Source organism: Paenibacillus sp. FSL L8-0333, from assembly GCF_037965665.1.
Lineage (GTDB): Bacteria > Bacillota > Bacilli > Paenibacillales > Paenibacillaceae > Paenibacillus_AQ > Paenibacillus_AQ odorifer.
The window spans coordinates 2,076,173-2,133,843 of sequence record NZ_CP150186.1; the positions used below are offsets into that span (position 1 = coordinate 2,076,173).

At 47.2% G+C, this 57,671-nt stretch carries 51 protein-coding genes (2 of these 51 running past the window's edge); 27 read left to right on the forward strand and 24 right to left on the reverse strand.

Translation table 11 applies throughout. The annotated features are described in order from the left end of the window. The 5 genes from NYE72_RS08950 to NYE72_RS08970 form a co-directional block, all read right to left on the reverse strand. Positions 1 to 88 carry the 5' end (the start) of a glutathione peroxidase gene (locus tag NYE72_RS08950; protein WP_339211718.1) on the reverse strand. 464 nt of this gene lie to the left of the window's left edge, so the window shows 88 of its 552 coding nt (coding positions 1–88); the start codon lies at positions 86 to 88; its stop codon lies off the left edge, out of view. Between the two features lie 450 nt (positions 89 to 538). Beyond that, positions 539 to 2,071, reverse strand: coding sequence for a DUF3502 domain-containing protein (locus NYE72_RS08955; RefSeq protein ID WP_094902490.1), 1,533 nt, complete (start codon positions 2,069 to 2,071; stop codon positions 539 to 541). Positions 2,072 to 2,212: 141 nt separating this feature from the next. Further along, positions 2,213 to 3,097, reverse strand: a complete 885-nt coding sequence (locus NYE72_RS08960) for a carbohydrate ABC transporter permease (RefSeq protein WP_036684008.1) — start codon at positions 3,095 to 3,097, stop codon at positions 2,213 to 2,215. A gap of 12 nt (positions 3,098 to 3,109) precedes the next feature. Next, a complete protein-coding gene (locus NYE72_RS08965) occupies positions 3,110 to 4,090 on the reverse strand; it encodes an ABC transporter permease subunit (protein WP_051491306.1) in 981 nt (326 codons plus the stop codon). 321 nt (positions 4,091 to 4,411) lie between these two features. After that, entirely contained in the window at positions 4,412 to 6,655 is a 2,244-nt protein-coding gene (locus tag NYE72_RS08970) for a helix-turn-helix domain-containing protein (protein ID WP_076140857.1), read from the reverse strand. A gap of 202 nt (positions 6,656 to 6,857) precedes the next feature. On the opposite strand from NYE72_RS08970, the gene NYE72_RS08975 reads away from it, so the two are divergent. Next, positions 6,858 to 8,423, forward strand: a complete 1,566-nt coding sequence (locus tag NYE72_RS08975; protein ID WP_076140858.1) for a glycoside hydrolase family 43 protein — start codon at positions 6,858 to 6,860, stop codon at positions 8,421 to 8,423. A 19-nt stretch (positions 8,424 to 8,442) separates the two neighbouring features. Then, positions 8,443 to 9,897 carry a glycoside hydrolase family 28 protein gene (locus NYE72_RS08980; RefSeq protein ID WP_038569644.1) on the forward strand — a complete coding sequence of 485 codons (1,455 nt, stop codon included), beginning with the start codon at positions 8,443 to 8,445 and terminating at the stop codon, positions 9,895 to 9,897. 6 nt (positions 9,898 to 9,903) lie between these two features. Here NYE72_RS08980 and NYE72_RS08985 read toward each other — a convergent pair whose 3' ends face one another. Further along, the gene (locus NYE72_RS08985) at positions 9,904 to 10,785 is read right to left on the reverse strand and encodes an AraC family transcriptional regulator (protein WP_076140860.1); all 882 of its coding nucleotides are present in this window, start codon (positions 10,783 to 10,785) and stop codon (positions 9,904 to 9,906) included. 73 nt (positions 10,786 to 10,858) lie between these two features. Here NYE72_RS08985 and NYE72_RS08990 point away from each other — a divergent pair, with 73 nt between their 5' ends. From NYE72_RS08990 to NYE72_RS09000, 3 genes are read left to right on the forward strand one after another with little or no spacing between them, the layout of a single operon-like run. Continuing rightward, complete coding sequence (locus tag NYE72_RS08990) at positions 10,859 to 11,749, forward strand: pectinesterase family protein (RefSeq protein WP_036683998.1); 891 nt, start codon at positions 10,859 to 10,861, stop codon at positions 11,747 to 11,749. 17 nt (positions 11,750 to 11,766) lie between these two features. Continuing rightward, complete coding sequence (locus NYE72_RS08995; RefSeq protein ID WP_036683996.1) at positions 11,767 to 12,789, forward strand: alpha/beta hydrolase family protein; 1,023 nt, start codon at positions 11,767 to 11,769, stop codon at positions 12,787 to 12,789. 47 nt (positions 12,790 to 12,836) lie between these two features. Next, on the forward strand, positions 12,837 to 13,964 hold the full coding sequence (locus tag NYE72_RS09000) for a glycoside hydrolase family 88 protein (protein ID WP_036683994.1): 1,128 nt from the start codon (positions 12,837 to 12,839) through the stop codon (positions 13,962 to 13,964). Positions 13,965 to 14,031: 67 nt separating this feature from the next. Here NYE72_RS09000 and NYE72_RS09005 read toward each other — a convergent pair whose 3' ends face one another. Both NYE72_RS09005 and NYE72_RS09010 read right to left on the reverse strand, forming a co-directional pair. Then, entirely contained in the window at positions 14,032 to 14,352 is a 321-nt protein-coding gene (locus tag NYE72_RS09005) for a cupin domain-containing protein (protein WP_036683993.1), read from the reverse strand. A gap of 26 nt (positions 14,353 to 14,378) precedes the next feature. After that, positions 14,379 to 16,919 (reverse strand): heparinase II/III family protein, encoded by a 2,541-nt coding sequence (locus tag NYE72_RS09010; protein WP_076140862.1) that lies wholly within the window; start codon positions 16,917 to 16,919, stop codon positions 14,379 to 14,381. Between the two features lie 236 nt (positions 16,920 to 17,155). Here NYE72_RS09010 and NYE72_RS09015 point away from each other — a divergent pair, with 236 nt between their 5' ends. The 5 genes from NYE72_RS09015 (at position 17,156) to NYE72_RS09035 (ending at position 23,879) form a co-directional block, all read left to right on the forward strand. Next, positions 17,156 to 18,052, forward strand: a complete 897-nt coding sequence (locus NYE72_RS09015; protein WP_038569654.1) for a sugar ABC transporter permease — start codon at positions 17,156 to 17,158, stop codon at positions 18,050 to 18,052. Between the two features lie 87 nt (positions 18,053 to 18,139). After that, the gene (locus NYE72_RS09020) at positions 18,140 to 18,961 is read left to right on the forward strand and encodes a carbohydrate ABC transporter permease (protein WP_232061512.1); all 822 of its coding nucleotides are present in this window, start codon (positions 18,140 to 18,142) and stop codon (positions 18,959 to 18,961) included. Between the two features lie 45 nt (positions 18,962 to 19,006). Further along, entirely contained in the window at positions 19,007 to 20,776 is a 1,770-nt protein-coding gene (locus NYE72_RS09025; protein WP_076140864.1) for a sensor histidine kinase, read from the forward strand. 7 nt (positions 20,777 to 20,783) lie between these two features. Beyond that, a complete protein-coding gene (locus NYE72_RS09030; RefSeq protein ID WP_254924594.1) occupies positions 20,784 to 22,400 on the forward strand; it encodes a response regulator in 1,617 nt (538 codons plus the stop codon). Between the two features lie 93 nt (positions 22,401 to 22,493). After that, a complete protein-coding gene (locus NYE72_RS09035) occupies positions 22,494 to 23,879 on the forward strand; it encodes a sugar ABC transporter substrate-binding protein (protein WP_038569657.1) in 1,386 nt (461 codons plus the stop codon). A gap of 76 nt (positions 23,880 to 23,955) precedes the next feature. Here NYE72_RS09035 and NYE72_RS09040 read toward each other — a convergent pair whose 3' ends face one another. The 6 genes from NYE72_RS09040 to NYE72_RS09065 are packed head-to-tail and all read right to left on the reverse strand — an operon-like array spanning position 23,956 to position 30,640. Further along, a complete protein-coding gene (locus NYE72_RS09040; RefSeq protein WP_036683982.1) occupies positions 23,956 to 25,086 on the reverse strand; it encodes a YheC/YheD family protein in 1,131 nt (376 codons plus the stop codon). Continuing rightward, complete coding sequence (locus NYE72_RS09045) at positions 25,068 to 25,586, reverse strand: GNAT family N-acetyltransferase (RefSeq protein ID WP_036683981.1); 519 nt, start codon at positions 25,584 to 25,586, stop codon at positions 25,068 to 25,070. The genes NYE72_RS09040 and NYE72_RS09045 overlap by 19 nt, the downstream gene beginning before the upstream one ends. Before the next feature lie 26 nt (positions 25,587 to 25,612). Further along, the gene (locus NYE72_RS09050) at positions 25,613 to 26,725 is read right to left on the reverse strand and encodes a YheC/YheD family protein (protein WP_036683979.1); all 1,113 of its coding nucleotides are present in this window, start codon (positions 26,723 to 26,725) and stop codon (positions 25,613 to 25,615) included. Further along, positions 26,722 to 28,095, reverse strand: a complete 1,374-nt coding sequence (locus NYE72_RS09055) for a YheC/YheD family protein (protein ID WP_036683976.1) — start codon at positions 28,093 to 28,095, stop codon at positions 26,722 to 26,724. The genes NYE72_RS09050 and NYE72_RS09055 overlap by 4 nt, the downstream gene beginning before the upstream one ends. Then, positions 28,096 to 29,262 carry a YheC/YheD family protein gene (locus tag NYE72_RS09060; protein WP_052096916.1) on the reverse strand — a complete coding sequence of 389 codons (1,167 nt, stop codon included), beginning with the start codon at positions 29,260 to 29,262 and terminating at the stop codon, positions 28,096 to 28,098. Positions 29,263 to 29,272: 10 nt separating this feature from the next. Next, positions 29,273 to 30,640 carry a YheC/YheD family protein gene (locus NYE72_RS09065; RefSeq protein ID WP_038569658.1) on the reverse strand — a complete coding sequence of 456 codons (1,368 nt, stop codon included), beginning with the start codon at positions 30,638 to 30,640 and terminating at the stop codon, positions 29,273 to 29,275. A 371-nt stretch (positions 30,641 to 31,011) separates the two neighbouring features. Here NYE72_RS09065 and NYE72_RS09070 point away from each other — a divergent pair, with 371 nt between their 5' ends. Next, a complete protein-coding gene (locus NYE72_RS09070) occupies positions 31,012 to 31,350 on the forward strand; it encodes a YlbF family regulator (RefSeq protein WP_036683973.1) in 339 nt (112 codons plus the stop codon). Between the two features lie 130 nt (positions 31,351 to 31,480). On the opposite strand, the gene NYE72_RS09075 is transcribed toward NYE72_RS09070, so the two are convergent. Next, the gene (locus tag NYE72_RS09075; RefSeq protein WP_036683971.1) at positions 31,481 to 32,056 is read right to left on the reverse strand and encodes a hypothetical protein; all 576 of its coding nucleotides are present in this window, start codon (positions 32,054 to 32,056) and stop codon (positions 31,481 to 31,483) included. Between the two features lie 195 nt (positions 32,057 to 32,251). On the opposite strand from NYE72_RS09075, the gene NYE72_RS09080 reads away from it, so the two are divergent. Further along, positions 32,252 to 32,533 (forward strand): hypothetical protein, encoded by a 282-nt coding sequence (locus NYE72_RS09080; protein WP_038569660.1) that lies wholly within the window; start codon positions 32,252 to 32,254, stop codon positions 32,531 to 32,533. A 188-nt stretch (positions 32,534 to 32,721) separates the two neighbouring features. Here the strand turns inward: NYE72_RS09080 and NYE72_RS09085 are convergent, their stop codons facing one another. The 3 genes from NYE72_RS09085 to NYE72_RS09095 all read right to left on the reverse strand — a co-directional run bounded on the left by NYE72_RS09085 (position 32,722) and on the right by NYE72_RS09095 (position 34,606). After that, the gene (locus tag NYE72_RS09085; RefSeq protein ID WP_141118444.1) at positions 32,722 to 33,366 is read right to left on the reverse strand and encodes a hypothetical protein; all 645 of its coding nucleotides are present in this window, start codon (positions 33,364 to 33,366) and stop codon (positions 32,722 to 32,724) included. Between the two features lie 112 nt (positions 33,367 to 33,478). After that, positions 33,479 to 33,700, reverse strand: a complete 222-nt coding sequence (locus NYE72_RS09090; protein WP_076140868.1) for a hypothetical protein — start codon at positions 33,698 to 33,700, stop codon at positions 33,479 to 33,481. 72 nt (positions 33,701 to 33,772) lie between these two features. Further along, on the reverse strand, positions 33,773 to 34,606 hold the full coding sequence (locus NYE72_RS09095; RefSeq protein WP_076140870.1) for a hypothetical protein: 834 nt from the start codon (positions 34,604 to 34,606) through the stop codon (positions 33,773 to 33,775). Positions 34,607 to 34,906: 300 nt separating this feature from the next. Here NYE72_RS09095 and NYE72_RS09100 point away from each other — a divergent pair, with 300 nt between their 5' ends. Then, positions 34,907 to 36,241, forward strand: coding sequence for a DRTGG domain-containing protein (locus NYE72_RS09100; RefSeq protein WP_036678878.1), 1,335 nt, complete (start codon positions 34,907 to 34,909; stop codon positions 36,239 to 36,241). A gap of 93 nt (positions 36,242 to 36,334) precedes the next feature. Here NYE72_RS09100 and NYE72_RS09105 read toward each other — a convergent pair whose 3' ends face one another. The 3 genes from NYE72_RS09105 to NYE72_RS09115 form a co-directional block, all read right to left on the reverse strand. Then, positions 36,335 to 36,685, reverse strand: a complete 351-nt coding sequence (locus NYE72_RS09105) for a YtpI family protein (RefSeq protein WP_076140872.1) — start codon at positions 36,683 to 36,685, stop codon at positions 36,335 to 36,337. A gap of 83 nt (positions 36,686 to 36,768) precedes the next feature. After that, positions 36,769 to 37,269 carry a DUF4044 domain-containing protein gene (locus tag NYE72_RS09110; RefSeq protein ID WP_038569663.1) on the reverse strand — a complete coding sequence of 167 codons (501 nt, stop codon included), beginning with the start codon at positions 37,267 to 37,269 and terminating at the stop codon, positions 36,769 to 36,771. Between the two features lie 5 nt (positions 37,270 to 37,274). Continuing rightward, positions 37,275 to 37,598: a YtrH family sporulation protein gene (locus tag NYE72_RS09115; protein ID WP_036678886.1), complete on the reverse strand. Its 324-nt coding sequence runs from the start codon at positions 37,596 to 37,598 to the stop codon at positions 37,275 to 37,277. A 141-nt stretch (positions 37,599 to 37,739) separates the two neighbouring features. Between NYE72_RS09115 and NYE72_RS09120 the strand changes: the two genes are divergently transcribed. The 6 genes from NYE72_RS09120 to pyk all read left to right on the forward strand — a co-directional run bounded on the left by NYE72_RS09120 (position 37,740) and on the right by pyk (position 46,009). Continuing rightward, positions 37,740 to 41,381: a DNA polymerase III subunit alpha gene (locus tag NYE72_RS09120; protein ID WP_076100094.1), complete on the forward strand. Its 3,642-nt coding sequence runs from the start codon at positions 37,740 to 37,742 to the stop codon at positions 41,379 to 41,381. Between the two features lie 74 nt (positions 41,382 to 41,455). Then, positions 41,456 to 41,956 carry a phosphatidylglycerophosphatase A gene (locus NYE72_RS09125; protein WP_036678892.1) on the forward strand — a complete coding sequence of 167 codons (501 nt, stop codon included), beginning with the start codon at positions 41,456 to 41,458 and terminating at the stop codon, positions 41,954 to 41,956. Positions 41,957 to 42,102: 146 nt separating this feature from the next. After that, positions 42,103 to 42,291, forward strand: a complete 189-nt coding sequence (locus NYE72_RS09130) for a hypothetical protein (RefSeq protein WP_036678895.1) — start codon at positions 42,103 to 42,105, stop codon at positions 42,289 to 42,291. A 72-nt stretch (positions 42,292 to 42,363) separates the two neighbouring features. After that, positions 42,364 to 43,257 carry an acetyl-CoA carboxylase, carboxyltransferase subunit beta gene (gene accD / locus NYE72_RS09135; protein ID WP_036678897.1) on the forward strand — a complete coding sequence of 298 codons (894 nt, stop codon included), beginning with the start codon at positions 42,364 to 42,366 and terminating at the stop codon, positions 43,255 to 43,257. Between the two features lies 1 nt (position 43,258). Further along, the gene (locus NYE72_RS09140; RefSeq protein WP_036678900.1) at positions 43,259 to 44,260 is read left to right on the forward strand and encodes an acetyl-CoA carboxylase carboxyltransferase subunit alpha; all 1,002 of its coding nucleotides are present in this window, start codon (positions 43,259 to 43,261) and stop codon (positions 44,258 to 44,260) included. Between the two features lie 330 nt (positions 44,261 to 44,590). Beyond that, a complete protein-coding gene (gene pyk / locus NYE72_RS09145) occupies positions 44,591 to 46,009 on the forward strand; it encodes a pyruvate kinase (RefSeq protein ID WP_038569666.1) in 1,419 nt (472 codons plus the stop codon). A 185-nt stretch (positions 46,010 to 46,194) separates the two neighbouring features. Here pyk and NYE72_RS09150 read toward each other — a convergent pair whose 3' ends face one another. Then, the gene (locus NYE72_RS09150) at positions 46,195 to 46,896 is read right to left on the reverse strand and encodes a G1 family glutamic endopeptidase (protein ID WP_244886450.1); all 702 of its coding nucleotides are present in this window, start codon (positions 46,894 to 46,896) and stop codon (positions 46,195 to 46,197) included. Between the two features lie 127 nt (positions 46,897 to 47,023). On the opposite strand from NYE72_RS09150, the gene NYE72_RS09155 reads away from it, so the two are divergent. Genes NYE72_RS09155 through NYE72_RS09165 form a run of 3 tightly spaced genes read left to right on the forward strand, consistent with a single transcriptional unit; the run spans position 47,024 to position 49,170 of the window. After that, complete coding sequence (locus tag NYE72_RS09155) at positions 47,024 to 48,208, forward strand: MFS transporter (protein ID WP_036678905.1); 1,185 nt, start codon at positions 47,024 to 47,026, stop codon at positions 48,206 to 48,208. Positions 48,209 to 48,247: 39 nt separating this feature from the next. After that, positions 48,248 to 48,775, forward strand: coding sequence for a thioesterase family protein (locus tag NYE72_RS09160; RefSeq protein ID WP_339211719.1), 528 nt, complete (start codon positions 48,248 to 48,250; stop codon positions 48,773 to 48,775). Continuing rightward, a complete protein-coding gene (locus NYE72_RS09165; RefSeq protein WP_036678910.1) occupies positions 48,772 to 49,170 on the forward strand; it encodes an FxsA family protein in 399 nt (132 codons plus the stop codon). The genes NYE72_RS09160 and NYE72_RS09165 overlap by 4 nt, the downstream gene beginning before the upstream one ends. An 89-nt stretch (positions 49,171 to 49,259) precedes the next feature. Here the strand turns inward: NYE72_RS09165 and ytvI are convergent, their stop codons facing one another. Next, the gene (gene ytvI / locus NYE72_RS09170) at positions 49,260 to 50,375 is read right to left on the reverse strand and encodes a sporulation integral membrane protein YtvI (RefSeq protein WP_076140876.1); all 1,116 of its coding nucleotides are present in this window, start codon (positions 50,373 to 50,375) and stop codon (positions 49,260 to 49,262) included. A gap of 397 nt (positions 50,376 to 50,772) precedes the next feature. On the opposite strand from ytvI, the gene citZ reads away from it, so the two are divergent. From citZ to NYE72_RS09190, 4 genes are all read left to right on the forward strand, one after another. Then, complete coding sequence (gene citZ, locus NYE72_RS09175) at positions 50,773 to 51,885, forward strand: citrate synthase (RefSeq protein WP_036678915.1); 1,113 nt, start codon at positions 50,773 to 50,775, stop codon at positions 51,883 to 51,885. Between the two features lie 147 nt (positions 51,886 to 52,032). Beyond that, a complete protein-coding gene (gene icd, locus NYE72_RS09180; protein ID WP_339211720.1) occupies positions 52,033 to 53,328 on the forward strand; it encodes an NADP-dependent isocitrate dehydrogenase in 1,296 nt (431 codons plus the stop codon). A gap of 78 nt (positions 53,329 to 53,406) precedes the next feature. Beyond that, the gene (gene mdh / locus NYE72_RS09185) at positions 53,407 to 54,348 is read left to right on the forward strand and encodes a malate dehydrogenase (protein WP_038569673.1); all 942 of its coding nucleotides are present in this window, start codon (positions 53,407 to 53,409) and stop codon (positions 54,346 to 54,348) included. Between the two features lie 127 nt (positions 54,349 to 54,475). Then, the gene (locus NYE72_RS09190) at positions 54,476 to 54,904 is read left to right on the forward strand and encodes a hypothetical protein (protein WP_036678923.1); all 429 of its coding nucleotides are present in this window, start codon (positions 54,476 to 54,478) and stop codon (positions 54,902 to 54,904) included. Positions 54,905 to 54,980: 76 nt separating this feature from the next. Here the strand turns inward: NYE72_RS09190 and NYE72_RS09195 are convergent, their stop codons facing one another. Then, a complete protein-coding gene (locus tag NYE72_RS09195; RefSeq protein WP_080742451.1) occupies positions 54,981 to 55,919 on the reverse strand; it encodes an AraC family transcriptional regulator in 939 nt (312 codons plus the stop codon). 195 nt (positions 55,920 to 56,114) lie between these two features. Between NYE72_RS09195 and NYE72_RS09200 the strand changes: the two genes are divergently transcribed. After that, positions 56,115 to 57,671: the 5' portion of a GDSL-type esterase/lipase family protein gene (locus tag NYE72_RS09200; protein WP_339211721.1), read on the forward strand. It continues 507 nt past the right edge of the window; only the first 1,557 of its 2,064 coding nucleotides appear in the window; it begins with the start codon at positions 56,115 to 56,117; its stop codon lies beyond the right edge, outside the window.

Genomic DNA, 57,671 nt, shown 5'->3' on the forward strand with positions numbered 1-57,671 from the left:
TCAGAATAAGCAGAACTTTTCCACGATAAATGGACAATTCAACAGGCTCACCATGAATTGACTTTGCTTGAAAATCATAAATAGACATCAGACTATCCCTCCACGTTATTATTATAAATAACATAATAGCGCTATAGGCGTTTATTGGTCTAATATATAATAGGAATAACATTTATAGTATTAACCTATAACGAGTATATCTCCACTATAAAATGCCGCTTAAATTTTTATTTTTGCGCTTTTTAACCAATGAGCAGTTTCCCTCTTATCCTTCAGGTTACTTTGAAAATAATTCTAAGAGTATCAGCAACGAAAATTCCCCAAACGTAATCATTTTGCACATAACTCACCCTTATCCTTTTATGACCTAAAACCTGATTTAAGTATTCGGTGACCAATTGAATTATCCTGCTCGCCGTCGTATTGATTCAAGGTTGGCCATTATACCGCTTTCACTACGGCGTTCGAAGGCCAAAAGAAGCGTGCTCCTTAATGGAGACACGCTTCTTGAGCTGTATGATAATTGCCGCGGCGGTGCTTACTGCTGCTTAGCGTACCATTCGGAAAATTGTTTCTGGTATTCAGCGATATATTTGTCTATTCCCGCTGCTTTTAGTCTGTCCAGCGCTTTGGGGAAGGCGGTGTCATAATCGCTGAAGCCGCTGCCGATCGGAGCGAGGTATTCAGTGAATACGCCGTTCAGCTTCGTTTCTTCATTCTTGACGGGTGTATTGTCAAAGTTGAAGCCGGCACCTTTGGAAATGATAGCTCCATCGTCCCAAGCTTTATATTCTGCAATGAATTCGTCCGGTACCGTGTTATCGAAACGCATGAAGTTTTTGTTCATCAGCAGCCAGTCGGGGATCAGCGAATCAGTGGTTATTTTAGTCAAACGCCCGTTTTCATCCAGCGTATAGTCTGTTCCTTCTATCCCGTAGGCGAACAAGTCGTACAGCTCCTGGTTTTTTTGCAGCAGATTGAAGAACATGACGTAACGTTCAGGGTCTTTAGCTGCGGTGGAGACGAAAAAGGCGGTGCTGTAAGTGCCGCGGCTGATTTTTGGACGGCCGCTGCCGAGGAAATAGTTGACCAGTTTGGCATCAGGCACTGCTTGTGAGATGGTTGCCGCACCTTCGAATGGGCGTGCCGCTGTGCCGGCCCAGAACATCGCTTTACCGGAGTTCCAGTCAGACTGCAGCTGCGGAACATTGGTGGCGGCATATTTCGGAATGATTCCTTTTTCATACCAGCCGTGCATTAGGCTCGCATAACTCTTAAACTCTTCGGTTTCAAACCAGCTAATAATTTTATCATCCTTCACAGACTCATCCAGGGCAATAAAATCATTTTGCCAATAGAGGTTTTTGTCCGTGTAATCATATTGTAGGAGTCTGCGTGCATCGGTGTTGGCGTACCCGATCAGTTCGGGATGAATGGCATGGACCTTATCATAGAACTGCTCTAGTTCCCCCAGTGAAGTGACCTGTGTCATGCCGGCTTCTTCAAGCAAATCCTGTCTAACTAGCGCACTGTAGAATTCCGCAGAATTCGGTTTGTTGCCGACGGGGATCGCATACTGCTTGCCTTCCAGCTGAAAGGCTTTGAAGGAGGCCTCGTCCACATTTTTACTCAAATCAGCTGCTGCATCGGCATACGGAGTGAGGTCGGCATAAAGCCCCTTTGCCACAGATTTTACCATGTAATTGGCATCTGTATAGGTTGCGAAGTCTTCTCCCGTAGACAGCATTAAGTCAGTTTTGCCGCCGCCATATTCGGTCCAAGGAAGAAACTGAAATTCAACCTCAGCATTGATTTCTTTCTTAATAGTGTCGTAGAACGATGTCTTCGCTAGTTCCTTCATCCGGTTGGACTCATCCCCGTACAGCACAATTTTCAATTTGGCAGGAGTCAAGGCGCTGCCGTCATTACTACCGCTATCCGTAGAGGAAGAGGTACCTTCATTTCCAGTCCCAGAACTAGGGGGAGCGCTTTCATTGTTGCCCTGAGCACAGCCACTTACCAAGAACACCGCAGCTAGGAGCAAACTTAACCAACCTTTTTTCTTTTTCATGATGAACCCTCCTGAAATAGAATCATAATGTTTGAGGCATCTATTGCAAAGGTCGAGCTCCCTTAAGTCCCATTGTACATCAAGAAGTAGGGGAGCATAAACCCGGTGCAACCGAACATAATTTGGTATCTTTGCTGGAAATTAGCCTTTGACTGAACCTACGATAATGCCTTTGACAAAAAAGCGCTGGAGAAAAGGATATAATATGGCGATTGGCAAAACGGTCAGACAGGTCATTGCCATTTTGGCTGTCTCCAGTGGCGGTGCGATGATAGCTCCACCAATTTGAGCAGCGTTGCCGGAAGCCAGGAACTGAATGTTCGCCATCATGTTGTACATCAAATATTGAATCGTATAGAGATCCTGATCGGATACCAGCATTAGTGGCAAATAGAAGTCATTCCAGAATTGCAGTGCGTAAAAGAGCGAGATGGTGACCAGTCCGACGCGGCCCAGCGGAATCATAATGCTGAAGAAGATACGCAGATGTCCGGCACCATCGATTTGCGCAGATTCCACAATTTCATGCGGGATGCTGCGGAAATAGTTAGCCATGAGAAACATCAGAAAGACGCTTAGCACATAAGGGATGAACAGGCCGATGAGCGTATCGCCCAAATGATAATATTTGGTGCTAAGCAGATACCATGGCAGCGTTCCTCCGCTGAACAGCATTGTAAAATAGGCGAAAAAGGCGAAGAAATTTTTGAGCCGGAAGCCTTTAACGGATATGACATAAGCATAAGCGGTGGTCACCAATACGGCCGACACGGTACCCAGCACCGTAACGATCACCGACATGGAATACGCCCGCAGAATCTGCTGCGCCTTGGAGCCAAACAGGAATTCATAGGTTTCAAAGGTGAAGCCTCTGGGCCAGAACGAATATCCTTCCGCGGCGATTCTGGATTCGGTAGATAATGAGCCGGATACTGCCAGAATAAACGGCGCTAGACAGATTACTGAAAATACGGCAATACAGATGTAAAAGAAAATGAGCAGGCCTTTGTTTTCGGTAGTTTGCATCTTATCAGTCTCCTAAAATAGTTTGCTGTCTTTGTCATACCAGCCGGCTAATTTGTTGGCCACCAGCACCAGAATGAAACCAAAGACGGATTGATAGAGCGTAATGGCTGAAGCAAAGCCGAATTCACCGGAACGGATGGCTGTGCGGTATACATACACATCGATAATGTCGGTAGTCGGCAGAAGCAACGGATTCAGGAACGTTACCCCCATAATCATACTGAGATCGCCTTTCAGCATGCCCCCGATGCCCAGCAGCGTCATCAGAATGATCGACGGAATCAGCATTGGCACCGTAATTTTGGTGATAATCTGCCATCTGGAGGCACCATCGATTCTTGCAGCTTCATAATAGGAAGTGTCGATGCCTTGCAGCACCGCATAATAGATGATGGCGCCGTAACCAGCGCTTTTCCAGATATTCGCTAGCACGAGAATGATTACGAACAGCCAAGGGCTGGAATACCAGTCAACCTGAGAGAAGCCGAATGTCTGGAGCAACTGGTTCATAATGCCTTTGTCGTAATCCAGCAGGGAGAACAGAATGGCTCCGATAATAATCCAGGAAATAAAATACGGGAAAAACATGACGCTCTGCGTGATTTTGATAAACCATTTGCTGCGCAGCTCATTTAGAATAATGGCGATGGCCACTGAAAAAAACGTGCCGGTTAGCATATACAGCGCATTTAACATCACCGTGTTGCGTGTAGCCCTAAGAGAATCTTCCATACTAGAGAAGAAAAACTCGAAATTAGAGAAGCCGGCCCACGGGCTGCCGAAGATTCCGTCGTTGAAGTTGTAATTTTTAAAGACGAGAATCAGACCACTCATCGGCAGATAAGCAAAAAGAATTAGAATGACGATTCCCGGAAGAGCGAGCAAATAAAGCGAGCTGTCCTTCCTTAGGGATTTACGGAAGCTCTTGGCTTTGGCCGTCCTGATTCCCGGACTTGGCATTCCTTGTGTCTCCGATGTAGCCTCTTGCATCATTAACAGTCCACTCCTTTATACTAGCGTTGTCATTTCCGTCCCTTGTTTTAGGAGAACGCTTTACATGAAAATCATAAATCCACCCGGAATGTAAACGCTATCATAATAAACGGAAAAAAGTTAAAAAAAGCGGAAAAGGACGGCTTAAAAAAACGAAAAAAACAGAACTTTTTTGTTTTTTAGGTGCTAAAAAGCCTGATTTAAAGGGAAATCTCATAGTATATGCGACGCGAGGGATTATTCATAGAAAGTCAAAAAGGGAATGTCTCCGGCTATGAAAATGCTGCCGGGACATCCCCTTTGTTCCTTACTTTTAGCGGGTCAATCAGGAAGATTCTGTTTTTGCAGAATATGATTCATTCTCCATTTGGAAGGTGTAACCCCATAACGCTTTTTGAACTGGGTTGTAAAATAGGTGCTGCTGTTGTAGCCCACTTTCTCGGCAATTTCCCGGATATCCAAGCCAAGCTCTGTGACTAATAACATCTGCGCCTGCTCCAGACGCAGCAGGTTAACGAAATCGGGAAAGCTGCAGTTTACTTCGTCGGCAATAAGTCTACTGAGATAAGCGGGACTTAGCGATAGCTTGTCGGCAAGGGCATTAAGGGAGAGCCTGGAGTCATCATAATGATCTCTGATATAACAAATGGCTTCACCAGCAATGCTCTTGGTCTGTACAGCACTCATGCTGGCAATGCGCTCGTGGGCGGTATAACAGCTGTCTACAATCCAATTCCATAGCTTGTCATAGCTTTGGATCTGCCAGATATGCTGGTAATTATCTAGAAAGCCGGAATGCTGGACGTCTGCATTAAGCTCAGCCGTGCGACTGAGCTCAAAGACCAGTCTCGATAAAGCGATGGTGGCAGGCTCGACACGGTAACTGCAGGCTACTGCCAGCAATCTCTCCACTGCCTGCGGAATATGGTTAGAGAGTTCCGTCTGCTTAACGGCTTGCAGTACCGGTTCAAGGGCACTGTCGGGCATTGGGCTGCTGTTCAGATGGATCGTATCATCGGCAAAGATGATGTTCTGCTGCACATGAAATTTATTATATTGCAGACAGTCCGCAGCTTCATTGTATTTAGCCCTCAGTAGGTTTAAATCATCCGTCAGCCCGCTGATTCCGAAGGCGCAGCAGGCTCCGGAAAGCTGCAGCTGAGCGGCGACTTCTTCCCATTTGCCGCGGTACAAAGCGTAATCGCCGAAGCTGCCGCTGTGAAGCTCGCTCAGAATCAGCACAGCAGTGCCCTGATGCGGGCGGAAGGATTGAATGGCTGCAAGTTCACAGAAGGCATGTTCAATCTGCTGTATGTTTTCCTCAAAGGTATGCCGGAAGTCGGAGTCTTCAGGTTGTTCGGGCTCCAGAGCGGCCAGCACGCATACACAATATGCTCCCCCAGCAGCGGCTATACTCATCAGGGGTGTCCTGCTGTTCTCCGGTGTTCTCTGCGGGGAAAGCAGCCACCGCATCAAGGCGCTATCATCGCTTTCTTTTTTTAGCTGCTCCAGCTTAACGCCAATCTGTTCGAGCTCCTGGCTTACGGTATCGAAATCGCCACCGGTTTTCAGCGCTTCTTCATTGCCAGATAGATGAGCGATATTGCCGAACAGCCGGCCGATTGGCTTATACATCCGCCGCGAGATCAGGTTGGCGGTTATAGATGCGGCGGCAATCAAGGCCAAGCATAGGCCAGTCATCAGATTGCGGGCATTGGAGATATCACGGATGCTATCCTTGTAGGAAGTCTCCGACACAAACCACAGCTTGTCCGCTGCAGAATATACATAAGTAATCAGCTGCGGCTCTTCACCTCCCCTATAGACAAAAGAGCCTCTCTCAGAGGTGGAGGACACCACCTGCTTTAACATGCCCTCTTCCAGAGAGATGTCAGATAATGCACTGTGCATGAGCACCGATGCTTTTCCGTCAAGCACAGCGTAACGGGTGGCTTCGCCTTCTTTTTGCGTAAACAGATTATTCTGCAGCTTTCCCAAATTGACGGTCAGCGCTACCGCACCATTATATTCGCTATCCGCAAATGCCCGGTCATTATAGAACACGGTGAGCAGGGTAATGGGGGCACCGTTATTCAAGGTTGCCTCCCACAGAAACGGTGATTCAACAATAATGTTATCCCGCATTCTCGAGAACAGCTCCAGCTTGGATTCAGGGCTTAGCGGAAGGTTTTCGAACATGGCAACAGGCTCATCCACTCCCATGATGTAGGCATTCTCCATATATTGGTTCACAACCAATGCTCCGCGGATTTGGCTTAGGGCACTGTACAACTGATCGCTCCAGCTGGTATCGCCATTCATCATGAGCGCGTTGATGTTTGGATTCCTATAGAAGTCCATAGCGTAATTCTGGACGATCTCTTCATAGTTTGTAAAAACGGTTTCAGTATTCACCAGTACATTTTGGTTCGCCTTGTTGACATTATCTATCGTAATATTCCGGTACCAATAAAAGATCACTACAGCCAGTACTAGAATACAGCAAACTGAAATCGCGGTTAGGCTCATAAAAAAGCGGGAGTACAATTTCTTTCTTTTTCCCAAGCTGCTCACCCCTTCAGGTAAATCCTATTACACCCATTCTAGAGGGAAAGGCTATTCGCTGACAAGGAGTGAAATATGGGCAATATAGCATGAAAGTATAAAAATGAAGAAATAGAACATAGAAAATACAAGAAAGTTAAACTTATACGAACTATAATTGGTGGTGCTTACATTTGAATTGTTTTGAGGAGGATTACTTTTAATGAGAACATTCCGCAATCCAGTGCTGCCGGGATTTTATCCTGACCCTTCCGCTATCCGTGTTGGTGAAGATTATTATCTTGTGACTTCAAGCTTTGAATTTTTCCCAGGCGTTCCTATCTTCCACAGCAAGGATCTGGTCAATTGGCGCCAGCTTGGCCATGTACTGGACCGCCCGTCCCAGCTCAATCTGGATCACTCGATTCCCTCCATGGGCATTTGGGCACCGACGCTCCGCTATCATGAGGGAGTTTTCTATATGATTACTACTTTTATTGACAATGACAAGAACCAGCATAATTTCTATGTAACAACAACCGATCCGGCCGGAGACTGGTCTGACCCTGTATGGCTGGAGGATGCACCCGGTATTGACTCCTCTTTGTTCTTCGATGAAGACGGCAAGGTGTATTATACCGGCAACCGTGTTCCGCCGGAAGGGCAGGATTATCCGAAGCATATGGATATCTGGCTGCAGGAGATTGATCTCAGCCAAGGGAAGCTAATCGGTCCGAAGCATAGTATTTGGCAAGGCGCACTCAAGGTAGCTCATGCGCAAGAGGGACCGCATATTTATAAGATCGGCGCTTGGTATTACGTGCTGATTGCCGAGGGCGGAACCGGGCATACTCATGCGATTACGATTGCCAGAAGCAAGAGTGTGACAGGTCCTTATGAGGGCCATAAAGCCAATCCGATTCTGACGCATCGCCATCTTGGCAGAGCGTATCCTATTGTTAATGTGGGTCATGGAGAGCTAGTGGAGACTCAGCATGGTGACTGGTGGATGTTCTGCTTGGCTTCACGAACCAGCGGTGGTTATTACCGCAATCTGGGACGTGAAACCTTCCTGACACCGGTAATCTGGGAGAACGAATGGCCTGTGGTCAATCCCGGCAAAGGGGTGCTGGAATTTGAGACGGAGGCTCCGGATTTGCCGGAGACAAAATGGCCGGAATTGCCTGCGCGCGATGAGTTTATAGGTTATGAGCTGGCACCGATCTGGAATTTCCTGCGGACACCGCGGGGTGAATTCTGGAGTCTCACCGACAAGCCCGGAGTTCTGCGGCTTCGCCTGAAGCCAGAACGGCTCTCGGAGATTGCCAATCCATCTTATATCGGTAGACGCCAGCAGCATTTGAGCTTCAGGGCGGCGACTGATATGACGTTTAGTCCCGCTGCAGAAGGGGAAGTGGCTGGTCTTGTTCTCCTCCAAAATGCGGATCACCACTTCCGTTATGAACTGGGGCTGGAGGCAGGCGAACGTGTATTACAGCTGATTCATCGGATGGGGGGCAGCGAGCAGCTGCTGGCGTCAGTGCCATATCCACAGGATCAGGTACAGCTTAAGGTGGAAGCCAGAGGACAAGAGTACAGCTTCTATTACAGACCTTCTGAAGCCGCCAAGTGGACAGCCTTCTGCGAACGGACGGATGGCAGAGTGCTCAGCACCGATCTGGCCGGAGGGTTCACAGGAGCATACCTCGGGATGTACACAAGCTCTCAAGGTGCAAAGAGCGAAAGCTATGCTGATTTCGACTGGTTTAGCTATGAAGGACTTGAGTAATAGGAGGAGGTGAAATTCAATGAGCAGCAATCTTGTAACCAATACGTATCCGATTCCCGAGCTTCCCCAGATTCCCGAGCGGACTTTTACAATCACGGATTATGGGGCGGAAGAGGGTGGATTAACGCTATGTACCTCTGCTATTCAGGCTGCACTGGACGCCTGCGCTGCAGCGGGAGGCGGAAAGGTTGTTATTCCCGCTGGTATCTGGCGCACAGGACCTCTTACTTTGCATAGTCGAATTAATCTGTATGTAGACAAGGGAGCATTGGTGCAGTTTGATCCTGATCATACCTTGTATCCGCTACTTTCTTCCCATTATGAGGGGAATGCCGGCTGGCGCTGTCAGGCTCCGCTCGATGGAGAAGGCTTAAGCGATGTGGCAATAACCGGTGAGGGAATATTCGACGGCAGCGGTGAAGGCTGGCGTCCAGTGAAGCGGTTTAAGATGACCGAGAAGCAATGGGAGCGTTTGATCGAATCTGGAGGAGTACTTGATCCCCAGGGCGAAGTATGGTGGCCTTCCCGGGAAGCCATGGAAGGTGAGGACTTCTGCCGGAAGCTGTGGGACAAGGGAGAAACTAGTATGGAGGCTTATCTGCCTGCTCGTACGTATCTGCGTCCGACGTTACTTAGCCTGCGCAACTGCCGGCGGGTGCTGCTGGAAGGGCCGACCTTCCAGAATTCACCTGCTTGGTGTCTTCATCCCATTGGTTGCGAACAGATTACCGTACGAAATGTTCAGGTACGTAATCCTTGGTATTCGCAGAACGGGGATGGCCTTGATTTGGAATCCTGCACGCATGCTCTAGTTGAGCACAGCAGCTTTGATGTGGGTGATGACGCCATCTGTCTCAAGTCAGGCAAGGATGAGGAAGGCCGTAAGTGGGGAATGCCCTGCCAGTATATTACCATCCGGAATTGCACGGTATATCATGGACATGGAGGCGTTGTGATCGGCAGCGAGATGTCCGGAGGTGTACATGCAGTTCGAGTTAGTGACTGCCTGTTCATCGGCACGGACATCGGCCTGCGGTTCAAAAGCACCCGGGGAAGAGGCGGTGTGGTGGAGGATATTGTAATGGAGAATATCAACATGACCGGCATCATCCACGAGGCTGTATCCTTTCATATGTTCTATGCAGGGGTTGAAGGATCGGAAGGGTATGACGAGCAGTTATTTTCGGTTACAGAGGAAACTCCGCAATTTCGGAAGATTACCCTGAAGAACATTGTGTGCCATGGTGCGGCAACCGCTCTACTGGTTAACGGGCTGCCGGAGATGCCGCTTGCTGATCTAACCATTGAAAAATTCCACGCAGTGAGTGACCGGGGAATTGTGCTGCGGCATGCTACGGGGCTTAAGCTGGATCGTATCCGGTTGCAGACTTCGGAAATGCCGAAGATAACAGCGCATAGATGCAGCCACGTCACGCTCACTAATTCCGAAGATTTGACGATCACAGAGAGATAAAAAATTCTATGGATGATGGAAATCCGTCTTGAACTTCCGTGGGTGTGACCTTGCTTCTTTTCGGTATTGGAGCGGGGTCAGACCGGTTGATTTTTTGAATGTTTTATTGAAATGGGAAAGATGTTCAAATCCGACAGCGGAGGCGATCTCCTGGATTTTGCCTGTAGATCCGACAAGCAGGCGTTCGGCTTCCCTTACGCGGACATGAACGATGTATTCCCGAAAGTGAAAACCCGTCAATCGGTGAAATACCCGGCTCAAGTATGAAGGACTAATGTAAAAATTACTTGCAGTCTCTTCCAGAGTAAGGGCCTCACGGTAGTGATCGCGGATATAGGTGGCTACATCAGTTACTAGATGATGGAGCGGATGTTTCGTCCCTCCAGCTTGTGAGATACTCTCTGAACGCTGAAGGAGAATCATCAGCTCGGAGAATAAAGCGATTACGCTGGTTTCGTAATACGGCCGCTGCAACCGGCATTCTTCCAGCATCCGGTTCATTAGGATTTCCGCTTCGTCCTGCTCGCGCAGGGTCAGCTTGAACAAGCGGTACCCGCGGTCATGAAACCAGATGGCTTCACTCTGCAGGGAAGGCGGTAGAAGAGCAGGATCATAGTTGATCAGAATCCGCTCGAACTCGGCTACTTCCGAGCTTGCTGTGGAATGAAGCTCCCGGCCGGAGATAAGAATAAGCTCACCCTTATGAACCGTAATGACTCGGTCGTCCACAAAGTATACCCGCTCCCCTTGTATCAGATAGTACAGCTCGGCTAAGTTATGGCTGTGGGGACGTGGCATAGCAGTGATGCCTTTACGTTTCATATGTTGGATGCTGTAGCGGTCTTCTTCAATATGATATTTGTGATTGGGGCTAGTCAGGCTAGTCATAATTCTCCTCTTCTCTTACGAAGCGTTACGGTTATTATAGAATAAACTCAGGTTGATAGGAAAGGAGCCGCAGATGTTAATTACAGTCTCTAAGAGTGTCGACGAAGGATTCAGTAGTCTACAGGCAGCGTTGGATTCAATTCCACAGGAACACAAGGAAGAAGTGACGATTCGTATCAAACCCGGCATTTACGAGGAAAAAATTACAGTGAAACAGGGAACGCCTCCGGTTCTGCTATTGGGGGAAGACACGAATTCCACCATCATTACCTGGTCAGACAACGCCCATACTTTAGGTCCGGACGGAGAGCCGCTTGGCACGTTCAAATCCGGCACCTTGAATGTATTCGCTGAGCATTTCACGGCTGAAAATCTGACCATTCGAAATGCATCAGGTCCCGGCACTGGCCAGGCGGTGGCTGCTTTTGTTGATGCTGGTCATGCTGTATTCCGGCGTGTACGCCTGCTGGGTGATCAGGATACTTTGTATACAGGGCAAGGGAAGCAATATTATAACGAATGCTACATTGAAGGCGATGTGGATTATATTTTTGGCGCGGCTACGGCTTTGTTTGAACGTTGCCGGCTGCATAACAAACGTTCCAGAGGATATATTACAGCCGCATCAACGCCTGAAGACGCATCGTTTGGTTATGTATTCCTCGATTGTGAAATTACTGGCGGTCAAGGTGTAAGTGAAGTGTATCTTGGCAGACCTTGGCGCCCTTATGCACATGTTGCTTTTATCCGCACGGTCATGGACAGTTCGATTATCGGCGAAGGCTGGCATAATTGGGGGCAGCCGGACAGGGAGGAAACTAGCCGCTATGAAGAATATGGCAGCAGTGGACCGGGAGCTAATCCCGAAGCCAGAGCTGCATGGTCGCGGCAGCTGATTCCACAGGAAGCTGCGGAGTATAGGGTGCTGTCCGTGCTTGATGGCTGGCATCCTGAAGGATATTAAGGGAAGGAGCACTTCGGATGGAGCCTCTGGAACAATACATGAAAGAACTATCTGGTTCAGCTCAACGCAACTCGGCTTTCAGCAAAGATATACCCTTTCAGCAATGGCGCGATGAGCTTACCGCAGCATTTACGGAGCGATTAGGTGGCTTTCCAGAAATAGCTGAGGAGCTGCAACCGGTTCTGCTGGAACGTACAGTCTGCTCCGGGTATACCCGTGAACGTATAGAGATAACTACCTATGAAGGGTTGCGCATGCCGCTGTATCTTTTGATCCCGGATCAGCCGTTCTCTACCCCTGCCCCTGCCGTTCTTGCCATTCATGGACATGGCTATGGAAGCCGGGAGATCGTAGGCTTGAATCCGGACGGATCGGATCGGCAGGGAGATCCCGGGCTGCACAAGGACTTCGCTGTTTCACTGGTAAAACAGGGTTTTGTAGTGGCGGCTCCGGAGCTGTTCGGCTTTGGCGACAGACGACTGGAAGAAGACCTAACAAGCGGGGAGCCTGGACGTAATTCCTGCTTCCGCCTGTCATCAGCATTGTTGATGGTTGGGAAGACGATGGCCGGCTACCGTATCTACGAAACCATGCGGGCACTGGATTATTTGCAGACAAGAAAAGAGGTTGAGAGCGAACGGATTGGAATTATGGGTATTTCCGGTGGAGGACTGGTAGCTGGCTTCACAGCTGCACTTGACGAACGAATCGCTTGTGCGGTCGTAAGCGGGTATGCCAATACTTTCGTGGACAGTATTCTGACACGCAATCATTGCCTTGACAATTATATTCCAGGGATTTTGCTGGAAGCGGAGATGCCTGATCTACTGGGCCTCATTGCCCCACGTGGCCTGTTCCTCGAATCGGGAGATGCCGATCATCTGTTTGGCCCGCGCGGAACAAAATCTGCTTTAACCCAGTTGCAGACGATTTACAGGTCGGCGAATCATATCGGACAGGTAGAAGCGGACTTCTTCACCGGAGGTCATGAGATTCATGGTGAACCAGCCTTTGCCTGGCTGCGCAAGCAGCTCACCTGAGCATAAGATTAGACTTCATATGGATGACAAACGAAGGAGGAATAAGGATGTCTATAACTGAAGCAACAACCGTTCGCTTGTCCAGTAAAATTGCGAATACGATTCTTGGAGGGTGCAACAAGCAGGGAGAGCATGAATATGTGCTGGAAAGATGGGCGTATGTTCCGGGCATGTTGCTGATGGCAATGGCCCGGGCGGGTGTTCAGCTCGACCAGCCTGAGTATATCTCCTTTATGGAGCGGCATATGGACACATTTATTGGAGAAGATGGTTCCATCCGTACCTACAGGCTGGAAGAATATAATCTGGACCAGATTAACGAGGGGAAAAACCTGTTCCTGCTATACCAGAAAACCGGAGAAAAACGGTATGCTGAAGCAGCCCATTTGCTGGCCGCACAGCTTATTGGACATCCCCGCACCTCCGAAGGGGGATTCTGGCATAAGAAGGTATACCCTTTCCAGATGTGGCTGGACGGGCTGTACATGGCATCGCCATTCCTAGCGGAATACGGCAAGGTCTTTCAACGACCTGAACTGATTGACGAAGCGGCGCATCAGCTGCTGCTGGTCGAGCGACGGACCCGCGATCCACGGACCGGCCTGCTCTATCATGGCTGGGATGAGTCCAAAGAGCAAGAATGGGCTGACTCGTCTACCGGATTGTCCTCTCATTTCTGGAGCCGGGCGATGGGTTGGTATGCGATGGCTGTGGTTGATTGCCTGGAGCATTTTCCGCTCACTCATCCGCAGCGGGGGACGATCATTGGCATTTTCCAGCGGATGTGCGGCGCGCTTCTGGAGGTTCAAGACAAGGAGACTGGCCTCTGGTACCAGGTGTTAGATCAAGCGGGGAGAAAAGGCAATTATCTTGAAGCTTCCGGCTCGTGCATGTTTGTTTATGCGATGGCTAAGGGACTAAGATTAGGTTATCTGGAACCCTCTTTTATAGAGGCGATGTTGCAAGGATATGAAGGCATTCTGACGCATTTGACTGAAGAGGATGAACAAGGTGTTCACTTGCACCAGATTTGTCATGGAGCGGGTCTGAGCAAAGACCGTAATGGCTCATACGATTACTATATCTCTGAGGACGTACTGTCGGATGTGCCTATGGGCGTCGCTCCATTGTTATTAGCATCACTTGAAGTGGAACGGTACCAAGCTGAAAAATAACAGAAGCCCAATCATTCCCTAAGAAATGGAATGATTGGGCCTTTTTTTGCTGCCAGATATATATTTATTAGCGTTTCAGCAGATCCTCGCGGATTGGTGTAAAGACATCGAGCAGCGCGGAGTCTGCTTCCAATGCGGTTACACCGTGCTTTGCATCTGGCGGTATGGCAATACTTTGCCCCGCGGTTACCTTATGCTTCTCGCCGTCAATACGAAATTCAAAGCTTCCACGCAGACAGTAGCTCATCTGCTCGTGAGGATGGCTATGCTCATAGCCCTCGGCTCCCTTTTCGAAATGAACCTCCATCATCATCAGACTGGCTGCAGCATTCAAGATACAGCGTTTAACTCCCGGTTCTGCTGGTTCCCATACTCCAAGATTGCTCATGTTCTAATCTTCCTCCTTCTATATAGTTATCGGGGCATGGCGATATGAATTTTGCCTGCCTCAATTCTTAATTGGGTTGGTTCAGGTTGCCCGGACGTTGACTCAGGTTCTCCGAGAAGCCTAAGCGGTCCGAGACCCGGAATAGTAACAAGGCGTTCCTCCTTGGTGCCGTTGATGGCGGCGATAAACCATTTTCCATCCGTACGGGATATCCTGTACAAGCGTACTCCTTCGACAGCCTCTTCATAATCAAGCTGTTCAAGCTGTAGTGAAGGAGCATCTTCTGTCCGGGGATGAAGCAGAATGACGTAGTCGCTTGTACCACCATAAACACGGAAATGTTGCTGCTCTGCCAGCGGATAATTCCCGGCTACAGCGCCTTCTCCCATTGTAATCACTGGAAGTTCTGGCTCGGCGATATAAGCGCTTAGGTGCTTGCCGTTCAGGCAAGCTGCATCAATGGATTGCTCCATGATACTTGCATCAGTACTGAGTGTATGCAGATTCCAGACGCTGTTCGATGCTCCCTCGATTCGATCCCATATCAAGTAGACGTTAAAGCCTGCTTTAATGAATAAGAAATTCCGCTCATATTCCCTGGCGTTAGCATCTGGAATAAGACTGCTGGCATGATCTAACTCTTCTGAGAAGCGTACTTCCTTGCAAGTGCTTTGCAGTGGGCCATTGGCAAAATTTCCGAATGAATCGGTAAATTGGACAACATTATGAGCTGCGCTGGATACATACCAATGCCGATCCCCGTTATAATAACCTCCCGTTCCAGAATCAAGGGTTACTGGAACACCATCTGCCCAGATGGAGAAGTGCCCTTCATCGTGATGAGCGTGATAAGTCAGCGGTGAAGCCTCGTAGATTGCATAATGCTGAAGGTTCTGTTCTCCGTTGCGGAAGATGACATAACCGATATCGGGATAATGTACGGAGTCGAGTGCAGGCCTTTGTTCTGCTAAATCGGGCTGTGGATATAACAGCGCGACCAGAGGCAGAGGAAATGCGCCACTATCCTCAATCGGTTCTCCGCCGTGCTTCCACGTCCAGAGCATTTCCCCGGCAAGCTGGGGGTCTTCGTCCATATAGAATGGGGCAGCGTATCCAAGCAGGCGAAACCATTGTTCCTGCACATTGGCATCGCCGACCGCTGGTGTAAGCAGGATGGGGGAGCCAGAAGAGCCTCCTTGAATAATATCGGGTACAGTCACTGTGCCGATTAGGAAACGGTACATGCCCTTAACCTTTTCATGCTTGAAATAATCAATGCCCTTCAAACGCTTTAATAGGACGAAGAAGAGAAAATAGCGATGCAATACTGCGCCATGGTAGCGAATATTTTCTGGCCATGCGCCGTCTGAATCCACCACTTCTGCCAGCTGCCAGTTGATGACAGAGAGGGCATGATCAAGATATGCCTCACTTTGTTTTTCATTGGGAAAGAGGAGGGCATATACACCCAGTCCGGTTGCCCGGTCGGCATTCCAATTACTGCGTTTTCCTCCCTTTTCATCTGGGAAGGTCTCCAGATCAAACCGGTAGTAGTGGGTATCCATCATCATGTCTGCGATATACCGGAAATGAGCGAGAAGTTCGGTTTCTTCTCCAGTGAGGAATACACTGCTGCCAGCAATCTGATCGTAGATTACCGAAGCAGCAGCGAGCCCCCTCCCGATATGCACCGCGCCGTAAGTATCATCGTCATGCCAGCCGTCTCTACGGAAAATATCCATGCCTACCCGCATATCGGCAAGCATGTACTGGAGCTTTTGCTTGGCTCGAACCGCAAATTCACTTTCACCCGTGATCATATACATATTGGCGTCCGTTCCCGTAGCCTCCAGCAGGTAGGCCCAATTGGTAAGCGTCGGCCGATTAAAAAGCGGGGAGAGCTGCTCGGTTCCCAACGGCTGCCCCGCAGCATTTAGAAAATGGACCCCGATGCAGATTCCTTCGTCTAGAGGAGCTTCCAGACTGAGTGCTGTCTGCATGCTGTAATGATCACCTTCGTATACAGGTATGGTCTCTCCATAATGAAGGATTGTCAATCCCTTCACTTCCTCATTACTGATGCAGATACATTGCAAATCGTCTGCCAGAGTGGCGCCAGATGGAGTCACACCAGATGGCTGAAGACCCTGCTGCCAGCTGGCCAATTTCTCTAGATATACTTTGCTTCCGTTTTCTCGGTCCTGACTCCACCCCAGCATCCCAGATTCTAGACCGCCATTCGCTAGTTCAACCGGCAAGCCAAGCTGCGAATGAGTCAGACGCAAGCCCCCGATGCGTGCCGTGCCCTTTCCCCGAATCTGTACAGAAAGCTTCAGGAAGGCCGTACTGGGAGGGGTTTTAAAAACAAAGGGTTCTACCCGGAACACGCCGAGTTTATGGAGTGGCGCAGCAGCTTCTCGGCTGGCAAATTGTTCAGATAGCTGCCGTTGTCTTTCGTACTCTTGCCGGACCTTGGGAAGCTGTTCGATTCTAAGGCGTATGCCCTCCAGCTCTCCTTCCGTATAACACCCGAAGGGGCGTGTACCGCCACCATATGCTGAAATCATCGGTAGTTCTAACCTCCTTGTAAAGTTGTCATATTTCGTGGGTGAGCTTTCTCTTAATTAGTATAAACGTGGCTTTACGAAGGGCGGGATAGATAAACAAATGAAGGAAAGGGGACAAAGCAACTGAAAAAGTGAAATTCTCCCCCAAGCGCAGTCGCTTTCTCCCTAACCGTTACGAACGGATAGAATTATCATTAAGGACATAAGCTTAGTCCAATGGACAGGAGGAACAATAAATGAATTTATCAAAACGTCAAATTAACGCCTGGACCTTCGTTGCTCCCAGTTTGATTCTGACGCTGGTTTTTGGAGTATATCCGATCTTTTGGGCTCTGAAGTACATGTTCTATGATTACCAGGGCTTCGGCGAACCCCTGTTTATCGGACTGGAGAATTTCGAGCGCTTATTAAGGGATCAGGAATTCTGGAAGTCAGTGGTCAACACCTTTATCTACGCTGGAGGCAAGCTGCTCATCACCTTGCCATTATCATTTTTACTGGCGGTTGTCCTTAACCGTGCTTTGAAAGGGCGGCAGCTGCTAAGAGCGATTTACTTTATGCCGACCGTAATCAGTGCTTCGGTTATGGCCATCGTATTCTACGTTATCTTTAATTCATACAATGGGATGGTTAACCAGCTATTGGTCGGCTCTGGAATTATTTCCGCTCCGATAGATTGGCTAGGGCCGAAATATGCCTTACTAACAGCTATTATGATTGCGATATGGGGGGCTATCGGTAACTATATGCTGCTCTTTATCGCTGGTTTACAGAACATTCCTGAGGATCTCTATGAGGCGGCATCTATAGATGGAGCTGGACCCTTCAGAAAAATGTGGAACATCACCGTTCCCATGCTCGGACCTGTATTGCAAATGATCATTATGCTCGCTATTACCGCCTCCCTAAAAGGCTATGAGAGTATTATGGTGCTTACCGAAGGCGGTCCTTATGGCAAGACGGAAGTTATGTACCTGTACCTGTATAAGCTGTTCTTCCCTGTATCCAGTGGAGGTACAAGCATTCAGCAATTTGGCTACGGTAGTGCGGTTGGTTTTGCCACAGCAGTTATTGTAGGTCTGATTACCTTAGTCTACTTTTATGTATCTAAAAAGCTAAATGATATCTATTAAAAGAGAGGAGAATGAACAGTGAGTACATTACATGCGGAGACGAAGAATACTTCGGTCCAGCCTGTCCGATCCTTCAAGACCCGAGCGGTGCTGTCCCGGACCTTGCTGTGGATTTTTCTACTTATAGTGGCGGCTTTTGCGTTGTTTCCGATTATTCTGGCTTTTTTCGGATCCCTTAAGACCAATCTGGAGTTGACGACGGGAACCACCTTGCTGCCTAAGTCATGGCAGATTGGAAACTACGCGCAGGCTTGGAATTCGGCTAACTTTGCCCGCTTTACATGGAACAGTGTGTTTATCAGTATCTTTACCACCTTAGGCACTCTATTAATTGGAACGATGGCCGCATATGCGGTAGCGAGAGTCGATTTTTACGGGAAACGTATATATGTTGTAATTCAGTCCTGCACGCTATTCATCTCGATCGGTGCTGTGGTGCTTCGGCCGCAATTTGACCTTATGGTAGCGCTTAATCTACAGAAATCGTTATGGGGAGTCATTATTATTCTGATTAGTGCGCATGCTACGGCATTTTTTATGTTGATTGGTTTTGTACGAGCGATTCCGAAGGATCTGGATGAGGCTGCTTTTATTGACGGCTGTAATTTCTATAGCGTATACTTTCGAGTTATCTTACCGCTTCTGACGCCCGCCCTTGGAGTCACGGCGCTCTGGACCTTCCGCGGAGCATGGAACGAATATATTCTGCCGCTGGTTTTTACCATGACTCAGCCCAAATTACAGACACTCACCGTAGGATTGGCGGGGCTAAAATATGGTATCGGCGATGCGGCGCAACCTCAATTGATGCTCGCGGGTGCATGTCTGTCCATGTTGCCAATGATTGTTGTCTATATCTTCGCTAATAAATCGTTCATGCAGATGACAGCTGGCTCTGTAAAGGGCTAGATTCGGGGCGGGCTTCGGACAGCTATTCAAGAAGGATGTGAATACATGCTGAAGGCCTGGGTTTATCGTACCTCTTTGAAGAAAAGAATATGGCTGTCTTTTACCGCACTGACGGTATTCTGTATTTCTGTCACTGGTTTATTGGCTTACTCCATTGCTTCTCGGGCGATGGAGCGTAACTCTGTCGAGTTAAATCAAAATGTGCTGAATCAGTCAATCAATGTCCTAGACCAGAAGTTAAAGCAAATCATTGTGGCTTCCTCCACGATGATGTTGAGCGAAGCTTATCAGCAGACCATCCGGGATATTAAAGCTCATAATATGGAACGTTTTTTTGCCAATTTTTCTATGCTGCAAGCGCCCTTCACGCAGGTAGAGTTGACGGAAAACTCTATTGAATCTATCTTGATCAGTACGCCGGACGGGGATTTCTACTCTACCAGCAATCAGCGCAGAACCTTGACCCCATTTCTAGAATCTTCGCTGTACCAACGGGTTAAGGAGAAACCTGAATCCAATTGGGTGGAGAGCCATCGGGACGAGCTATTTGCCGGGAAACATCATGTTATTTCCCTAGTCTTGCAGCCGCTTACAGACAATTATGTCCCTGATCTATTTTTGATCGTTAATGTAAAAGAGGACATTCTTGAAGATACTGTAAGTGGAGGCGGGAGCCTTGGCTCCGCGCGTTTTTTACTGATCAATAAAGAGGGAACAAGCGTCTTCGGAGACGGGGAACGCCCGGAATGGTCTCGGGACTCTGTGTTTTTAGACAAACTGAGGGAGGCGGACCGGGGTAATTTTGAATATTCCGCTGGTGACGGGACAATGCTGCTCAGCTATGCCAGTTCAGGGTATGCAAAAGACTGGGTGTTGGTCAGCTACCTGTCCAAAAAGGAACTGCTGCAACCTGTTCGGAGTATTCAATGGCTGGTGTTGATGATCATGGCGGCATGTATCGTCATCGCGCTTTTTCTTGCAAGGTATCTGTCCGCTTTGCTACTGGGACCGCTGCTGAAACTGCAACGGACGATGTCTCGTGTAGAGCAGGAGGATCTCAGTGCTCGCTTCCAGAGTCCTTTCCAGGATGAGATTGGGGAGGCAGGACGCAAATTTAACCAGATGTTAGACCGGATCGGCGAGTTGATTGTTGAAGTCAAGGATACAGAAAAAGAAAAGAGAAAAGCGGAGATCAAGGCGCTTCAGGCGCAGATCGAGCCTCATTTTTTATATAACACATTAAACACGATTTTCTGGAAATGTGAGATGGATGAATATGAGGACGTGAAACAGATGGTCATTTCGCTGTCTGCGCTGTTTCAGCTGGGACTGAACAACGGGTATGAAATTACGACCTTAGGCAAGGAACTGGAACATGTCCGCCAGTATCTAAACCTTCAGCAGCAATGTTATGAAGGGTTGTTTGACTATACAATTGATGCCGGAGTGGAACTGCTGGAGCTTCCTGTGTTGAAAATTATTATTCAGCCCTTGGTAGAGAACTCTATCCTGCACGGTCTTAAGGAATTAAGGGGAGGGGGAGTGATCCGGATCTCTGTAGAAGTAGCCAAAAACACACTGCTCATCCGGGTTACCGATAACGGAACCGGCATGAATGCGGAGAAACTCAATGCCTGGCTGAAGGAGCCGAACGGCAGTGGAGGGTACGCTCTGTCTAATATATGTAGCCGACTGCAGCTGTACTACGGCAAAGAAGCCGGATTGGTCTTTCGAAGCAGTCCGCGTGTTGAAACCGAAGCTGTTCTATCCATTCCTGTGGAAGGGGGAATAAATCCTGAGCGCCCATTCAATTAAAATATGTATTGTTGATGATATTCCTGCAGTGGTCCGCGGATTGTCGCAGCGGATTCCTTGGGAGGAACATGGGATTGTGATCGCGGCCACCGCGGCAGACGGGGAAGAAGGTCTGGAGCAGATCCGCAAGCATCGTCCTGACATCGTATTGACGGATATCCGAATGCCTTTTAAGGATGGTTTAGAGATGATGCGAAGCCTTCAAGCGGAGCAGCCAGGCATCAAACTGATTTTTTTGACGGGTTATTCTGATTTCACTTATGCCCAGGAAGCTGTTAAGCTGGGTGCCTTTGATCTGATTGTAAAACCGTACACCAAGGTTCAAGTGCTTGAATCCGTGTTGAAGGCCAAGGAAGTGTTGGAACGGGAACGCAGTCAAGCTGAGCAGATGATGGGCATGGAACAAAAGCTGCGCGAGAGCTTACCCTATTTGCGTCAGGAATATATGCGTCTGCTCATCCGTTACGGAACTAGACAGCAGCATTTGAGCCAGCAGTGGGATTTTTACAATATCGAGATGAATAACCATAACTTTTGCGTGATGGTAGCGGAAGTGGATTTTTTTGTGGAACGTACATCAGAACTTACGGTTTCCGAGGTGGAGTTAATCCGCTTTGCCGTACAGAATATTTTGGAAAATACAATATCTGAATACACTCGGGGCATTGTGTTCCGGGAAAATGTGAATCAATTCGTTATTGTGATGAACCCTCTGGCGGAGCCGAATATGGAGCAACTTGCAGAGAAATGCCGGGAAAATGTACATCGGTATACGTACCAGACGGTGTCCATTGGACTGGGTGGAGAGGTAGAAGAGGTAGGGCAGCTTTCTGCTTCTTATGCGCAGGCACTGTCTGCACTTGCGAACACCTTTCTAAATGGTGGGAACAGCGTGTACACCTATGTTGAAGATGCAGTCGTGAATGCCGCGCTACCCAGATACTCATATGACAAGGAGAAAGAATTGCTTTATTGTCTGCGTTCGGCAAATTTGTCCAAAGCAGAGGAGCAGCTGGATAACATTTGGCATGATTGGATTACTGCACCGGCAACGCCTAACCCGTCCATCGTTAAGACACTCTGTCTTGAACTGGCTCATTCTATCCATCGGATTTTTTCGGAAAAAGCAACAGATTCGGAAGTTAAAACTCTGGAAAACAAACTTGCAGACATGAGCAGTGCAGTTTCATTTGAAGATCTTAGCCGCCAGATTCGGGAATTTTGCCGTTTGGGCTGTACGTATTTGCAACAACGCCAATGCAGCGACGCGCGTATGCTTGTGGATCGGGCCATCACTCATATCAATGGCAATCTGCATCGAAATCTATCCGTCGCCGACTGTGCACGGGAGGTGCATCTTAGTCCTAGCTACTTCTCCAATCTTTTTAAAAAGGAGACGGGGATGACACTCGCCCAATATATTATCGGGAGACGAATGGACAAAGCCAAGGAGCTAGTGCTGGAAGGCATACAGGTTCAGGATATTGCCATCTCTTTGGGCTATGAGGATCGTCCCTATTTTACAGAGCAGTTCAAAAAATATACCGGAATGACGCCGACTGACTTTCGTGCAAAATATACCTTACCCAAAGTGGAGGGAAACAGTGATTTCGTCTCCCATTGACAGTTGTTTTCTCCTTCACTGATAAAAGGGCAGTGGAATTATAATTTTCTTAAGAAATGAATGCGATTTCAAAAGAAAAGGGAGGCATTTTAGATGAAAAGAAACAAATGGATATTAGCTGGAGTTTCGCTGATGCTGGCTGGCTCGTTGGCCGCCTGTTCATCATCCGAATCTAATACGGAGGTAAGCAGCAGCAATACAAACTCCGAAAAAACAAAATTGGTCTACTGGACCATTGATCGTCACGATTCTGATTTTATTGAACAAAAAATCAGTGAGTATGAAGGTCTTAATCCCAATATTGAGATTGAAATGAAGGTTATGGCAGAGAACTATACCCAGTCGGTGGATATTGCCTTCTCCAGCATGCAGGCGCCTGATATTCTCCGGGTGGATACTTATAACGTGCCAACCTGGGTCAAAAGAGGGTATCTGGAATCTTTTGATAGCTACATTTCACCAGAGATGAAGAGCCGGTTCGAGAACGTACTTATCAACGAGAAAAATACCGTTGACGGCAAAATATATAGCCTTCCCAATATTGGTCAGTTCTGGCGCCTCATCTATAACGTAGATTTGTTCGAGAAGGCTGGCATTACAGAGCCGCCTACCACACTCGCAGAGATGGTCGAGGATGCCAAGAAAATTACGGCAGCGGGAAAAGATATAGGCGCTTACGGCTTCGCGGGTAATTTCAAAAGTACCAGCGGATTTGAGCGTATCGCTTATCCAATAACAACACTTAGCAAGACTAAGGGCACAGAGGGCTTCGACTTCCAGACCGGGCAATTTGATTTTAGCGTGTATAAAGAGGTTGCTGAGGCGCTGCGGCAGATTAAGGTGGATGGAAGCATGATGCCAGGATCGGAATCGCTTGATATCGACCCGCTGCGTGCGCAATTTGCTCAAGGCAAGATCGGTATGTATTTCAACCATTCCGTTGAGCCGACGGTCTACAAAACCCAATTCCCAACTGAAATTCGCTGGGCAGCTGCGATTCCTCCAACTATTGACGGGGAGCAGAAGGGTGTCAGCCAAGTTATTGCAGGAAGTTATTTGGCTATGAGCAAGGATTCTAAGCATAAGGAAGAAGCTTGGAAGTTTATTGAATGGATGTACAGTGATGATGTGCAGATTGCTTATCAGGAAGCAGGGTACGGGGTTTCGGTTATTCCATCGGTTGCTACTGTTGCCAAGGCACCAGACATTGCAGGGATTGAAGATTTTCTGCCTACAAAGTTAGACGGGATTTATCCAGCGACTCCGATGGTCATTAGTGAGGGACGTCTGGAAGGACTAAAGAAGGTTGATGTCTTCAATAGATACATTTTTGGTGGTGGAGATTTAGATAAAGAGCTTCAGGACTTGAATACTCGCTATAATGCGGCACTTGAAAAAGCCAAAGCCGCAGGTGACACCGATATCGAAGCACAGCCGGACTTCGATGCAGGTTCCCTGCAGGGATCATTGGCCAAATAAATCGAAAAGACGCCCCTTCGGCTTCGTATTAATACGAGCTAGGGGCGTCTTTTTTTGATGACTATTAAGATAATTTTTATTCCTCAGTCGTTTTAGCTGTGCTGGGGGTTCCTTTGTTATTGTAGAGCCACAGCGCGTATTCCAGAGGGCGAATAAGGGCTTTGCGGTATGTGGTTCCGTCACCTGATCTTGCGAACACTTCACGGGCGGGCTTTGGATTAACCTCCAGCACGTAAATTTTCCCTTCGCGATCAATGGCGAGGTCCAATGCAAGCTCACATAAGGCTCCGTAACTTTCTTCCAGGAAGGCTGCGGCATCAAGGCCTAACCTCTCGGCAGTCTTCATGACCTTATCGGTTTTATCCTGACTACCCAGCCATTCCTTCAGCAGTGTTTCCGCTCGAACGGCATGACCACCGCCATGAAGATTGGAGGTTACACTCCGCGCTGCACCGACCCGTGCTGCCATACCTGTGAGTTCCCAGACACCTTGCCCATTCTTTTGAACGAGCATCCGGTAATCATGGAAACGTCCGCCCGGCAGACGTAATGGAATCCCTTGTTGGATAAGGAAACGTCCGCCGATGCACCATTGCCGTACGATGGAATCCAGCCGAGTAGAAGAGACTTTACGTGTGGGAATGATTCGGCGATCCTGGCGACGGCCTTGAATATCATATACCCCACGCCCATTCTTCATTCTCTCAATTCTGAGGATGCCACGTCCACCTGTGCCGTTTGCCGGCTTGATATAGACTACTGAATTGGTTTTCAGCATCCGGCGCAGGTCGGCAGAGGACTGATAGAGTAAAGTTTCTGGCATATGTTGCCGGAAACGGCTTTTTTGTGAGAATGTTTGGTGAATGGTCCATTTGTTGCGCAGTGGACGATTCAGAAATAACAGATGATTGTAGCGTTCTCGGAAACGAAGCAGTTGCTGAAAGCGTGAGCTGCGCTGAATACGGCAACGGTCATAAATCATGTTCGGAAAAGAACGCCATTTGCGTGACCATTTTCCGCTCTTGGGATCAAAGACAAGGGCATGGATCTGCTCTTTACTGGGATGAACATCCATGGGGGTGAAAACAAAGACATCCAAGCCAATTCGTTTGCCCTCGACGATCATTCTCCGGTACACGGCCTTTTCTTCAAGCTGCTTGGCTTCGTTAATATATAAAGTAAGAATGCCTAAGACGGGCTCTGGCACAGGAGTTCACCTTCTTGTGGAGAATTAGTAGTGCTGCCGGTATGATGGGGTGACCGGAGCAGTAATGTTGGCTTGCCGGTAGGACCAGTGGTAAGTGTGTCGGCAGCAAGGCCGATATTGAAGCACATCTTTAGGCTAGCTGTATTGTCACAGGCAACACTGCATTGCAGATGCCCGAGGCGTTTCAGCTGGGCAGCCATTAAGGCAGTGCCGGTGTGTCTATTCCGGTAGAAGGGGTGCACAGCGACAAGACAGGCTTCTGCACCGAAACCGGATACGAAGCTGACTCCTGCGAGCTGGCGCCCATTCTGACCGCGTACGGTGGCGACAAGCAGCGAGATACCCGGCTCTGACAACTGATCCGGTGTTAAACGGGCCAGTACTTTGCAAGCTTGGTTTGTGATTCGCTTCTCCCCATGCGCTCTTATAAACTCAAGCAGTCCAGCCAGCCGTGATTTCCACTGTTTGGCATTTGTGTCATAGATGGAGGATATCTGCATGCTGTGTCACATCCTTTTAATGATTTCTATTTAAACTGGCGCGCTAAGTGCTGGCCGTAGTGAAAGATTCGCTCTAGGGACAGCTTGCGGATCGCGGGTTCATCAAATTTCATCGGCCGGGAGTTGGCCTCAAAGAACCAGAGTCCCCCGTTCTCATCTACACCCAGATCCATCGACATCTCTCCGAGCATAGAGTCAGAAGCTCTTTCGATTTGTCTAGCGATAAGAAGGGCGGTTGTAGGCACGCTCTTCAGGATCATGGCTGCTCTTTCGGTTCCAAATGTACTTTCCAGCATGCTGGCAGGCTCTTCAATACTACCGCCGCGTGGTACATGTGTCGTTATACTTCGGGCACCGGCGAGGCGTGCGCCTATGCCGGTCACTCCCCAGCCGCCTCTGCTGTTTTTTTGCAGCAGCACCCGCAGATCAAACGGTCTTCCCCGATGAGTCGCCAGTTCAATAGCCTGCTGCACAATATAACGAGAGATTCCTTTTTCTTTTCCGATTCTTGCCCAGAGCCGGTCCATGGAAGCTGCTTTGTACGTCACATTTTTTTTGCCGCTTTGAATTTGAAGCCGGTAAGGCAAAGCGGTATCTGCACGATATTTCAGGCGCATAATTCCTTTTCCTGCTTTGCCGTTCTCTGGTTTAAGGTAGAGGCTGGTATGCTGGTTCAGCATGGCAGTAAGGGTGTTTGCACTGCGTAATCGTCTCGTTTTTGGAACATGCTTTGAGGTGGAGTGCGAACCCCTTAACCATTCGAATAGACTCCATTTATTGAAAAAATATGGATTATATAGCTTAATGCCTGGATGTTCCAGGCATTGAGCTATTTTACGTACCACAGCAGGTTTTTCCTCATCCTCACGGGTGGGAATTCGGTTATAAATGATTTGTGGAAGAGGTACAGGAATGCTGTACCAGATTTTACCGCTGGACGATGGGACATATCCGTTCACCATCCGTTCCTCAAGCTTGAGGTCACGGACAGTGACGACGTAGACAAGAAATCCCATTTCTTTGCCTGTGCGAATAATGTCCCGGAAGTTGCTGCGGTTGCCATTAAATTGCCGTACTTTATCGCTGGTGGTCAGTATGGCAATAACAGGTTTTGTATCTTCCGGATTATGGGTGCTCACATCTCATCCCTCCTGCGGAATTTGCTGAGGTATAGACAATGCTCCAGAATGTGCTCGATGGAAGCTTTGCCCTCAGCGCGCAGGGAAGGGTGACGGAAGATGGAACGACCTGGTTTGGCGTTGGCCTCGAACATCCAGATGTCTTCATCCTGATCAATTCCGAGATCAAAGCCAATTTCACCGAGCAAATGACGATGCTGGACTTCTAGTGATTCTGCCAGCTTGATGGCTGTAGTCTTTGCACGCTGCAGTACTTCGTCAGCTCTTGCGCCGAATACACGTCCGAGTGCTTGCTGAGGTGTAAGCAATGCTCCTCCATTTTTAAGGTGAGTGGTGACACTGCCACGGCCGGCTTTTTTAGCGCCTATGCCGACTACAATCCACTGATTACTGCCGTTTTTATGCATATGGAACCGGAAATCAATCGGGCAGCCATCTATTTCAATGAGGCGTATTCCCTGCTGAACTATATAATTTTGCAGATTTTGACCGTGACGCGAACGAAGCATACGCATAAGGGCTTCAAAGGTGGTAAAGCGTAAAAGAACGTTTTTTCCACCGCGGCGGTAGCGGGCAAAATACCCCTTTTTCGGGAGATAGGTAAGCCGATAAATTCCGTGACCCAGACTTCCCGCAGAAGGTTTATAGTATACAAAATGATGGTGATCCAGCATTTCTCTCATTTTTTCCGTGGACGGATTGCTGTGGGTTTCAGGTACGTAACGATTTGCCGCCCCATCATTTTCTAAAAGCTTATAGATATCGGATTTATTGAAAAAGCTCCAGTTAAAGTATGGAATTCTTTTCCGCATAAATCGTTCGCGAAGTTGGTTGATATAGGGTGAGGTCTCAGCTCTCCGACTGGGCAATCGATTATAGACAACATCAGGCAGAGGGACCATTTTTCGTTCAAACTTACCGCTTGAAGTCAAAAAATATCCATAGACCTGTTCCTGTTGCCAGTTGATGTCACGCGGCATAAAGGCAAATATATAACATTTGTTGCTGCCTTCCCGCAGTAATTGCTTGATGAACCCTGTGCGAGAACCGAAAGGCTGAGACGAGGAAGCAGGACCATCGGACAATATGCCAACTAAAGGTCCTAGCTGCACCTCGTCATTCTGTAGATTGCGTAAATAGACACCGCCTGATTTCGGAACCTTGATAGCGCTTTTTACGCCTGAGGCGAGATATAGGTGATTTCCGGCGCGCTTGATGGGCTTGATCATGGTCGGGGTGGCATCTTTACCGAGCCTTAAGCGTATATTTTTTTTCCCGGTTAACTTCAAGCTTTTCATCAGTGCACCTGATACATATACAACTCTTTGGGGCTGCTTAGTGAAATGCACATTGCAAAAAGTGAGACTCATTTATGAATCCTCCTTAGGAACCATTGTTATCATTCTCCCGTTTGTAACGGAGCTGTCCGTAGATAGGGATGGTATCCGTCGTTGTGTGAGCAGTAGATGGCGCGCATAAGACAGTGGATTCTCGGCGGCGAGCTTAGCAGCCCGGCGGTCGCCCGTCAGCCGGAATACCGTGCGCCCTGGCTTGGAATTTGCTTCTAGTAAATGAATCCGACCGCTCGAATCAATACCGAAATCAAGGCCGAGTTCTCCAAGCCTGCCGCATGCAGCCTCCAGTAGTGGAGGCAAGTATGCAGCTTCTGCAGCAAGCTCACGCATGATGTCTTTTCCACCCTGACCATATTCTGCAAGCAAAAAAGGCAGGGGAGAAACAGCTGTTCCGCCGCCATGCAGGTTCGAAGTCAGCGAACCTTGGTTACCCAGCCGTACGGCCATGCCGGTAAGAGTCCAGCGGCCAAGGCCATTCTTTTGCATCAATACACGCACATCGAACGGTTGCCCCTTACTATTAGTTAGGTGCAGGAAAGGCTGTATAATATAGCGGCGTGAGCCGATAAATTCATGAATCCAGTTCAGTCCTTCAGCCTGTGAGTCGAAAACATATTGAAATGGTGTATTTGTTCCGTCACGCCCTCGTACTCTCATGCCTCTGTTCTGCAGTATGGAATGTAATGTACGTTTGCCATGGGTGCCGGCCTTGGGCTTTAGAAAAACTCCATATTCTCTTTCAGCAAGCATTGTACTTAACCTGCGGGTACCGGTATAGAGTACAGTTTCCGGCAGTATTGCCGCTGCTCTCCGGTCGCGCTTCAATATCTCATGTACACCCCATTTATCTGGCAAACCTCGAGACCAAGGTAGAGAACGATGAAGAGAAGAAAGTGCAGCGGAAGCTTCTTTTCTTTCTTTCGGACCTTCGTGAAAACAGCGATTATAGACAATATCTGGCGGTGAAGAAGTGGTATTCTGCCAGCTTCCATCTTTCCAGGTATAGCCGGTAATGGAGGAACCGTCTGCCGCTACTCCGTCTGGATGAAATACGAGGACTTTTAGGCTGTATAGAGGAGCTGCCCGGCATAAATGACTGCAAAACTCTGGCTCGGCGATCGGTGGATTCCCGTTGCGGCGGCCTGTCATAATGCCGAGGAACCCCACTTCTTTTTCAGTCATCGTGTCCTCCTTATAAACCGGCCAAGTAGCGGCAATATAAAATCATTTGCTTGACGGACGGTCTTATTTTTTGATCGTTTAACGGTGTATTATCGTTCTTGGAGGGCTTGGAGTTAACCTCTAAGAGCCATATTCGTCCTGATTGATCCAGTGCCAGATCGATTCCGAGCTCTCCGAAATGAGCGGGGATAAAGGTTTCGACCCCTCTTGCAATGGCAAGTGCTGCTCTGGGCAGCTGAAGCTGAACGTTTTCTTTTGCGCCCGGAGGAAGACTGCTCTTGCTAATCGCTTCTTTCACTGTGCTGAGACTGCCACCTCTAGCTAAATTAGACACGAAGTGATTGCTTCCGGCGGTGCGGGCGACAATGGAGGTAACTCCCCATTTTCCGCTGCCATTCTTCTGAACAAGTGCCCGGAAATCTACAGGTCGCCTTCCTAGCTCCATCAAAGGCAATCCCTGCTGAATCTGGTATCGAGTGGTCTTCATTTTGGGAGCGATGGACTGGTACAATTTAGCGAGAGTGGTGTAGCTTTGCTTGCGTGTACCTATGGAGGTAGTAGACAATAGACGGTAACCTCCGCCTTCTTCTTTAGAGATACGAAGTATGCCTTTGCCGAGACTGCCTCGTACAGGTTTCAAAAATACACTTGGGTAATGGCTGCACATCTTCTTCATTACGGCAAAGCCGTTCAACGCATGCGATTCAGGTAAATACCGCTGCAGGGAAGGGTCTTGCGCTAAAGCTTCAAATACCTCTGTCTTGTCAAGAAATTTTTCGTTGAAGAAATGCGTTCCATATCGCGATTTTACATCCGCCAAAAAATGCTGTACGCTAGGTTTATTCTCCACCTTTCGCGTCGTTAACCGATTGTTGATTACATCGGCAATGGGCAGACTCATTTTTCTCCAACCCTCGTTGTATACCCAGCCCTGAATGGAAGAACTGCGTGTTTCCAGCGCTTCCGGGGTAAAGAAATATACATAGGCGCCTTGTGTGTGGCAGGCATTTGTCAATTCCCGGCAGAACATGGTAATGGGTCCAAACAACCTGTCGAGATTATCTGGATGGTCACGACTGACGAGCACGCCGATCAACGGTCCAAGCCGCAAGGTGCGGCTTACAGAGCTGTAAGAAACGTTGAGGGTTTGTCGGTGTTTCCATCCGGTCCGCCGCGCCAGTCCTTCGCTTACACGCAGGATGTCGGATTTGGGAGCCGAGATAATGGTAACCTCCTGCCGGAAAGAGCCGAATGCCAGCTGGAGTGTTCCGTGAGACGGGATTTTGAGTCTTTTCATGGATTTTTCGCCAAGCATTATAGCGTTTTCCTGCAGGATGCCCGAGTTGACCGTATGGACCGGGATCTTGAATTGGGACATCGTGGATCTCCTTCCGGTAGGCAGCATGATGCCGGCAATTTGGTAGCTAAGGGTTACATATCATTCATCATATGGAGACAGATGACCCTTGGTGATTGACCTAATCGCTAAAAACCTTGCCCAGTCATTTCATAAGCTCGGCCCAAGAAGCGAAACAAGTATGGAATGAGCGAATATTGGAAACTAAAGCAGCGTGGATTCAGGAAGCGGCTGCTAACAAAACTTAAGCGTATGTTTTCGGAGTGAGTTTTTAGAGCAGAGTAGATTCAGGAAGCAGCTGTTACAAAACCTAAGCGTAAGCTTCCGAAGTGAGTTTTGCACGAAGACGATCTGAGGAGTGTACGCTAACAAAACTTTTAGGAGGAATCATAATGAGCATTCACGACAAAGCACATGAACTGGCGAAAGCCATTAAAGAGAGCAGCGAGGTATCGGACATCAGAAATGCCATGAAGGTCGTAGAAACGGATCCTGAAGCGAAAGCGATGCTGGACAATTTCCGCCAAGGTCAGATGGAGCTGCAACAACGGATGATGAGCGGAGAAATGCCTCCACAAGAAGAAATGGAAAAGATGGAGAAGCTGTTCGAGGTGCTTAATTTGAATCTTGGCATTCGTCGTCTGTTCGATGCGGAACGCCGTCTGAGCGTTGTAATCGAGGATGTAAATAAAATTATCACCGAGAGTTTGTCCCAATTGTACGGTGAATAAATTTCAGCAATGAAAATCAAAAGAGGGTGTTCCCGAAGCCGATGGCTCTGGAAGCACCCTCTTTCTTGTGGCTGTGACTATATGGCTAGCCTAAGCTCAAGCTCGACCTCAACCTCAACCTCAACCTCAACTAATCTTGTTTACCTTCGACTGCGCAGAGAAGAATACCAGCTGCCAAACCTAAGCGGCGATCAAGCTTGCCTTTTCGATCCTCCGAGAAGTCAGCCATAATTTTGGTGACAAATGGATTGAAATTTTGCTTGAAGGCAGGGATCGTAGTATCATCCATCTCGATATTATATTTCTGCGGAATAATAGCGATGAAGCGGCGCAGTAAAGCCATCGCGGTGCTGTCTTCCTTGATTTTTCCGATTTCCTGATCATGACGGTCAAGAATAATCCATTCATCCTTCAAAATAGATTTGAGACCCTTACGGCGAAAAGCACCAATATGCTCACCGGACTCTGTATCGTGTACATCATAAGTAGCGCTAAAATCGACGACGCTACGGGCTTTTATGCGCAGAAGCTCCTTCTGCATAGATTCATCCGTATAAAGTGCAATGTCTTCTTTAAGCTTGAACGCTTTCATTTGTGAATAGAGCACAAGCTGCTCAGAGCTGTCAAAAATATGAAGTTTCGCACCCATGATCGAAAATACCTTTTTGCGAATTATGTATTCGGTATGATTATAAGCTGCATTCAATTCAAAAACGCCTCCCCTAAATGAAATCATCATCTCATATATAAGCGTCTCTTGCTATATAAATGCTAACCTTTTATACATAATTTTGAAAAGGTTATATTTTTTAATGGACTTGTCTCATATTACGGGCCTCATGTTCATAGAGTAGAGATATAGATTCAATCGAATATCCTGTCTACGAAGGAGCTGTTATTAATGAGAAAAAGAAACAAGTTCAAACACGGTGTCTATCTCTTGCTGGCGTTGGCCATGCTTTTGTATGCACTGCCGAAGCTTTCGCTTGCGAATGGACCGAGTTGGGTGTTTGGTTTTGGAGTCGTCTGGTCACTTTTTGCGTTTATGGTCATTGCGGCACATCTGCATTTTATTATCGGGGTTGATGAGGAAAAGACCAAACGTTTGGAAGCTGTGCGAAAAGAAAAGCTGGAGCAATGGCAGACAAAGTGGAATGAAGAAACTAGAGTTTCGCAAAGATAATAGAGTTGGGGTCGATTACTAAAAAAGCTAGATTAGCTTCAGGTCTCTCGAAAAGCACGGCAGTCGTGCAAAGAGAGGCATAAGTGCCTTAGAATGTTGCGGAAAGCGCAGAAGTGGCGAAAGAGAGGCATAAGTGCCTCAGAATGCTGCGGAAAGTGCAGAAGTGGCGAAAGAGAGGCAAAAATGCCTTAGAATGTTGTAGAAAGCGTAGGAGTGGCGAAAATAGAGGCATAAATACCGTAGAATGCCGCGGAAAGCGTAGAAGTAGCTAAAAGAGAAGTATAAATACCGTAGAATGCCGCACAAAACGCACAAGTACACAAAAGAAAGGTATAAATACCGTAGAATGCCGCGGAAATCGCACAAGTAGCCAAAAGAGAGGTATAAATACCGTAGAATGCCGCGCAAATCGTAAAAGTAGCCAAAAGAGAGGTATAAATCCCGTAGAATGCCGCGGAAATCGCACAAGTAGCCAAAAGAGAGGTATAAATCCCGTAGAATGCCGCGCAAATCGTAAAAGTAGCTAAAAGAGAAGTATAAATACCGTAGAATGCCGCGGAAATCGCACAAGTAGCCAAAAGAGAGGTATAAATACCGTAGAATGCCGGGCAAAACACCAAAGTAGCCAAAAGAAAGGTATAAATACCGTAGAATGCCGCGCAAAATACCAAAGTAGCCAAAAGAAAGGTATAAATACCGTAGAATGCCGGGCAAAACGCAAAAGTAGCCAAAAGAGAGGTATAAATACCGTAGAATGCCGCGCAAATCGTAAAAGTAGCCAAAAGAGAAGTATAAATACCGTAGAATGCCGGGCAAAACACCAAAGTAGCCAAAAGAGAAGTATAAATACCTCAGAATGCCGAGCCAAGCGCAAAAGTCACACAAAGAGGCATACAAAAAAGACACACTCATACGAAAAAGCCCACTAGCCTAAGCCAGTGGGCTTTAATATGCCCCCTGTATTGCTTGCAGGGGGTTAAATGTTATTTTCTCATTGGTGAGATCTCTTCCAGCCTTCTTTTCTTCGGCAGATATCCGTTTACCAAGAGCCGCGTAATACCACACTGCAGGAACGAGGACCGCGAGTATAAAAAGAAATTGCATAAGCTCAGCTCCTTTCACGTCGATAGTATAAACTTTTTTCCTGATCGTAGAGAGGATGGACATAATCCTACCATCCTACCATCATCCGACCATCATCCGACCATCCCATCCACGTGTTAAGCAAAAACAATCCGATTACTTTTTACTGACCGAGCATTGAACTTCAAATACATAACTGGCGCTTCCCTGAGGCCATCTTGCATGGATGATATATAGGTGTCTGCCGCTACCTGCTGCGAGTTGAAAACTGTTTTTGTCCACGGAAAGGGCTTCGTCCGGTCGTTCCTCACCAGGAAATGAAGCCATAACCTCCATCTCCTTGGGTGCATATGAGAATTCGAGTTCTACCTGATCACCGCTGATGGCTTTGGGATGTACCTTCTGTATGGAAACCAGCTCAACGTTAGAAGCTATATCCACGCATACGCCTTTGCCATTGTCGTTCCAGCAATAAGAGCCTTGAATAGCCTCGAACTGTTCACCGCCAACAGTAACTTGAACGCTTGGGGGCTGTGGGTTAACAGTGTCTTCTGATGAATTCTTATCTTCATTAAAAGTTGATTGAAACAAGTCCAATAGATCCTTTTTGCTGGTATCTGACAGGCGATAGTGGCCCATTTGTCCTGATTTAATGAGTAACCCATTGTTACTTCCGACGATCCAAAAAGACAATTCATAACTTATGCCATCCTTCATGTTCAGAGTGGTTCTGTAATCGCTGGGAGCAATATCTAGTTGTCCTCTATCATATTCAGCAGTAGTTATGGCTTGAACGAAACGTTCAAAGGAGGATGTATCCGAAATAGTGGCCATTGGCTGTTTTCTTTCAATTAAGTTAATAGAAACTATATTATTTGCATCCAGCTCTATCTGGTCTGCTTGTTTTATTTCGTTTCCCGTATTTCCACAGCTGACCAGTCCTATGAAAAGCAAAGTAAGGGTAAGTAGTAATAAAGCGGTCTTGTTCATATCTTCAATGCTCCTTTACACATTCATTAATTCTCAGACTATAAAAAAGAGGAAAAGGTTGCTAAATAAAGGCAGCGAATTTTTAAGGTCAGCTTAAAACGCATCAGAGATATTCAGTTTCGAAAAATGGGATTTTCAGGTGGATTTCAAACCTGCTATGTGGCAATACCTACCTTAATCGTAGATTGTGTAAGGAGAGTGAAATTCGAATCCGAAGCTTATGAATCGGTTGTACTGAGCCATTCTATCGTTGTATAATAGGTACAGTATAGTACAGATCGGAGCATGGGGGTGTAACAGTTGGAAGGTCAAGGCGATGCGATTACTAAACACGAGCAACTGCTGCAGCATATTGAAAGTCTTAAGGTAGGCACCAAAATATCTGTTCGCAAGCTCGCCAAAGAAATGTTAGTCAGCGAAGGGACTGCTTACCGTGCAGTGAAGGAAGCTGAGAATCTCGGGATAGTCATCACGAAGGAACGGATTGGTACAGTTCGTGTAGAAAAGAAACCTCGGAACATTTCAGAGCAGCTGACGTTTGGCGATGTAGTTGATATTGTTGAAGGGCATGTGCTTGGCGGGGCAAGTGGACTAAATAAACATCTGCATAAATACGTGATCGGGGCGATGAAGGTCGATGCGATGATCCGTTATATAGACGCTGACAGTCTGTTGATTGTGGGTAACCGTGATGATGTTCACTCTCTGGCGCTGGAGCAGGGTGCAGGGGTTCTGGTGACAGGGGGCTTCGGGACGAGCCGTGAAGTGAAGGCATTGGCAGACGAGCTGGATCTTCCCATTATTTCTTCGAGACATGACACGTTTACCGTCGCTTCAATGATTAACCGTGCTATTTTTGATAGATTGATAAAGAAAAAAATTATGCTGGTAGAGGATATTATCGACAGCAAACCGCGCCTGAATACGTTAAAAATCTCTAGCACCGTCGGCGAGCTACGACAGGTTTCTGAGGAAACTGGAGAGCAGCGCTTTCCCGTTACGGATGAATGGAACCGAGTCATTGGCATTATCGGTCGCCGTGATGTAGAGGAATTGACGGAAGGGCAGATCATTGAAAAAGCGATGATTCGCAGTCCGGTTACGGCTGCACTGCAAACCTCACTAGCCTCCGCGGCCCAGATCATGATGTGGGAAGGCGTGGATTTTCTGCCCATAGTGGACCGTAACCGCAAACTGGTAGGCTCCCTAACCCGTAAAGAAGTGCTGCAAAGCTTACGCGATGTTCGGAACCAACCTCAGCTGGGAGAGACTTTTGATCATCTCATTTGGAATGGTTTTGCGGATGAGCGGGACGAAGAGGGACGATTGTTCTTCCATGGCTTTATTACGCCGCAGATGGCCACGGATCTTGGGACGATTTCTGAGGGGATATTGTCTACGCTTATGACGCTTTCGGCATTTAAAGCAGCTAAGGACATCACAGGAAATGATTATGTACTAGATAATATGTCCACTTATTTTATCCGACCGGTACAGATCGAACACGCGATCATTGTAATGCCGAGACTGCTCGAAATCAGCCGCCGTACCTGTAAGCTTGAGATTGAGATCAGCCACTCGGATACTCTGGTAGCCAAAGCTGTTCTGATGCTGCAATCCATTGATCATGGCTAAAGAATGGTTTGCTAGCTGGATAGCATCCGGTAAATAGGATCGTATACATGCTAAATAGACTGCCCTCATCATTGATTGAGAGGGGAGTCTATTTTATTCTTTTCCTATTCCGTCAGAGCAGCAGCTAGGCTTTTGACTGGTGTTGTTCCTGGCTGCGGCTACGGCTGTAAAACTATAGCTGCGTAGACCCGAGAAGATGTTGAACGCACCAATCAGCAGAAAGACAGCTTCAACAATGATATTAACGGTAGAGCCGCGAAACAAAAACATGGATATCAAGGACAGCGTTACGAGCATAGCACCGAGCATCACATTCATGACGGAGCGTTTCAGCCCTTTATCTTGGGGATTTAAGGCACGGCGGGAGGATATGCTGAACACAGCGGCACCGATTACAAAGATCACCAGCAGGATAAACAATAAATACTTGATAAATAAAACCATGGACAGCCAGCTCCTTTATCGTGTCTTGCAGTAGCCAAGAAGTAATTTCCACGTCTGTCCATTATTGTATCACACGATGGCTGTCAGCTGCGCTTAAAAGGACTGATTTCTACCCAGATTTGCAGGACACCTTCCATGACGAGCATGGTTCGGATTTTGACAGAGTATTCCTTGTCACGCACAATGTATAGCTTGCCATCCAACAGCAGTCTAACCAGTTTGCTGTCAGTATCAATATCGAACATGCTGCGGCCGCGCATCGGTTCCAGATCTGAGCCCATTTGGCTTATGATTAATTTTACAGTTACGGGGTCAAGTGGGGTATCTTCTTTGGATTTGCTTTCCTCCGATCGAATTTTGATTTCTCTGATCACGGTTGAGGTATTATTGTATTTTTTGAGTGTCTGAATATCTTTTTGATATTGCTCGATCTGTACACGCAGATCTTGATTATGAAGCCATAATACGTTATATCCTACATGGTAAATAGCATTGTATATGACAGCTCCTACGACGATCCCTAGCATGAATATAGCGGAGATCTGGGTGAATCTGCGAAAACGACTGAATGGTGGAACTCTCACTGGCGTTACCCCCTGCCGCACACCCATTTTACTAGCTCACTGCCCATATGGGCTCCTAGAAAAGCGAAGGCAAGATACATGATTTGTTTGATGGCGGGGGAGAGGTTGCCTCCAATCATGTTACTTTCAATGACCCGTAAGGGATCCATAGTACCTCCTACAGCGGCTGCTAGTGCCCATATTTTAATCCGATCTGCCACATCCAGCATCGTTTGCGTCGGCGGTTGCAGGGATACAACGGCGCCGATTCCGCCGAGCATAGCTCCGCCAAGCACGATGCCGAAGGCGATAAAGAAGTCGAGGATAGCTTTGCTCATAAAAATGCTCATACAGGCCCCTTCCCGGACGAGGCATTTACAAGCTTTGCCTGTCCTTATGCTCTTAATCCATTGTATGGGCGGGTCCCCCTTTAATATGATAAAATAGTTTCATCTTATGTTTGATTTTTGCAGTAGAGAGGAAGTGGGGTTATGAGCCCTTTCGTGCATTTGCATGTGCACAGCGAATACAGTTTACTGGACGGGGCGGCGCGCATTACCGATCTCGTGCGCCGGGCCGGCGAATACGGCATGAAGTCGCTGGCGCTTACGGATCATGGAGTGATGTACGGGGCCATCCCTTTTTATAAAGCGTGTAAAGAGAATGGAATCAAGCCGATTATTGGCTGTGAAGCTTATTTAACCGCGGGTTCACGCCGTGAGCGGGGCAGTCGAAAAGATCAACCGATCTACCACTTGATTCTGCTCGTCAAGAATGAAACCGGCTACAAGAACCTGATGAAGCTGATCTCTATCGGCCATCTGGAAGGCCATCATTATAAACCCCGGATCGATATGGAAGTGTTGGCAGCTCATTCAGAGGGGATTATCTGCCTTAGTGCTTGTCTGGGCGGAGAAGTGCCGCAGCATCTGCTGCATGGTCGTGATGAGGAGGCGCGAAAGGCTGCGCTGCGATATAAGGCGATTTTTGGCGAAGATTTCTATCTGGAGCTGCAAGACCACGGGATCTCTGAGCAAAAGAGAGTGAATCCCAAGCTGATCGCCCTTGCCGGGGAATGTGAAATTCCACTTGTGGTGACGAATGATGTCCATTATTTGGCGAAGGAAGATGCTGAGGTTCAGGATGTGCTGATCTGCATCGGAACAGGCAAAACGGTGGATGATGAGGAACGTCTCAAGATCGGAACAGATCAGCTGTTTCTAAAAAGCAGCGAGCAAATGGCGGCATTGTTTCCGCATGTGCCGCAGGCTATCGCCAATACCTTATTGATCGCAGAAAAATGTAATTTGGAGCTTACCTTTGGCAATCATATTCTGCCTGCCTATTCTCCGCTCCCTGAAGGCATGGATTCCGCTGCTTATTTGCGTGAGCTGTGCTGGAAGGGGATGGAGGAACGATATATAGATACACCGCAATGGGCTACACCTGAGCAAAGAGAGACGGCTGAGAAGCGTCTCACCTATGAGCTGGGCGTTATCGAGAGTATGGGCTTCAGCGATTATTTTCTAATTGTGTGGGATTTTATTGCTTATTGTCATCGTCAGGGAATTGCTACGGGACCCGGACGGGGATCTTCCGCGGGTAGTCTCACCGCATACGCTTTGCGAATAACTGACGTGGACCCATTGAAATATAACTTGCTCTTTGAACGTTTTCTAAATCCAGAACGGATCACCATGCCGGATATTGATATCGATTTTAGCGATGAACGGCGTGATGAGGTTATTGGTTATGTAGTGGAGAAATACGGCAAAGAACATGTGGCGCAAATTATTACTTTCGGAACTATGGCTGCACGGGCTGCCGTTCGTGATGTAGGCAGGGTGCTGAATTTGCCTTATAACGAGGTAGACAAAGCTGCCAAGCTTATACCTGGACAACTAGGGATCAGCCTTGCCAGGGCGCTGGAGAGTACACCAGATCTTAAAGCACTGTATGATAGCAATCCAAAGATTAAAGGGTTGCTGGATATGGCTATGAAGGTCGAGGGCATGCCCCGCCATGCTTCGACACATGCCGCTGGGGTTGTTATCTCGAAAGGTCCGTTGACCGATGCAGTCCCACTTCAGGAAGGTAACGAAAGTACGGCGTTAACCCAATACTCTATGGAGCATTTGGAGAGCGTCGGGCTGCTGAAAATGGATTTTCTGGGTTTGCGCACGTTGTCGATTATCGAACGCTGCATGAATTCGATTAAAGAAATGAGCGGAAGTGTTCCAGATTTCCGTGTCATCCCAGATCATGATCCAGCTACGTATGAAATGCTTGGTGCTGGTGAGACAACAGGGGTCTTCCAGCTGGAGTCGGCGGGCGTTAGACGAGTACTTAAAGATCTGAAGCCTAACGGCTTTGAAGATATTGTATCGGTTCTAGCGCTGTATCGTCCGGGTCCGATGGAATTTATCCCGAAATATATAGCAGGCAAACACGGTGAGATTGAAGTAGAGTATCCACATTCTGATTTGAAGGCTATTTTAGCGGACACCTATGGGATCATTGTGTATCAGGAACAGATCATGCAGATTGCTTCTCTGATGGCGGGCTTCTCGTTAGGAGAAGCGGATCTGCTCCGTCGAGCGGTCTCTAAGAAAAAACGTGAGACTCTGGATAAGGAACGGAGCCATTTTGTTCAAGGCAGCTTGCAGCAGGGGTATAATGAAACGGATGCGAATGCTGTTTATGATATGATCGTGCGCTTTGCCGATTACGGCTTCCCGCGTGCTCATGCCGCGGCTTACGGAGTGTTGGCTTTCCAGACAGCTTATCTCAAGGCACATTATCCGGTGCAGTTTATGGCGTCTATGTTGACCGCTGTAATGGGCACTCACCGCAAGGTAGCGGAGTATGTGCTGGACTGCCGCCGCACGGGCATCGGCGTGTTGCCGCCGGATGTGAACGAGAGCGGCGTATTGTTTACTCCGGTTCCAGGCGAAGGAACCGGAACCGGGCATATCCGCTTTGGACTCGCAGCCATTAAGAACGTCGGCACGCTGGCAGTGGAGAACATTATGGCGGTCCGCAAGGAGCGTCCGTTCGACAGTCTGCTAGATTTCTGTCGACGTGTGGACCTGCGGGTCTGCAATAAGCGGGTAGTGGAATCATTGCTGCAGGCGGGAGCTTTTGACTGTCTGCCGGGTCACCGCGCCCAGCTGCTGGCTATGCTGGACGAGACGGTTGACGCTGCATTGAAGTGGCGCAAGGAGCGGGATGAGCTGCAAATCCAGCTGTTCGACGATTTGGTGGAGACACCGAACTGGGAAATCCGCTATCCGGATATCCCTAAGTTCACCATTGGCCAGCAGCTGGAGATGGAACGTGAGCTGCTGGGGTTATATCTTTCGGGCCATCCGCTTGATGATAGCGCGGAGCTGCTTGAGGAGCCCGGTATGCAGCGGCTGATGGATCTTGGTGAAGCCGCGGATGAGAGCCAGACGGTTACGGCCGGAATGGTCGTATCCGTTAAGGAAATTACGACGAAGCAAGGAAAATCGATGGCCTTCGTCGAATGGGAAGATCAGATCGAGCGCTGCGAGGTCGTGCTCTTCCCTGAGGTGTGGAAGCGAAGCCGCAGCTTGATTGCCAAGGGCGCGCTGCTGGCCTTGCGCGCCAAGGTGCAGCAGGAAGACGAAGGCTTCAAGCTGCTGGCCGAGGAAGTGGCGCTGCTGTCTGCGGAGGCTCTCCGCGGGCTATTGCAGCGCCGTAGTGCCGCCGCGTCCCGCTCGTACAGCGCGGGACGCTCGGCCTCGGCAGGAGCGCCGCCACGCGGCGCAGCTCCTGCTTCCCGGACCAGCGGTGCCGCCACTGGTCCGGCTGCCAGACCAGCAGGCGGCACAACGCCGCCTGCAACAACTGCACAGGCCGCGCCAACAACAGCGGCGACCTCAGGCCAGCGTGTCTTTATCAAGATCACGCCGGCCTCAGAGAATGCAGCGTTGCTGTCGCGCCTGAAAGAGCTACTGCAGAATCATCCCGGTCCAGCTGCGACGCTTCTGTTCTATGAACAGGATCAGAAGCTCCTAGCTCTTAGCGATAATTATCGAATTAAGCCGTCCGAGGAACTTTTCGCGGCGATCGAGGTTATGCTGGGTGCAGGTACGGTAAGAATAAAATAAGAACAATTCTCCCCTTTTCCGCATACATTAGGAAACCACAGGGCACATCCCTGTACGGAAAGGGGAGTCGCAGCATGTCCTATCAAATGGCAGTAGATCTGTTGGAACGCAGAGGTGTATCACTTTCCTCCATTGCTGAAATCGTATATATTTTACAATCGGTTTATTATCCTGGTTTAACCAAGGATGAATGTCTGTCCAGCGTCAAGTCTGTTTTGGGCAAAAGAGAAGTGCAGTATACTTTAATGACAGGTGTTGCTCTTGATGAATTAGCCGAGAAAAAACTGCTTCCACAGCCGCTGCAGGCGGTAATGGAGGCTGATGAATCCCTCTACGGAGCGGACGAGACTCTGGCGCTTGGTATTACAGGGGTATATGGGATGATCGGACTGACAGGTTTTGGGTATTTGGACAAAATAAAGCTTGGAATCATTGGTGAACTGAACGATGATAAAGGTAGGATTCATGTATTCTTGGATGACCTTGTTGCCGGCATTGCTGCCGCCGCTTCCGCCAGAATTGCTCATCGGCATGAAGGGGCAAAAGTATATCCTTTAGGCACGGACAAGGAATAATTGAGCCCCTTTATTTCGTTTGAACAAGTTCCTCAGTCTTGCTTCCTATGCCCTACTCCTGTTGCGGGAAAAAAGAAAACTGTGTTATCATAATTCCATTATACGGGATACGGCTGGGAATTAAGATTGGGGAGGCCTTGCAGGGCATGTGGACGGTAATATATATCGCGCCGACCGCCAGAGTGGCGGATATGATTAAGAGTAAGCTAACAGAAGAAGGTTTTTTGGTAGAATGCCGTCCAATCAATATGTCCAAGCAGCAGTTTGAGATATTGGTTCCTTCAGGTGAACTGGAGGAAGTACAGGAAGTCCTTAATCTTATTCTGCATCCCTGAGTTTCTTACAAGACAAAAGTCATGACAGCGGCAAGCTGCATAACGCAAATAAACGGCTGAAGAGGTGCGGGTGTGTTCAAAGATTTATTTCAGAAGAAACGGAAGTACGCGACTATTCCTTCAGAACGTCTGGAGCGGAGCGGCGGGCCTGCGGAAGGCGAACGCCCCAAACGTGAAATCCCTGAAGGATTAATGAGCAAATGTAATAAATGCGGAACGATCCAGTATAGTAAGGAATTAGAGAAGAACCTAAAGGTATGTCCTACTTGTGGTCACCACATGCGCCTAAATGCTGTGGAGCGCATTGCGATGACATTAGACCCTGAGGGCTTTATTGAGTTTGACAGTGAAATGTATTCTATCGACCCGCTGAAATTTCCGGGTTACGCTTCCAAAGTGGAGCAACAGCAGCTGAAATCTGGACAAACTGAAGCCGTAATTACGGGTCAGGGTTCCATTGGTGGCCATCCAGTCATCGTAGCTGTGATGAATTTTGAATTTTTCTCAGGCAGTATGGGCTCTGTAGTAGGTGAGAAGATCACCCGTGCGATAGAAGAGGCCACGGAGCAACAGCTTCCACTCCTTATTTTCTCTACTTCAGGTGGAGCGAGAATGCAGGAGAGTATTCTTAGTCTAATGCAAATGGCGAAGACCAGCGCTGCGCTGGCTCGTTTTAACGAGGTTGGAGGTCTTTACATCTCGATAATTACGGATCCTACTACCGGTGGAGTATCTGCGAGTTTTGCCAGCCTTGGTGATATAATTATTGCAGAGCCTGGAGCGGTATTTGGTTTCGCAGGACGTATAGTCATTGAGCAGACCATTCGCCAGAAGCTTCCGGATGATTTCCAGACCGCTGAATTTAATCTTCAGCATGGGTTGCTTGATATGGTCGTGCACCGCAAAGAAATGCGCGCTACATTGACTAAAATTTTGGAGCTGCATGACGTGAAAGGGGGATTTTAGGTTGGCAGGAGAGTTGCCTTTTGAAATGCCTCTGGTAGAAATGCGCAAGAAGATTGCTGAACTGAAACAGTTTGGCGAAGAGAAGGGTATTGATTTTACGGACGAGGTAGCTAGGCTGGAAGAGCGATACCGTGTGCTGGAGGAAGAAATATATTCTAATATCTCTCCTTCGCAAAAAATGCATTTGGCTAGACATCAAGGACGTCCGACTTCCCTTGATCTTATGGGGCAGATCTTCACAGATTTTATTGAGCTCCACGGTGATCGGATGTTTGGGGATGATCTTGCTATTGTAGGCGGCATCGGTAAACTAAATGGGTTGCCGGTTACAGTTATTGGCCAGCAGCGCGGTAAAGACACCAAAGAGAATATTTTACGATTCTTCGGCAGTGCACACCCTGAGGGCTTCCGTAAAGCGCTGCGTCTGATGCAGCAAGCGGACAAGTTCAAACGTCCCATTATTACCTTCGTGGATACGAAAGGTGCATACCCAGGCAACACAGCCGAGGAAAGAGGTCAATCCGAAGCGATTGCCCGTAATTTACGCGAGATGTCTCAGTTTGGTGTCCCTGTAATCTGTGTGGTCATCGGTGAAGGCGGAAGCGGTGGCGCCCTGGCATTGGCGGTTGGAAATAGAGTGCTCATGCTGGAACATGCCATTTATTCGGCGATATCTCCAAACGGAGCGGCCTCTATTCTGTGGAAGGATGCTTCGAAGGCTGATCAAGCGGCAGAAGCCATGAAGATAACGGCTGCTGATCTGCTTGAGATGGAAGTTATAGAAGAGATCGTACCAGAGCCTAAAGGCGGCGCTCATCGGGATTACGAAGCAACGGCAGCGGCGATTAAGGATGCATTATGGCGGCATCTGCAGGAGCTAACCCAGATGAACTCAGTGGAATTGAAGGATGATCGATACCGTAAATTCCGTAAAATTGGTGAGTTTGCAGAGGCTCAGCAGGAACAAATTTTCATTGAAGAAGAAGTGAAGTCAGAAGTGTAAAAGTGCAAAATCATTTGCACTTTAAGACATATAGCTATACTTAGTGGGTCTTTTGGATATAGTGTAAAATATACAATTTATTGGAATTAAAATAATCTCGATCCACTAACGGGATTATTTTAATTTTTTTTATGTTTACAGAAAATTCGACTTAAAGTTACACCCAAAAGTGCCTACAACATTGATTTTGTGTCTGGTTTGCAGTAATATTCATAAGGGCGTACTTAAAGGCACATGTGACAAAGTTCCTATTTTATTAGTTAGCCTTGTAGTAGATTTTGTAGTTGGAAAAAGTGAGACAGAGAGAACGAAAAAACGGAGGAAAACCTAATGCGGAAAAGTAAAATTGTATGTACGATCGGACCTGCGAGTGAATCGTTGGAGAATATCAAAAAATTGATTTTGGCTGGTATGAATGTGGCCCGTCTGAATTTCTCCCACGGCGATTTCGAAGAGCACGGTGCTCGGATCAATACGATCCGTCAAGCATCTAAGGAACTGAACAAAACAGTTGCTATCCTGCTCGATACTAAAGGACCGGAGATTCGCACAGGCAAGCTGGAAGTAGAACCGATTGAACTTGTTCAGGACGAGTACCTGACACTGACTACGGAAGAGATCCTTGGTAATCAAGATCGTATTTCCATCACGTACAGCGAACTTCCTAACGATGTTCAAGTAGGATCCACAATCCTTATTGATGACGGTCTGATTGGTTTGACAGTTGTCGACATTCAAGGTACAGAAATCAAGACCCGTATTGTAAACGGTGGTACGATTAAGAGCAAGAAGGGCGTTAACGTACCAGGAGTAAACATCTCCTTGCCGGGTATTACGGAAAAAGACACCAACGATATTCTTTTTGGTATCGAACAGGACATCGATTTTATCGCCGCTTCCTTCGTTCGCAAAGCTAGCGACGTTCAGGAAATTCGTGAGCTGCTTGAGAAAAACAACGCTTCTCACATCCAAATCATTTCCAAAATCGAAAACCAACAAGGTGTTGACAACCTTGATGAAATTTTAGAAGCTTCTGACGGCCTGATGGTTGCTCGTGGTGACCTTGGTGTTGAAATCCCAGCTGAAGATGTACCTTTGGCTCAAAAATTGATGATTCAAAAATGTAACGTTGCTGGTAAACCAGTTATCACAGCTACACAAATGTTGGATTCCATGCAACGCAACCCACGTCCTACTCGCGCTGAAGCAAGTGACGTAGCAAACGCTATTTTAGATGGAACAGATGCAATCATGCTTTCCGGAGAAACTGCTGCTGGTAAATATCCAGTAGAATCCGTACTTACAATGTCCCGCATTGCTGAGAAAGCGGAATCCGCTCTGAACCACCATGAAATCTTCATGAAACAACAAACTGCACAAGAAACTACAGTTACAGAAGCAATCAGCCAATCCGTTGCAATTTCTGCTTTGGATCTGAACGCTAAGGCTATCATTTCTTCGACTGTAACAGGTCATACTGCACGCGTTGTTTCCAAATACCGTCCTAAAGCACCAATCATTGCCGTTACAACACAAGAAAGAACTATGCGTCAATTGTCCCTCGTTTGGGGCGTAACGCCAGTGTTCGGACAAGTTGCATCTTCCACAGATGAGCTGCTGGAAACAGCAATCAAAGGTGGTAAGGATTCCGGTCTGGTTCAAACTGGTGACCTAGTTGTGATTACTGCAGGAATTCCACTTGGACGTTCTGGTTCCACTAACTTGGTAAAAGTAAGCACAATCGAGTAGTTTTCGACTGGCTTCACCTGTTTAACAGGTTCCATAGAGCTTAATTAAAGGGTTGTCTCAACTGTAGTGTAAATCTACAAGCGAGGCAGCCCTTTTTTCGTGTTTATCAACATATTCGATTGAAGATTATGTTAAATCCATTTATGCTGTTAGTAACAAATCTTGAATGACAGGTTCGAGAATTTTTATTTGGGGTATGTTCGTTTGACAGTAAAAGAATCCCCACGATGGTTTGGACAAGAAGGAACGGCGATAGTAGCGTTATTTTGCACCATGATTCCTCCCATATTTAGGGTAAGCCTCGGACTTTTGCCATTAATTCGACAGCAATAGAAGCAAGTAGGGGAGACGCGCGCCAGCTTTGCGATCGAGCCGTCTACCTCGGGAGCCTCCATAATCCATTCACCAGAGGTTTGTGGTCCGTTGTATCGCTGCAATGTTCGAAAAATCCAATTTCGGCTCAAATTGCGGAGCGTAATCGTCCATTTGTTGCGGCCTACCTTCGTGATGTTAGCTTTTATATGGTCTCCAGGGCTCACTGGAAGGGGAATTACCGTTTCAACATCAGGTAGGATTTCCCACCAAGCGTAATACCGGGCACGACCATTTACGAATTCATGGCCTGTTCCCGTTTGGATCAGGCTGCTGTTCTTGAAACCGTCGATTCCAATCCAAGCAGAGGAATAGGAAGGTTTAGAGGTTGGTTTTACGGAGGGAACGATCCATTCGCCGGCAATGCGGTTAAAGGTCCCCTTTTTTCCAGTGATTGTATACCCGCTCCAGTTTGTTGAAGACCAGCCGAAGCCGGAGCTTTGAAATTTGTTCGCATTAGATTTGTCTTTTAGACATGGATGATTGACCCGAATAGAATTTTGTTTATCATTCAACTTGTCCACCGCCTTTATAGTACTGCTATATTAAATGCGGTGATTACATAGGAAGTACGGGTGTTCTGCTAAAATATAAGAGAGTGCAATGCTTGATTAAGAAGCTGGAGAGGATTTGTAGCTTAAAATGGAAAAATTATCGAAGCTGCGTGGCTTTTATCTGTTTTTAGGATTGGCCGGTGGTTCATTTGGCTCATATCTAACGCTGCTGCTTGTACACAATGGACTTGATAGCGGGCAAATAGGTATACTAATGGCAACAGGCACGCTAATTGCGATCACGATTCAGCCAATATGGGGAATTGTCTCGGATCGGTATAATCAGACACGTTTGGTACTAATCCTAAGTGTGGCGATACCGGCTTTATTAGCGGTCTTTTACCGTTCGGAATATTTTATAGTGTTACTGCTGGTGTATACCCTCTCAACAATCTTTTCCTCAACACAGGCGCCTATAGCCGATTCTTACGCGATTTCAGCGGCGAAGAGGGCTGGGGCTACTTATGGTAGTATAAGGCTTATGATGAGCATTGGAGCGGCAGTGGGAGCCTATTTAGGCGGATTGTATGTATCGTCCTTCTCTGTATCCACGATATGGCTGCCCTTTCTTATGTTTAATCTAATTGCGGTTCTTATTGCATTGACGCTGCCAAAGCAGGCAGAAGAGAATCATATGATGCGGCAATCGTTTTCTCAGGGGGTTAAAAAGCTGCTGGGGAATCGGGTGTTCCTAGCGTTTTTGGGTGGCAGTTTTCTTGTGAACCAGACGATGACTGCTTTTGGAACCTACTTCGTTATCGCGTTTCAGTCGGTTGGAGGTTCAACTCGTTATGCAGGAATTGCGCTTTTTCTCGCATCTGTAACGAACGTGCCCTCCATGCTGTTTGCTTCCAAGGTAATCAAAAAGCTGGGTCGCGAGCGGACGCTGCTCCTTGGTGCACTTATTTATGTCTTGCGGTGGGGCATTCAGGTGGCATTCCCTTATCCATCCGTAATGATTGGAGTGCAGGTACTGCATGGTCTGTCATTCGGGTTCTTTTATATTGCTGCCGTTGAATATGTATCTCAGATCACCTCTAACGAGATGCAGGCGACTGGGCAAAGTGTTTTTAATATGGTGTTCTCGGGTTTTGCCGGTGTTGTTGGCAATTTATTAAATGGATTCTTGCTCAATCAAGGCGGTGTAGAAGTGATGAACCTGTCTTGTATGTTGAGTTCAATCGCAGGAGCGATGCTGCTATTTTATGTCGCCAGAAGCTCCCGAAGCAAACTATCAACGACAAAGCTATCTTCAGACGGGGCCAGGGCATAAAGCTCTCCCTGCTGCCTATGCCGAAAGGAGTATTTATAAATGGAATTACAGCAAGACGGCTTGCGAAGCCGGTGGTATGAATCGACCCTGCGTGTTCGATACCAGGAAAGTGATCAGATGGGCGTTGTGTATCATGCGAATTATTTGAACTGGTTTGAGTCTGGCCGTACGGAGTTGTTACGTCAGCTTGGCTTTACTTATCGTGAGCTTGAGAATCAGGGAGTGCTGCTTCCTGTTACCTCAGCCGATTTGCAATTTAAAAGTCCGGCGCGATATGATGATCTTATCTCCGTGTATGCGCGAATGACTACCTTTTCGGCGTTAAGAGTCGCATTTGAGTATCAGGTGCGGAGGCTCTCGGAAGCAGAAGGTAGGAATTTAGAGGGTTCATCGGCTACTTTGGGACAATTGCGGTCGATGGACCTCCCCGGGGAACTGCTGGTTACCGGCTCGACAAATCATGTTTGGGTGAATCGAGAATGGAAGCCTGCCAGGCTGGATAGAGCCCTTCCGGAGCTGTTTCACGCGATTAAAGGAGCGCTGCGGGAAGAAAGGGGTTCTGTATGATTAGAAGCAAATGGTTGTGGGCTGCATTATTTATCATTCCTGCCGTGGAATTATTCGGCTTTATCTTTGTAGCAGATCAGCTTGGAGCATTCAAAACGCTGCTGCTTATGTTGACCACCTCGGTTATTGGTTTATTGATGATGCGTTTCGAAGGGAATAAGGTGCTGCAAGACAGCAGAACACATATGCAGGAGGGACGCGTTCCTGGCCGGACGATGCTGGATGGCCTATGCATTTTTTTCGGGGGCTTACTGCTGATCTTACCTGGTTTCGTAACGGATATTGTAGGTTTCTCCTTGGTGTTTCCGTTGACTCGGCCTTTGTATCGTATATTTTTGCTGAAGTGGATTGAGAAAAAGATGAAAAACGGCACCTTCACTTTTTACCGCCGCTAGTTATAATCAAAACAAAAACAGAGCGGATCCCGGTCATTGATAGGGATCCGCTCTGTTTTGCTATTCTAGGAATTGTAGGGTATTGTTTATTATCTTAGTCTTCCGCTGACAATATAGCTGTGTAACGCGTGAAATACACCTGCTCGGTTAAAGGCTACAAGGATAACTAGAATAACGGGACCGATGATCAGCCCAAGCATGCCGAACAGCTGCAAACCTGCAAACATACCGACCAGCATAGCAAGGGGATCAAGCCCAATGCTGCTGGCGAGCACTTTCGGCTCAAGCACTTGGCGGGTTATAAGGATAACGGCATATAGGATAGTAAGTCCGATCCCCAGTGCCAGATTGTCTGTCATGTAAGAGTATAAAGCCCAGGGAATCATTACGATTCCAACCCCTAAATAAGGCAGCAGATCCACAAAACCAATCATTAAGCCAATAGCGAAAGCAGATTTTACACCCAAGAGCAGCAACCCGATCACGACAATGACCGCTGTAATCGAGATGAGGATTAGCTGAGCCCGGAGATAGCCGAAGAGAGCTTTTCGCAGATCCCGCCAGATATCCGATACAGGCTTTAAGAACGGTGCTGGCAGCCAGCTTGTGAGTTTGGCATTATGTCTTTCCCAGCTAGTACTAATAAAAAAGGCAGCGAGAACGACCACGATAAGAATTGTACCCATACTGGGTAGAGCAGAGATCAGCTTTAAGATCACATTAAAAAATCCGGTCACCACTTGCGTAACTGCGTAACCAACTGTTTCCGTTGTTCTGCTGATATTGCTGTCAATGGTGGCGTGATAGTCAGGATTGTCGCGGTAGAACTGATTTATCTGGTTAATGATATTCTGTATGCTTGCATTCTGGCTCAAAGACAGCAGAAGATCTCTCCATTGGTCCGTATGAAGATTAAAGGTCTGCAGCAGCACGATCAATTCTTTCACTAGCCTTGTAATCATCGCGGTCAGTACTAGTGCGGTTCCGCCTATGTAAAATAGCAGCGAGAGCGACACTGCGAGCCACGCTGGGAGCTTAAGACCTTTAAGAATCAACACTAGTGGATGCATGATATAAGCGAGCAACCAAGCGAGCAGGAGGGGGTATAACAGCGGAAGCAATAAATAGATTGCCAGCAGGAGGATAGAGGTAGCCAGAACGACCCACAGGCCGCGCAGCAGTCTTTTTAATGCTAATCGGTCCATACGAAGATCTACACCTCCTTCATTCCTGCGGATGCAGGGGAATAAAAGCTCGTCTTCATATATATTCATAGAACGTATTTAAAGACTAGGAAACGGGATAAATATTGGGCTGAACCGGATGCTATAAACTAAAATCTCAACTGTGAATCAAGGGTTTAGAAGTTTTTTTCTATCTCTGTGATAAAATCATTTGATGCGCTGCAAAGCTTCCACATTGTTCACATAACCGACAAAATCCAGTATGATGAATAAAGATTCGATTACGAAAGTCAGACAACATCCTCGCCGGATATGTCCTTGAACTGCACTTATTAGATTTTTCAATGCTTTAAATTGGAAATGTTTTCATGAAACCGAGAATGCTTTTTATACCTTGTTGGCAAAGGAGAGATATGCTATGACAGCTACCAAAGGCTTGGAAGGTATCGTTGCAACAACTTCATCCATTAGCTCTATTGTGGATGGGGTACTCACTTACCGTGGTTATGATATTGATGATCTCGCAGAAAATGCTACCTTCGAAGAAACCGCTTATTTATTGTGGTTTGGCAGTCTACCAACAACACCAGAGCTGGAAGCGCTCAAACGGGATTTCAGTGCTTTCGCACGGATTCCTGAGCCAGTTATCGAGCAAATGAAGCTCTATCCAAAAGACACCAACACCATGGCAGCATTGCGGACTGCTGTATCAAGCCTTGCTCTCTATGATGAAGCGGCTGACGATATGAGTAGAGAAGCTAACGAGATTAAAGCAGTAAAACTACAGGCTCAGCTCCCGACGGTTGTGGCAGCCCTATCGCGTATTCGCAAAGGTCTGGAACCTGTGGCTCCTAAAGAAGGCGTCTCGATTGCCGAGAACTTCCTGTATATGCTATGGGGAAAAGAGCCTGACAGTGTATCTGTTAAAGCGCTTGATACCGCACTTGTGCTTCATGCGGACCATGAGCTGAATGCTTCAACTTTTGCAGGCCGGGTTACGGTTGCAACCTTGTCCGATATTTATTCAGGCGTAACCTCTGCTATCGGTGCACTCAAGGGTCCACTTCACGGTGGGGCGAATGAAGCCGTTATGAAGATGCTTGAAGAGATCGGAAGTTTGGAAGCGGTTGAACCTTATATTCGTAAGAAGCTGGATAACCGTGAGAAGATCATGGGCTTCGGCCATAGAGTATACAAAAATGGTGATCCACGTGCTAAACATCTGATGAAAATGTCACTTGAACTTGGCACAATGAAGAATGATACTACGCTGTATGATATGTCCGTAAATATCGAGGAATTGATTACCGGACAAAAGGGACTTAAACCAAATGTTGATTTCTATTCGGCATCAGTTTATACACAGCTGGGTATTGAACGTGAGCTGTTCACTCCTATCTTTGCAATTAGCCGGACTTCAGGCTGGACTGCGCATATTCTGGAGCAATATACAGATAACCGTATTATCCGGCCACGTGCAGAATACACAGGTATGATTGAACAGAAATACGTTCCAGTAGACGAAAGATAGAAGGGCAGCCTTGCAGGCTGCTCCTAAAGTTTAGTAGAATGAACCCTAGAATATATGCAATAATGCATATTCATACGTAGAGAGTTTTGTTCGAGGCTTGTCCATGAGAAATTAAATCCCACAAAACTTTAGGAGGAATACACTCAAATGTTGAAACTAGAAAAATTCGATCTGCCAACAGAAGGCGAACAAATCACAATTAAAGATGGTAAACTGCAGGTTCCTAATCATCCAATCATTCCTTTTATCGAGGGTGACGGCACAGGCCGTGATATTTGGAAGGCTTCCAAACGCGTACTTGATGCAGCAGTAACTAAAGCTTATGGCGGCAAAAAGCAAATCGCTTGGTACGAAGTTTTTGCTGGCGAAAAAGCCTTCAATACATATGGCGAATGGCTGCCAAATGATACATTGGAGGCAATCCGTGAATATTTTGTAGCTATTAAAGGTCCGCTTACGACTCCAATCGGAGGCGGTATTCGTTCATTGAACGTAGCTTTGCGTCAAGAGTTGGATTTGTACGTATGTCTGCGTCCAGTTCGTTATTTCGAAGGGGTTCCTTCTCCTGTTAAACGTCCTGAGCTGGTGGATATGGTTATTTTCCGTGAGAATACGGAGGATATTTATGCAGGGATTGAATATCAAGAAGGTTCTGCTGAAGTGAAGAAAGTCATCGAATTCCTGCAAAAAGAGATGGGAGTTAACAAAATCCGTTTCCCTGAAACTTCTGGTATTGGTATCAAACCAGTATCCTCCGAAGGTTCGAAACGTTTGGTGCGCGCTGCGATTGAATATGCGATCAAACACGGACGCAAGAGCGTAACGCTTGTGCACAAAGGAAACATCATGAAGTTCACTGAAGGTGCCTTCAAAAACTGGGGTTATGAAGTTGCTGAGCAAGAGTTCGGAGATAAGGTCTTCACTTGGAATCAATATGATGTGATTAAAGAACGTGAAGGTGAAGCTGCTGCCAATGCTGCTCAGAAGGATGCTGAAGCTGCAGGCAAAATCATCATCAAGGATGCCATTGCGGATATCGCATTGCAACAAGTTCTGACTCGTCCGACTGATTTTGATGTTATTGCTACCTTGAACCTGAACGGGGACTACCTGTCTGACGCGCTTGCTGCGCAAATCGGCGGTATCGGTATCGCTCCTGGAGCGAACATTAACTATATTTCTGGACATGCGATTTTTGAAGCCACTCATGGCACCGCACCTAAATATGCAGACAAAGATGTTGTGAACCCTGGTTCCGTGATTCTGTCCGGTGTAATGTTGCTGGAGCATCTGGGCTGGCAGGAAGCAGCAGATCTGATTTATAAAGGTATGGAAACAGCTATTAATAACAAGACCGTGACTTATGACTTTGCCCGCCTGATGGAAGGCGCAACTGAACTGAAATGCTCTGCATTTGCCGACGAGATTATTAATCACCTCTAAGAGACTGGCTCAACCAACTGAATATATTGAAGTTTAGCTAATACAAGCTATACCGACACCGTTCTAGGAGGAGAATCCTTGGCAATCAAACGTTATAAAATTACAGTTGTAGGTGCCGGTTTTACTGGTGCTACTACAGCTCTTATGCTTGCTCAAAAGGAGCTTGGTGACGTTGTGCTGCTTGATATCCCACAAATGGAGAACACTACCAAGGGGAAGGCACTAGATATGCTGGAAGCAGGTCCTGTACAGAAATTTGACAGTCAAATTACAGGAACCTCAAGCTATGAAGATGCTGCGGATTCAGATATTGTAATCATCACTGCAGGGATTGCCCGTAAACCTGGAATGAGTCGCGATGATCTCGTGAACACCAATGCAGGTATTGTGAAGTCGGTATGCGAGAACATAAAACGTGTAGCACCAGATTCCATTGTAATCATTCTGAGCAATCCAGTTGACGCTATGACCTATGCGGCATTTAATGCGCTGGGTTTTCCGAAGAGTCGCGTAATTGGACAATCCGGAGTGCTGGATACAGCCCGCTATAACACGTTTATTGCACAAGAGCTGAAGGTATCCGTTGAAGATGTACGTGGTTTCGTATTAGGCGGACATGGCGACGATATGGTACCGCTCGTAAGGTATTCCAGTGTCGGTGGCATCCCAATTGATACATTGATATCTGCGGAGCGTATTGATGAGATTGTGCAACGTACACGTGTGGGTGGCGGAGAGATTGTTAACCTCTTAGGAAATGGTAGTGCTTATTATGCACCAGCGGCTTCTTTAGTTCAGATGGCGGAAGCTATCTTGAAGGACAAAAAACGGATCATTCCGGTTATCGCCTTGCTCGAAGGAGAATATGGCTATGATAACCTGTTCATGGGTGTTCCGGCGTTACTTGGTGCCAATGGTATCGAGAAGATTTTTGAACTGGAGCTTACAGCTGAGGAAAAAGCGGCTTTAGATAAGTCTGCTGAGTCCGTGCGTAGCGTAACAGCTGTAATAACTGTATAGATTGTGACAGAGGTATGAAGAAACCCCCATTTTGTTTACTTAAAATGGGGGTTTCCTTTTCTTCTTAAGCAATAATGGGTATAATTAAATGTAACTATTATCACAGTTAAATCGGAGGAGATATGTTATGGATTGGAACGTTTTGTTTTTCTTACATATGATCGGAACCTTGGCACTTGGCTTCTACCTTGTGCTACCCTTCATTCTAGGACGTGCAGAGAAACTGTCGTCTGGGGCGAAAGAAGGAACTTTAAGTGCCGTAACCGGATTTAATCGTTTTGCGCAGTATGGATTGGTGATCCAACTCCTTACAGGCGGTTATATGATGACCAAAGGTGATTATTCAGTAGCGTGGATGATTATTGTTGTTGTGTTACTGCTAGCGATGTTTGCGCTTGGCGGTATTATGAGCAAGCCTTTGCGTCTTGCAGCAGCTGGAATTCGTGAGAACCGCGACGTTAGCGCAGAGACTGGCAAATTGCGCACACTTAGTGCACTGCTTACGGTGTCATTGCTATTGATGGTATTCTTCATGGTGTTTAACGACATAGTTTAACTTACAGCGAATTATACCCGCCTCCGTAATGGAGAGCGGGTTTTTCGTATGTTCCGGTGATTTATCTTCATAAACGTTAATCCCTGATAGGATTAGTATAAGATTTCGGCCGGTAGTTTAAGGGAGAAACACCCGTCCATCGCTTGAATTGTCGGCTGAAGTGGCTCTGGGAAGCAAACCCGAGTTGTTCAGAAATCATCTGTATTTTTAAATCGGTATGAAGCAGTAAATGTTTTGACTTCTTTAATCTTAGGTTAGTTATGTACTGCCTAGGAGATATCTTATACACCTTTGTAAACAACTTATGGCACTGCACCCGACTTAAGCAAAGCTGCTCAGCAATCAAATTAACCGTGAGCTCCGGTAAATGAATATTGGCTGCAATATATTTTTCGATCTGATGAGCAGTTTCCACCTCGTACAAAGAGTTTGCTTGTCTCGCTGTGTTGGAATTCTCTGAATTCGAGAGCTGTACATCAATGAGTTCAGTCAAAATCATCAGAATGATCGCTTGCAAACGAAGCCTTTCTTTTACAAGGATCATTTCTTCAATTTCCTCGGGAAATCCAGTGGATGCCGTCCTGGCGAGAATATTGTTCTTAATAAATTCATCCAAATGTTCCAACTGGTGATTTAATCCCGAACGCTGCATTTGTTGGTTATTCCATTTCTGTACAGCCTGAGATTGAAACCATTCACGAAACTTTAAATCGTCAATATCGAAATGAAAGGAGAGGTAGATATAGTTGCTCAGGCCTGAATTAACTACATAATGACGTAAGCCAGGCGGAATGATTAACCAATCCCCTTTACCAAAGGCGATGGAGCTTCCTTCTACATATTGATGGGAGTTGCCATCGTAGCAATACAATAGTTCGAAGATTTTGTGATGATGATCAGGGTATGCCCACCCAGATTCTGCTACACGATAATGAACACCGATCAACTGCAGTGTACTTATAATGTTCGGAAAGCTGACTTTGTAAGCGATAGGAGTTCTCCTCCTTAGGATCAATAGGGATGTTCTTAATTATATCAAGGATACCTATACATATGACCGTTTTGCAGTGTGAGCCGTTGATCAATTCCAAGTTTTACGTTACAAAAGGTCAAAAAAAAGAATGAAATCATCATTTGAATCACTTTAGAGAAAAGGGATAATGGAGGAACCTAGGTAAGTACTTCGAGAAACGGAAGGAAGTGTAATGAAGTGAGAAAGCTGTGTAGGGATATACTAATCTTATCTTCTTTACTTATGGCTTCATTGACTCTTACTCACGGTATAACAGAGGCAGCCCTTATTAAAGATGGGGTAGAGGGGCAACCTCCAATCCAAATTGCAAACGCATACAAGCTTAATTTTACAAACCAAGTTAAAGCAGGGTATCAATTAGGTTATGGTTTTGTCCAAGAGACCAACGCTTTACCCGCTAGAGAAGTGCATACCGATTCAATTACATCCGATGGAACAGGTTTTTTCATCACAGAATCTTATTTTTTTGCTGAACCTAAATCTGAAAAGGATAATTATAATAACTACGGCATGGCGTTTCGAATGGATGCTTCCCCTGGAACCTACAACGTATATGTAAAAACGACTTCTGACGCAGAGGATGGGATCGTGTCAGTATCAGGAATGCAGACCAGCCGCTTGTTGAAAAGTGGACATTGGGACGCGGCAAAGCTTGTACCCGTCAAGCATACGGCTGTAGCCAAAGGGAAAGAGTGGACTTATACGTATGTAAACGGCCGTGACCATATAGATATTGAGATTGAACCGAACAAAGTGAACACAGCTGTAGGGATTGAGGAGATCATACTGGAACCGATTTTGCCACAGCATAGAGCAGCTGGAGCTCTTCCGAATTTATTTATACTTGGAGATTCCACGGTCAAGTCCTACACCTTCGACGAAGCGCCAATGAGTGGTTGGGGCCAGATTATTGGCAGTATGTTTAATCAACATAAAGTGAGTGTAACTAACTATTCCATGGGAGGACGCTCGTTTAAAAATGCCTATACAGAAGGTCGACTTAACGACATTTTACTGAGTGGCAGCATTGGGGATTATGTGTTTATTCAATTCGGACACAATGATGAGAGTGCAGATGAGTTCAGACGTTACGGCAGAGGTTCGACTGAGGCAATGTATGAAAACTACCTTAAAGAAGTTTATCTCCCTGCGATCCAAGCCCGGGGCATGATACCAGTACTGGTAACGCCAATGTCCAGAATTAAAGGGAATGCAAGTCCGGGATATATCTATGAGAATTCTTTTAAATCAAGAAAGTTTGTAGATATTCTTAAACGGGTTGCAGATGAATCTGGAGTTACACTTATTGACCTTAACTCGGAAAGTCTGAAATATTATAACGAGATCGGAGGAGAAGCGATAACAGCCCTCTTCATGTCAATTGAAGCCGGAGAAACGCCAGGCAAAACAAATGACGGAAGTTACGCTAACGGGCATCCTTCAAAGAAAATCGATGGGACTCATTTTAAAGAAGCGCTCGCCAAACAATTTTCGCGGATGATTGTTACGGAGCTTGTAGAGAAAGGTGCTACTGGCGATTCTACTGCTGCCTCCATTACTGCTTATCTTAAAGGGAACGTTAAGCATGCGGCACTAACAGGCAACTGGGATAAGGTTTTTCCGGAAATAACTAATGATACGACGACCGGGGAAGCTGCTTATTACCGCAATCAAATTGAAAAATTAATCCAGCTGGGAGTAATGGGCAAAGACCGTCAAGGGAATTTTAAGCCA

What these genes read in the sequence shown, in the direction of transcription:
- NYE72_RS09080 (WP_038569660.1), top strand. Translation starts at nt 32,252, where the DNA reads ATGAGAAAAAGAAACAAGTTCAAACACGGTGTCTATCTCTTGCTGGCG.
- NYE72_RS09165 (WP_036678910.1), top strand. Translation starts at nt 48,772, where the DNA reads ATGATTAGAAGCAAATGGTTGTGGGCTGCATTATTTATCATTCCTGCC.
- NYE72_RS09055 (WP_036683976.1), bottom strand. Translation starts at nt 28,095, where the DNA reads ATGAGTCTCACTTTTTGCAATGTGCATTTCACTAAGCAGCCCCAAAGA.
- NYE72_RS08960 (WP_036684008.1), bottom strand. Translation starts at nt 3,097, where the DNA reads ATGCAAACTACCGAAAACAAAGGCCTGCTCATTTTCTTTTACATCTGT.
- NYE72_RS09095 (WP_076140870.1), bottom strand. Translation starts at nt 34,606, where the DNA reads ATGAACAAGACCGCTTTATTACTACTTACCCTTACTTTGCTTTTCATA.
- NYE72_RS09160 (WP_339211719.1), top strand. Translation starts at nt 48,248, where the DNA reads ATGGAATTACAGCAAGACGGCTTGCGAAGCCGGTGGTATGAATCGACC.
- NYE72_RS08965 (WP_051491306.1), bottom strand. Translation starts at nt 4,090, where the DNA reads ATGATGCAAGAGGCTACATCGGAGACACAAGGAATGCCAAGTCCGGGA.
- NYE72_RS09035 (WP_038569657.1), top strand. Translation starts at nt 22,494, where the DNA reads ATGAAAAGAAACAAATGGATATTAGCTGGAGTTTCGCTGATGCTGGCT.
- icd (WP_339211720.1), top strand. Translation starts at nt 52,033, where the DNA reads ATGTTGAAACTAGAAAAATTCGATCTGCCAACAGAAGGCGAACAAATC.
- NYE72_RS09010 (WP_076140862.1), bottom strand. Translation starts at nt 16,919, where the DNA reads ATGATTTCAGCATATGGTGGCGGTACACGCCCCTTCGGGTGTTATACG.
- NYE72_RS09070 (WP_036683973.1), top strand. Translation starts at nt 31,012, where the DNA reads ATGAGCATTCACGACAAAGCACATGAACTGGCGAAAGCCATTAAAGAG.
- NYE72_RS08955 (WP_094902490.1), bottom strand. Translation starts at nt 2,071, where the DNA reads ATGAAAAAGAAAAAAGGTTGGTTAAGTTTGCTCCTAGCTGCGGTGTTC.
- NYE72_RS09105 (WP_076140872.1), bottom strand. Translation starts at nt 36,685, where the DNA reads ATGGTTTTATTTATCAAGTATTTATTGTTTATCCTGCTGGTGATCTTT.
- NYE72_RS08990 (WP_036683998.1), top strand. Translation starts at nt 10,859, where the DNA reads ATGTTAATTACAGTCTCTAAGAGTGTCGACGAAGGATTCAGTAGTCTA.
- NYE72_RS09005 (WP_036683993.1), bottom strand. Translation starts at nt 14,352, where the DNA reads ATGAGCAATCTTGGAGTATGGGAACCAGCAGAACCGGGAGTTAAACGC.
- NYE72_RS09155 (WP_036678905.1), top strand. Translation starts at nt 47,024, where the DNA reads ATGGAAAAATTATCGAAGCTGCGTGGCTTTTATCTGTTTTTAGGATTG.
- NYE72_RS09065 (WP_038569658.1), bottom strand. Translation starts at nt 30,640, where the DNA reads ATGTCCCAATTCAAGATCCCGGTCCATACGGTCAACTCGGGCATCCTG.
- NYE72_RS08975 (WP_076140858.1), top strand. Translation starts at nt 6,858, where the DNA reads ATGAGAACATTCCGCAATCCAGTGCTGCCGGGATTTTATCCTGACCCT.
- NYE72_RS09060 (WP_052096916.1), bottom strand. Translation starts at nt 29,262, where the DNA reads ATGACTGAAAAAGAAGTGGGGTTCCTCGGCATTATGACAGGCCGCCGC.
- NYE72_RS09120 (WP_076100094.1), top strand. Translation starts at nt 37,740, where the DNA reads ATGAGCCCTTTCGTGCATTTGCATGTGCACAGCGAATACAGTTTACTG.
- NYE72_RS09130 (WP_036678895.1), top strand. Translation starts at nt 42,103, where the DNA reads ATGTGGACGGTAATATATATCGCGCCGACCGCCAGAGTGGCGGATATG.
- NYE72_RS08995 (WP_036683996.1), top strand. Translation starts at nt 11,767, where the DNA reads ATGGAGCCTCTGGAACAATACATGAAAGAACTATCTGGTTCAGCTCAA.
- citZ (WP_036678915.1), top strand. Translation starts at nt 50,773, where the DNA reads ATGACAGCTACCAAAGGCTTGGAAGGTATCGTTGCAACAACTTCATCC.
- NYE72_RS08985 (WP_076140860.1), bottom strand. Translation starts at nt 10,785, where the DNA reads ATGACTAGCCTGACTAGCCCCAATCACAAATATCATATTGAAGAAGAC.
- NYE72_RS09125 (WP_036678892.1), top strand. Translation starts at nt 41,456, where the DNA reads ATGTCCTATCAAATGGCAGTAGATCTGTTGGAACGCAGAGGTGTATCA.
- NYE72_RS09000 (WP_036683994.1), top strand. Translation starts at nt 12,837, where the DNA reads ATGTCTATAACTGAAGCAACAACCGTTCGCTTGTCCAGTAAAATTGCG.
- NYE72_RS08980 (WP_038569644.1), top strand. Translation starts at nt 8,443, where the DNA reads ATGAGCAGCAATCTTGTAACCAATACGTATCCGATTCCCGAGCTTCCC.
- NYE72_RS09025 (WP_076140864.1), top strand. Translation starts at nt 19,007, where the DNA reads ATGCTGAAGGCCTGGGTTTATCGTACCTCTTTGAAGAAAAGAATATGG.
- NYE72_RS09045 (WP_036683981.1), bottom strand. Translation starts at nt 25,586, where the DNA reads ATGCAGATATCCTCCATCTATGACACAAATGCCAAACAGTGGAAATCA.
- pyk (WP_038569666.1), top strand. Translation starts at nt 44,591, where the DNA reads ATGCGGAAAAGTAAAATTGTATGTACGATCGGACCTGCGAGTGAATCG.
- NYE72_RS09115 (WP_036678886.1), bottom strand. Translation starts at nt 37,598, where the DNA reads ATGAGCATTTTTATGAGCAAAGCTATCCTCGACTTCTTTATCGCCTTC.
- NYE72_RS09090 (WP_076140868.1), bottom strand. Translation starts at nt 33,700, where the DNA reads ATGTCCATCCTCTCTACGATCAGGAAAAAAGTTTATACTATCGACGTG.
- NYE72_RS09190 (WP_036678923.1), top strand. Translation starts at nt 54,476, where the DNA reads ATGGATTGGAACGTTTTGTTTTTCTTACATATGATCGGAACCTTGGCA.
- ytvI (WP_076140876.1), bottom strand. Translation starts at nt 50,375, where the DNA reads ATGGACCGATTAGCATTAAAAAGACTGCTGCGCGGCCTGTGGGTCGTT.
- NYE72_RS09015 (WP_038569654.1), top strand. Translation starts at nt 17,156, where the DNA reads ATGAATTTATCAAAACGTCAAATTAACGCCTGGACCTTCGTTGCTCCC.